General features: G+C 61.6%; 53 protein-coding genes and 1 pseudogene (2 of these 54 only partly in view). 31 read left to right on the top strand and 23 right to left on the bottom strand.

From position 1 onward, the window contains the following. Positions 1-70 carry the 3' portion of an ATP-binding protein gene (locus tag V3W27_RS11055; protein ID WP_098965099.1) on the top strand. Its footprint begins 1,541 nt before the window's first position, so the window shows 70 of its 1,611 coding nt (coding positions 1,542-1,611); its start codon lies beyond the left edge, outside the window; the stop codon is at positions 68-70. A 117-nt stretch (positions 71-187) separates the two neighbouring features. Here the strand turns inward: V3W27_RS11055 and V3W27_RS11050 are convergent, their stop codons facing one another. Both V3W27_RS11050 and V3W27_RS11045 read right to left on the bottom strand, forming a co-directional pair. Further along, positions 188-913, bottom strand: a complete 726-nt coding sequence (locus tag V3W27_RS11050) for a 4'-phosphopantetheinyl transferase family protein (RefSeq protein WP_330206584.1) — start codon at positions 911-913, stop codon at positions 188-190. A 139-nt stretch (positions 914-1,052) separates the two neighbouring features. Next, complete coding sequence (locus V3W27_RS11045; RefSeq protein WP_330206583.1) at positions 1,053-1,844, bottom strand: dienelactone hydrolase family protein; 792 nt, start codon at positions 1,842-1,844, stop codon at positions 1,053-1,055. A gap of 141 nt (positions 1,845-1,985) precedes the next feature. On the opposite strand from V3W27_RS11045, the gene V3W27_RS11040 reads away from it, so the two are divergent. From V3W27_RS11040 to V3W27_RS11030, 3 genes are all read left to right on the top strand, one after another. After that, positions 1,986-2,591: a membrane protein gene (locus tag V3W27_RS11040; RefSeq protein WP_027612287.1), complete on the top strand. Its 606-nt coding sequence runs from the start codon at positions 1,986-1,988 to the stop codon at positions 2,589-2,591. A 151-nt stretch (positions 2,592-2,742) separates the two neighbouring features. Further along, the gene (locus V3W27_RS11035; RefSeq protein WP_027612288.1) at positions 2,743-3,420 is read left to right on the top strand and encodes a response regulator transcription factor; all 678 of its coding nucleotides are present in this window, start codon (positions 2,743-2,745) and stop codon (positions 3,418-3,420) included. Next, positions 3,417-4,763: an ATP-binding protein gene (locus V3W27_RS11030; RefSeq protein ID WP_027612289.1), complete on the top strand. Its 1,347-nt coding sequence runs from the start codon at positions 3,417-3,419 to the stop codon at positions 4,761-4,763. The genes V3W27_RS11035 and V3W27_RS11030 overlap by 4 nt, the downstream gene beginning before the upstream one ends. A 111-nt stretch (positions 4,764-4,874) precedes the next feature. On the opposite strand, the gene V3W27_RS11025 is transcribed toward V3W27_RS11030, so the two are convergent. Then, a complete protein-coding gene (locus V3W27_RS11025; protein ID WP_330206582.1) occupies positions 4,875-5,873 on the bottom strand; it encodes an AraC family transcriptional regulator in 999 nt (332 codons plus the stop codon). A gap of 350 nt (positions 5,874-6,223) precedes the next feature. Between V3W27_RS11025 and V3W27_RS11020 the strand changes: the two genes are divergently transcribed. After that, a complete protein-coding gene (locus tag V3W27_RS11020) occupies positions 6,224-7,558 on the top strand; it encodes a dicarboxylate/amino acid:cation symporter (RefSeq protein WP_027612291.1) in 1,335 nt (444 codons plus the stop codon). A gap of 256 nt (positions 7,559-7,814) precedes the next feature. Continuing rightward, positions 7,815-8,996: a CaiB/BaiF CoA transferase family protein gene (locus tag V3W27_RS11015; protein ID WP_330206581.1), complete on the top strand. Its 1,182-nt coding sequence runs from the start codon at positions 7,815-7,817 to the stop codon at positions 8,994-8,996. A 110-nt stretch (positions 8,997-9,106) separates the two neighbouring features. Here the strand turns inward: V3W27_RS11015 and V3W27_RS11010 are convergent, their stop codons facing one another. Together V3W27_RS11010 and V3W27_RS11005 are read right to left on the bottom strand one after the other, a co-directional pair. Then, complete coding sequence (locus tag V3W27_RS11010) at positions 9,107-9,601, bottom strand: SprT family zinc-dependent metalloprotease (RefSeq protein WP_330206580.1); 495 nt, start codon at positions 9,599-9,601, stop codon at positions 9,107-9,109. A 148-nt stretch (positions 9,602-9,749) separates the two neighbouring features. Beyond that, complete coding sequence (locus V3W27_RS11005; protein WP_007917515.1) at positions 9,750-10,352, bottom strand: Yip1 family protein; 603 nt, start codon at positions 10,350-10,352, stop codon at positions 9,750-9,752. A 444-nt stretch (positions 10,353-10,796) separates the two neighbouring features. On the opposite strand from V3W27_RS11005, the gene ttcA reads away from it, so the two are divergent. Together ttcA and V3W27_RS10995 are read left to right on the top strand one after the other, a co-directional pair. Then, positions 10,797-11,621, top strand: coding sequence for a tRNA 2-thiocytidine(32) synthetase TtcA (gene ttcA / locus V3W27_RS11000; protein WP_007968702.1), 825 nt, complete (start codon positions 10,797-10,799; stop codon positions 11,619-11,621). Between the two features lie 132 nt (positions 11,622-11,753). After that, entirely contained in the window at positions 11,754-12,428 is a 675-nt protein-coding gene (locus tag V3W27_RS10995; RefSeq protein WP_096796800.1) for a DNA-3-methyladenine glycosylase I, read from the top strand. Between the two features lie 113 nt (positions 12,429-12,541). Here the strand turns inward: V3W27_RS10995 and V3W27_RS10990 are convergent, their stop codons facing one another. From V3W27_RS10990 to arsC, 3 genes are read right to left on the bottom strand one after another with little or no spacing between them, the layout of a single operon-like run. Continuing rightward, positions 12,542-12,967, bottom strand: a complete 426-nt coding sequence (locus tag V3W27_RS10990) for a DUF2069 domain-containing protein (RefSeq protein ID WP_330206579.1) — start codon at positions 12,965-12,967, stop codon at positions 12,542-12,544. A gap of 2 nt (positions 12,968-12,969) precedes the next feature. Continuing rightward, a complete protein-coding gene (gene wrbA, locus V3W27_RS10985; protein ID WP_115989123.1) occupies positions 12,970-13,566 on the bottom strand; it encodes an NAD(P)H:quinone oxidoreductase in 597 nt (198 codons plus the stop codon). Beyond that, positions 13,563-13,916, bottom strand: a complete 354-nt coding sequence (arsC, locus tag V3W27_RS10980; protein ID WP_247269681.1) for an arsenate reductase (glutaredoxin) — start codon at positions 13,914-13,916, stop codon at positions 13,563-13,565. Before arsC ends, wrbA begins: the two co-directional genes overlap by 4 nt. Before the next feature lie 114 nt (positions 13,917-14,030). On the opposite strand from arsC, the gene V3W27_RS10975 reads away from it, so the two are divergent. Next, complete coding sequence (locus tag V3W27_RS10975; RefSeq protein WP_027612297.1) at positions 14,031-14,498, top strand: TlpA disulfide reductase family protein; 468 nt, start codon at positions 14,031-14,033, stop codon at positions 14,496-14,498. A gap of 254 nt (positions 14,499-14,752) precedes the next feature. Here V3W27_RS10975 and V3W27_RS10970 read toward each other — a convergent pair whose 3' ends face one another. Together V3W27_RS10970 and V3W27_RS10965 are read right to left on the bottom strand one after the other, a co-directional pair. After that, entirely contained in the window at positions 14,753-15,157 is a 405-nt protein-coding gene (locus tag V3W27_RS10970) for an META domain-containing protein (protein ID WP_007968709.1), read from the bottom strand. Next, positions 15,157-15,591 (bottom strand): hypothetical protein, encoded by a 435-nt coding sequence (locus V3W27_RS10965; protein ID WP_330206578.1) that lies wholly within the window; start codon positions 15,589-15,591, stop codon positions 15,157-15,159. The genes V3W27_RS10970 and V3W27_RS10965 overlap by 1 nt, the downstream gene beginning before the upstream one ends. Positions 15,592-15,724: 133 nt before the next feature. Between V3W27_RS10965 and V3W27_RS10960 the strand changes: the two genes are divergently transcribed. Next, positions 15,725-16,165 carry a hypothetical protein gene (locus V3W27_RS10960; protein WP_330206577.1) on the top strand — a complete coding sequence of 147 codons (441 nt, stop codon included), beginning with the start codon at positions 15,725-15,727 and terminating at the stop codon, positions 16,163-16,165. A gap of 12 nt (positions 16,166-16,177) precedes the next feature. Here the strand turns inward: V3W27_RS10960 and V3W27_RS10955 are convergent, their stop codons facing one another. Both V3W27_RS10955 and V3W27_RS10950 read right to left on the bottom strand, forming a co-directional pair. Beyond that, positions 16,178-17,167, bottom strand: coding sequence for a 2-hydroxyacid dehydrogenase (locus V3W27_RS10955; protein ID WP_330206576.1), 990 nt, complete (start codon positions 17,165-17,167; stop codon positions 16,178-16,180). A gap of 83 nt (positions 17,168-17,250) precedes the next feature. Beyond that, complete coding sequence (locus tag V3W27_RS10950; RefSeq protein ID WP_330206667.1) at positions 17,251-20,004, bottom strand: response regulator; 2,754 nt, start codon at positions 20,002-20,004, stop codon at positions 17,251-17,253. A gap of 217 nt (positions 20,005-20,221) precedes the next feature. Between V3W27_RS10950 and V3W27_RS10945 the strand changes: the two genes are divergently transcribed. The 7 genes from V3W27_RS10945 (at position 20,222) to V3W27_RS10915 (ending at position 28,716) form a co-directional block, all read left to right on the top strand. Beyond that, complete coding sequence (locus tag V3W27_RS10945) at positions 20,222-20,944, top strand: response regulator transcription factor (protein WP_247269693.1); 723 nt, start codon at positions 20,222-20,224, stop codon at positions 20,942-20,944. Continuing rightward, positions 20,931-22,355 carry a sensor histidine kinase gene (locus tag V3W27_RS10940; RefSeq protein ID WP_330206575.1) on the top strand — a complete coding sequence of 475 codons (1,425 nt, stop codon included), beginning with the start codon at positions 20,931-20,933 and terminating at the stop codon, positions 22,353-22,355. The genes V3W27_RS10945 and V3W27_RS10940 overlap by 14 nt, the downstream gene beginning before the upstream one ends. A 202-nt stretch (positions 22,356-22,557) precedes the next feature. After that, positions 22,558-23,460, top strand: a complete 903-nt coding sequence (cysM, locus tag V3W27_RS10935) for a cysteine synthase CysM (protein ID WP_330206666.1) — start codon at positions 22,558-22,560, stop codon at positions 23,458-23,460. Beyond that, on the top strand, positions 23,460-24,836 hold the full coding sequence (gene rlmD, locus V3W27_RS10930; RefSeq protein ID WP_330206574.1) for a 23S rRNA (uracil(1939)-C(5))-methyltransferase RlmD: 1,377 nt from the start codon (positions 23,460-23,462) through the stop codon (positions 24,834-24,836). The genes cysM and rlmD overlap by 1 nt, the downstream gene beginning before the upstream one ends. A 101-nt stretch (positions 24,837-24,937) precedes the next feature. Next, positions 24,938-27,181 (top strand): GTP diphosphokinase, encoded by a 2,244-nt coding sequence (gene relA, locus V3W27_RS10925; RefSeq protein ID WP_027612305.1) that lies wholly within the window; start codon positions 24,938-24,940, stop codon positions 27,179-27,181. 132 nt (positions 27,182-27,313) lie between these two features. Next, the gene (mazG, locus tag V3W27_RS10920) at positions 27,314-28,147 is read left to right on the top strand and encodes a nucleoside triphosphate pyrophosphohydrolase (protein ID WP_330206573.1); all 834 of its coding nucleotides are present in this window, start codon (positions 27,314-27,316) and stop codon (positions 28,145-28,147) included. 26 nt (positions 28,148-28,173) lie between these two features. Continuing rightward, positions 28,174-28,716 carry a DUF2058 domain-containing protein gene (locus V3W27_RS10915; RefSeq protein WP_007968960.1) on the top strand — a complete coding sequence of 181 codons (543 nt, stop codon included), beginning with the start codon at positions 28,174-28,176 and terminating at the stop codon, positions 28,714-28,716. Between the two features lie 70 nt (positions 28,717-28,786). Here V3W27_RS10915 and V3W27_RS10910 read toward each other — a convergent pair whose 3' ends face one another. From V3W27_RS10910 to V3W27_RS10885, 6 genes are all read right to left on the bottom strand, one after another. Continuing rightward, positions 28,787-28,975 carry a hypothetical protein gene (locus tag V3W27_RS10910; RefSeq protein WP_095137166.1) on the bottom strand — a complete coding sequence of 63 codons (189 nt, stop codon included), beginning with the start codon at positions 28,973-28,975 and terminating at the stop codon, positions 28,787-28,789. Positions 28,976-29,366: 391 nt separating this feature from the next. Continuing rightward, positions 29,367-30,587, bottom strand: a complete 1,221-nt coding sequence (gene fabB, locus V3W27_RS10905) for a beta-ketoacyl-ACP synthase I (protein ID WP_007968959.1) — start codon at positions 30,585-30,587, stop codon at positions 29,367-29,369. 11 nt (positions 30,588-30,598) lie between these two features. Further along, positions 30,599-31,114, bottom strand: coding sequence for a 3-hydroxyacyl-[acyl-carrier-protein] dehydratase FabA (gene fabA / locus V3W27_RS10900; protein ID WP_003227150.1), 516 nt, complete (start codon positions 31,112-31,114; stop codon positions 30,599-30,601). A gap of 247 nt (positions 31,115-31,361) precedes the next feature. Continuing rightward, the gene (locus V3W27_RS10895) at positions 31,362-33,266 is read right to left on the bottom strand and encodes a response regulator (protein WP_134787098.1); all 1,905 of its coding nucleotides are present in this window, start codon (positions 33,264-33,266) and stop codon (positions 31,362-31,364) included. Then, positions 33,263-34,195: an ABC transporter substrate-binding protein gene (locus V3W27_RS10890; RefSeq protein WP_330206572.1), complete on the bottom strand. Its 933-nt coding sequence runs from the start codon at positions 34,193-34,195 to the stop codon at positions 33,263-33,265. Before V3W27_RS10890 ends, V3W27_RS10895 begins: the two co-directional genes overlap by 4 nt. Before the next feature lies 1 nt (position 34,196). Further along, a complete protein-coding gene (locus V3W27_RS10885; protein WP_115989130.1) occupies positions 34,197-36,320 on the bottom strand; it encodes a TonB-dependent receptor plug domain-containing protein in 2,124 nt (707 codons plus the stop codon). Between the two features lie 196 nt (positions 36,321-36,516). Between V3W27_RS10885 and V3W27_RS10880 the strand changes: the two genes are divergently transcribed. From V3W27_RS10880 to V3W27_RS10840, 9 genes are all read left to right on the top strand, one after another. Beyond that, positions 36,517-37,542 carry an NAD(P)H-dependent glycerol-3-phosphate dehydrogenase gene (locus V3W27_RS10880; protein WP_027612311.1) on the top strand — a complete coding sequence of 342 codons (1,026 nt, stop codon included), beginning with the start codon at positions 36,517-36,519 and terminating at the stop codon, positions 37,540-37,542. An 18-nt stretch (positions 37,543-37,560) separates the two neighbouring features. Continuing rightward, complete coding sequence (locus V3W27_RS10875) at positions 37,561-37,908, top strand: DUF4389 domain-containing protein (RefSeq protein WP_007968953.1); 348 nt, start codon at positions 37,561-37,563, stop codon at positions 37,906-37,908. Continuing rightward, a complete protein-coding gene (gene sixA / locus V3W27_RS10870) occupies positions 37,905-38,357 on the top strand; it encodes a phosphohistidine phosphatase SixA (RefSeq protein ID WP_330206571.1) in 453 nt (150 codons plus the stop codon). Before V3W27_RS10875 ends, sixA begins: the two co-directional genes overlap by 4 nt. Before the next feature lie 202 nt (positions 38,358-38,559). Further along, positions 38,560-40,215 (top strand): AMP-binding protein, encoded by a 1,656-nt coding sequence (locus tag V3W27_RS10865; RefSeq protein ID WP_330206570.1) that lies wholly within the window; start codon positions 38,560-38,562, stop codon positions 40,213-40,215. A gap of 31 nt (positions 40,216-40,246) precedes the next feature. After that, the gene (locus tag V3W27_RS10860; RefSeq protein ID WP_027612314.1) at positions 40,247-40,690 is read left to right on the top strand and encodes a hotdog fold thioesterase; all 444 of its coding nucleotides are present in this window, start codon (positions 40,247-40,249) and stop codon (positions 40,688-40,690) included. A gap of 118 nt (positions 40,691-40,808) precedes the next feature. Continuing rightward, on the top strand, positions 40,809-41,615 hold the full coding sequence (locus V3W27_RS10855; protein WP_330206569.1) for an alpha/beta fold hydrolase: 807 nt from the start codon (positions 40,809-40,811) through the stop codon (positions 41,613-41,615). After that, on the top strand, positions 41,612-42,466 hold the full coding sequence (locus tag V3W27_RS10850; RefSeq protein WP_095137174.1) for an alpha/beta hydrolase: 855 nt from the start codon (positions 41,612-41,614) through the stop codon (positions 42,464-42,466). Before V3W27_RS10855 ends, V3W27_RS10850 begins: the two co-directional genes overlap by 4 nt. A 115-nt stretch (positions 42,467-42,581) precedes the next feature. Continuing rightward, entirely contained in the window at positions 42,582-43,388 is an 807-nt protein-coding gene (locus V3W27_RS10845) for a DUF4892 domain-containing protein (protein WP_330206568.1), read from the top strand. Positions 43,389-43,457: 69 nt separating this feature from the next. Then, positions 43,458-44,498 (top strand): AI-2E family transporter, encoded by a 1,041-nt coding sequence (locus tag V3W27_RS10840; RefSeq protein WP_330206567.1) that lies wholly within the window; start codon positions 43,458-43,460, stop codon positions 44,496-44,498. A gap of 732 nt (positions 44,499-45,230) precedes the next feature. Here V3W27_RS10840 and xopAW read toward each other — a convergent pair. From xopAW to V3W27_RS10820, 3 genes are all read right to left on the bottom strand, one after another. Beyond that, complete coding sequence (gene xopAW, locus V3W27_RS10835) at positions 45,231-46,082, bottom strand: XopAW family type III secretion system calcium-binding effector (RefSeq protein WP_330206566.1); 852 nt, start codon at positions 46,080-46,082, stop codon at positions 45,231-45,233. A gap of 234 nt (positions 46,083-46,316) precedes the next feature. Beyond that, on the bottom strand, positions 46,317-47,366 hold the full coding sequence (locus V3W27_RS10825; protein WP_096796780.1) for a sensor histidine kinase: 1,050 nt from the start codon (positions 47,364-47,366) through the stop codon (positions 46,317-46,319). Continuing rightward, positions 47,366-48,115: a response regulator gene (locus V3W27_RS10820; protein WP_041073744.1), complete on the bottom strand. Its 750-nt coding sequence runs from the start codon at positions 48,113-48,115 to the stop codon at positions 47,366-47,368. The genes V3W27_RS10825 and V3W27_RS10820 overlap by 1 nt, the downstream gene beginning before the upstream one ends. Positions 48,116-48,410: 295 nt before the next feature. Here V3W27_RS10820 and pyrF point away from each other — a divergent pair, with 295 nt between their 5' ends. Further along, entirely contained in the window at positions 48,411-49,109 is a 699-nt protein-coding gene (gene pyrF, locus V3W27_RS10815; protein ID WP_047295723.1) for an orotidine-5'-phosphate decarboxylase, read from the top strand. Between the two features lie 124 nt (positions 49,110-49,233). Here pyrF and V3W27_RS10810 read toward each other — a convergent pair whose 3' ends face one another. Continuing rightward, on the bottom strand, positions 49,234-50,238 hold the full coding sequence (locus tag V3W27_RS10810) for an NADP-dependent oxidoreductase (protein WP_330206565.1): 1,005 nt from the start codon (positions 50,236-50,238) through the stop codon (positions 49,234-49,236). Between the two features lie 239 nt (positions 50,239-50,477). Here V3W27_RS10810 and V3W27_RS10805 point away from each other — a divergent pair, with 239 nt between their 5' ends. From V3W27_RS10805 to V3W27_RS28120, 4 genes and pseudogenes are all read left to right on the top strand, one after another. Then, positions 50,478-51,239: an SDR family oxidoreductase gene (locus V3W27_RS10805; RefSeq protein WP_027612323.1), complete on the top strand. Its 762-nt coding sequence runs from the start codon at positions 50,478-50,480 to the stop codon at positions 51,237-51,239. A 191-nt stretch (positions 51,240-51,430) separates the two neighbouring features. Continuing rightward, positions 51,431-52,783, top strand: coding sequence for an aminotransferase-like domain-containing protein (locus V3W27_RS10800; RefSeq protein WP_330206564.1), 1,353 nt, complete (start codon positions 51,431-51,433; stop codon positions 52,781-52,783). A gap of 108 nt (positions 52,784-52,891) precedes the next feature. Continuing rightward, positions 52,892-53,950 (top strand): annotated as a pseudogene (locus V3W27_RS28125) (methyl-accepting chemotaxis protein); the annotation flags it as partial. A 27-nt stretch (positions 53,951-53,977) separates the two neighbouring features. Further along, positions 53,978-54,859: a methyl-accepting chemotaxis protein gene (locus tag V3W27_RS28120; RefSeq protein WP_431061454.1), complete on the top strand. Its 882-nt coding sequence runs from the start codon at positions 53,978-53,980 to the stop codon at positions 54,857-54,859. Between the two features lie 664 nt (positions 54,860-55,523). Here V3W27_RS28120 and V3W27_RS10790 read toward each other — a convergent pair. Next, positions 55,524-55,673: the 3' end of a hypothetical protein gene (locus V3W27_RS10790; protein ID WP_171061878.1), read on the bottom strand. 609 nt of this gene lie beyond the right edge of the window; the window shows 150 of its 759 coding nt (coding positions 610-759); its start codon lies beyond the right edge, outside the window; the stop codon is at positions 55,524-55,526.

The raw sequence follows: 55,673 nt of genomic DNA, 5'->3' as shown, positions 1-55,673 counted from the left end.
CAACAAGAGCAAGAGTCTGGGTGGGGCTTGCTTCAGTCTGAGTTGGCCGAGGAATCAGGAGCGCCGTTGAGTTTTGTGTCAGCAGAAATGACGCCTTCGCGAGCAAGCCCGCTCCCACAGGGGAATGCATTTCAAGGGTGGGAGCGGGCTTGCTCGCGAAGGCGGCGCAACAGTCGCCGAAAAATCCTCAGGCCGGAATGCTGACCAGACTCAACAACTGCCCATCCTGCACCCCAAATTGCGCTTCCAGCTCGGTGCCATGACGCCATTCACCAGACAAGTCAGTCAGCAGACGCAACCGGACCTGACCCTGCTCCGTCCACTCCAGCACCTCGGCGTGCTCGAAGTAGAAACGCTTCTGCACAATCGGGTACAGCGCCTTGAACAGACTCTCTTTCACCGAAAACGTCAGGGTCACCAGTAACGCCAGTTGTTCCCGCGCACCGGCGGCCATGCGCTGCAGCTCCGGCGGCGTCAGAATCTCTCCGGCCAGGCGTTCGGCGCGCTCGGTCTCGAGCAGGTTTTCCAGATCCATGCCCAAGCCGCGCCAGTGCCGCTTGTTGGCGACAATCGCCACCGCGTGTCCGGTGCTGTGAGTGATCGAGCCGCAGATGTGCGCCGGCCACACCGGTGCGCGGTCTTCGCCAATCGCCGGAATCACGCTTGAGCCTTCCAGTTGCTGCAGCGCGGCCCGGGCGCAGATTCGTCCGGCAAGAAACTCGGCCTGCCGTTTGGCCACCGAGCGCTGAATGCTCGGCGGCGGCTCGATGGCGCTGCGCTGGAAGTCATCGCCCAGCAGTTGCTTCGGGTCGAAACGGGTACTGAGCAGCACGGTCTCGGGCAACACGTTGGGCAACGGCCAATGGGCGTCGAGTGGGGTGCAGCAGGCGGGGAGGGTCGGGCTGGAATTCATGGCGGGCATTTTGCCGATTCGCAGGGGCAAGGTCGAGATCGGCGGTGCGGCTTTCGCGAGCAGGCTCGCTCCCACATTTGGAACGCATTCCCATGTGGGAGCGAGCCTGCTCGCGAAGGCCGCGCTGCAATCTATCTGATCAGCCAAAGATTTTCTGGAAGAACGCCTTCATGTCCGCCCAGGATTTTTCATCAGCCGCCTTGTTGTAACCGATATCCGGGCCACCGTGTTCACCGTGGCTCAAGCGATCGGCATCCGGATTGGAGAAGCCATGCTTGGCGCCGTCGAGGCTGACGAACTTATAGTCGGCGCCGGCCTTGTCCATTTCAGATTTGAACGCGGTGACGTTGTCCGGGGTGACCATGCTGTCCAGCGCACCGTGCTCGACCAGAATCTTCGCCTTCACACTGCCGGGCGTCGCCGGGGTGGTGGTGGCCAACGCACCGTGGAAACTCACCACGCCCGCCAGTGGCTCGCCCTGACGCGCGGCGTTGAGCACCACGCCACCGCCGAAGCAGTAACCGATGGCGGCGATTTTATTGACGTCGGTCTGCGGCTGCTTTTTCAGCAGGTTCAACCCGGCCTCGAAACGTTTGCTGGAGGCCGCAGCATCCTGGGTCGCGGCCTGCATGAACGCCATCGCATCCTTGGGATGTTCGGTGTTCTTGCCTTCGCCATACATGTCGATCGCCAGCGCGCTGTAGCCCAGTTCGGCGAGGTCGCGGGCGCGACGTTTGGCGTAATCGTTAAGGCCCCACCATTCATGCACCACGACGACTCCCGGGCGTTTGCCCTTGATCGCGTCGTCATAGGCGTAGTAGCCGATCAGCTTGGTGCCGTCGGCACTCTGGTAGGGAATCTCCTGAGTCTTGATCGCGGCGTTGGCCAGACTGCTGGCGGCGAGCAAGACGAGGGCGAGGAACAGGCGCATGGTCGGTCTCCTTATCGAAAGTGGTCAGGACAGCCTAGTCGATTTGATTCAGCGCAGGTTCAGAGAGTGTTCAGGGCAGGTACAGGGGCGGGTCAGTAACCTTGCGCCATACCCAAACAGCACTGTGAAAGAGGAAACGCGATGAATCGTCTAAACAAACTGCTGCTGGCTTTTACCTTGTTGGGCTCCAGCCTTGCGGCACATGCCGATGACACCAGCAACTTCGCCGGCCTGACCTTTGGCCAGACCAGTGACAAGGTTAAAAAATCCCACGCGCTGAACGACAACCTTGGCCATCCGGACGCCAGCGGCGCAATCGACGGCAACAACACATACGGCGTGCGCCTCGGTCAGCAAAACTCGCAAGGTCGTTACTACGCGACCTACGACAACGTGTCCGGTTCGCACAATGGCATTAAACTGCGCCAGGAAAACCTGCTGGGCAGCTACGATCTGTTCTATCCAGTGGGTGGCAGCACCAAGCTGTTCGGTGGTGCAACGGCCGGTTTGACCAAGCTGACTCAGGACTCGCCGGGCTATAGCCGTGACAGCGACATCGGTTACGCCGTCGGTGGCCAGTTCGGTGTGCTGCAACAAGTGGCGCAGAACGTTTCGGTGGAACTCGGTTACCGTTACCTGATGAGCAACGCCAGCACCGAAATGAAAGAAAGCGGTGGCAGCAAGCAAGGCTCGCTGGACTTGACCAGCAGCGCCCAGACTTACCTGTCGGCGAACTACGCTTTCTAAAGCGCGGTTCGTTCTAGACCCTGTGGGAGCGAGCTTGCTCGCGAAAGCGGTCTATCAGTCGACAACAATGTTGGCTGATACATCGTCTTCGCGAGCAAGCCCGCTCCCACAGGTGCGTTGTTGGAGTTTTTGATTTACCCGGGAGAGCGTTATGAAACTGTTGGTCGTCGAAGATGAAGCGCTGTTGCGCCATCACCTGCAAACCCGCCTGACGGAGAGCGGTCACGTGGTCGAGTCCGTGGCCAATGCCGAAGAGGCGCTGTACCAGACCGGGCAGTTCAACTTCGATCTGGCGGTGATTGACCTCGGGCTGCCGGGCATGGGCGGTCTGGACCTGATCCGGCAGTTGCGCTCGAGCGGCAAGACCTTTCCGATCCTGATCCTCACCGCGCGCGGCAATTGGCAGGACAAGGTCGAAGGCCTCGCCGCCGGTGCCGACGACTACGTGGTCAAGCCGTTCCAGTTCGAGGAACTCGACGCGCGCCTGAATGCCTTGCTGCGTCGCTCCAGCGGCTTCACCCAGTCGACAATCGTCGCCGGGCCGTTGTTGCTTGATCTCAATCGCAAGCAGGCGTCGCTGGATGAAGAGCCGCTGGCACTGACCGCCTACGAATACCGCATCCTCGAATACCTGATGCGCCACCACCAGCAAGTGGTGCCCAAGGATCGCCTGATGGAGCAGCTCTATCCGGATGACGACGAGCGCGATCCGAACGTGATCGAAGTGCTGGTCGGCCGTCTGCGCCGCAAGCTCGAAGGACCGGGCGGGTTCAAGCCGATCGACACCGTGCGCGGTCTCGGCTACCTGTTCAATGAGCGCTGCACTTGATTCGTTCTCTTCGCGTTCGTTTGATGCTCGCCGCCACCACGTTGGCGGTGTTGTTCATGCTCGGCTTGCTGCCGGCCATGCAGGGCGCGTTCAGCCTGGCGCTGCAGGACTCGATCGAGCAGCGCCTGGCCTCGGACGTCACCACGCTGATCTCGGCGGCACGCGTCGACAGCGGCCATCTGGTGATGCCGGCGCAGCTGCCGGATGAGCGTTTCAATCTCACCGACAACCGCCTGCTCGGCTACATCTACGACCGCGAAGGCAAACTGGTCTGGCGCTCGAAAGGCACGCAGGAAGAGCAGATCAACTACAAGCCGCGTTACGACGGCATGGGCAACGAGTTCGCGCGGATCCGCGAGAGCAATGGCCAGGAGTTCTTCGTCTACGACGTCGAAGTCAAACTGCTCGGCGGTAAAAGTGCCGCGTTCAGCATCGTCGCTCTGCAACCGGTGCGCGAATACGAAAATACCCTCGAAGGCCTGCGCGAAAATCTCTACCTGGGCTTCGGCGCCGCATTGCTGGTGCTGCTGGCGCTGTTGTGGATCGGCCTGACCTGGGGTCTCAAGGCGCTGCGTCGGCTCAGTCAGGAACTCGACGAGATCGAAAGCGGCACCCGCGAAAGTCTCACCGAACAGCACCCGCGCGAACTGCTGCGCCTGACCGGCTCGCTCAACCGTTTGCTGCACAGTGAGCGCCAGCAGCGCAGCCGCTACCGTGACTCCCTCGATGATCTGGCGCACAGCCTGAAAACCCCGTTGGCGGTACTGCAAGGGGTCAGTGAAGACATGGCCCAACGCCCGGAAGATCGCGATCAAGCCTGGGTGCTGCAAACCCAGATCGAGCGCATGAGTCAGCAGATCAGCTATCAACTGCAACGGGCCAGCCTGCGCAAAAGCGGTCTGGTGCGCCACCAGGTGCGGCTGCAACCGGTGCTCAAAAGCCTGTGCGACACGCTGGACAAGGTCTACCGCGACAAACACGTGCGGGTGGCGTTTGATCTGCCGGAGCACTGCTACGTGCCGATCGAGCAGGGCGCGTTGCTGGAGATGATGGGCAACCTGCTGGAAAACGCCTATCGCCTGTGCCTGGGCGAAGTGCGCATCAGCGTGCGCGAGACCCTCGCCGGCATCGAGTTGTGCATCGAAGACGACGGCCCCGGTGTGCCACCGAATCAGCGCGCGCGGATTCTCGAGCGTGGTGAGCGGCTGGATCGCCAGCATCCGGGGCAGGGCATCGGGCTGGCGGTGGTCAAGGACATCATCGAAAGCTACAACGCCAAGCTGATGCTTGGGGATTCACCGATGGGCGGGGCGGCGTTCAGGATTCAGTTTCCTGCGGTTTAGGTGTTGGCTGTTCTGACGTCATCGCGAGCAGGCTCACTCCTACAAGGGGAATGCATTTCAAATGTAGGAGTGAGCCTGCTCGCGATAGCGCCAGTCAGTTCAGCGCGGGTCTTACTGCTCCTGCGCCCGATACGCCCCCGGCGTCAGCCCGGTCCATTTCTTGAACGCCCGGTGAAACGCCGACGGTTCGGAAAATCCCAACTGCTCGGCAATCTGTTGCAACGACAGATCCGCCCGTCCCAGATGATAGATCGCGATGTCGCGGCGCAACTGATCCTTCAATTCCTGAAAACTGCTGCCTTCCTCACGCAAATGCCGACGCAGGGTTTGCGGGCTGATGTGCAGCTGCGCGGCCACCGCTTCGAGGTCCGGCCAGTGCGCACTGTCGCGGCTGAGCAAGCGGCGCAGGCGACTGCTGAGGCTGTCACCGTCGTCCGGGCGCGATAGCAGGTCGGCGGGTGAGCGTTCGAGAAAGTGCTTGAGGGTGCGTTCGTCCTGCAACAGCGGCATCGACAGATAGCGACTGTGGAACAACAGGCTGCTTTGCTGGGCGCAAAACACCAAAGGGCAGGGGAATAGCAGGTCGTACTCGGCACCGTGCGCCGGTTTCGGATAACTGAAGGTGGCCTGCTCCAGACGAATCCGCTGGCCGATCAGCCAACTGCCGAGGCGATGCCAGATCACCAGCAGGCTCTCGCTGAGAAAGTGATCCGGGTCCCATAACTGCGAGTCATCAAGGCTCAGGCGCACCCATTCGTCTTCGCGGCTCAGGCTCAGGCGCGGAGCCTCGGGGAATAGGCTATAAAACAATAAACCGCGTTGCAGTGCCTTCTCCAGATTGCGGCAGTGGATCAGGGCGTGGCACATCATCGCGAAGCTGCCGGGCTTGCTCGGAGCGTTGCCAAAGCCCAGGTATTCGTCATCCAGCGCCAGCCACAGGCTCTGGATCAGTTGGGTGAATTGCTCCGGGGCGATGCGCGCCCGAGGTTCATCGAGCAAATCGGGGCTGATCCCCAGTTGCTGCAGCAGCGGCGCATAGTCGAAGCCCGAACGGCGTGCGCCACCGAGGGCGGCACGGGCGAAATGACTGGCGATGGTACGTTCGCGCATAAGCGGCAGATCCTTCCTCAGGCGCTGGATGGTAGCCGGGGCATGCGCAGGGCAACAAGGCGGATTTCCGCCAAATTGTAGGACGAGAGCCGCTGACTTGGCGGAAATCCGCCACACTGGCGTCACCGGGCAGTGACAAAAAATACTCTGCATCCCCTGATATCAAAAGGCTTGCAGCGAATTGCACCAAAGTGGCACGGCGTTTGCGATAAGAGCGACAGAAGTGTGCGTCTATTCCGCGGGAATAGCGCCGCTCCAACAACAAATCCCTCCAGTGCAGGAGGGTTCGCAATTCAGGTTCTGCGCCCAACAGATGGATGTTGCCCGCGGGACGCTTGAGGACACTTGCAATGACGACTCGTCAGCCACTGTACAAATCCCTGTATTTCCAGGTGATCGTCGCGATCATCATCGGTATTGCCCTTGGTCACTACTACCCGCAGTTCGGTGTGGCGGTAAAGCCACTGGGTGACGGATTCATCAAGCTGATCAAAATGATCATCGCCCCGATCATCTTCTGCACCGTGGTCAGCGGCATCGCTGGCATGCAAAGCATGAAGTCGGTCGGCAAGACCGGCGGTTATGCACTCCTGTACTTCGAAATCGTTTCTACCATCGCCCTGCTGGTGGGCCTGATCGTGGTCAACATCGTGCAGCCGGGCAACGGCATGCACATCGACGTCAGCACCCTGGACGCCTCGAAAGTCGCGACCTACGTGCAGCAAGGTGCAGACCAGAGCGTAGTCGGCTTCCTGCTCAACGTGATCCCGACCACCATCGTCGGCGCGTTCGCTACCGGTGACATCCTGCAAGTGCTGATGTTCTCGGTGATCTTCGGTTTCGCCCTGCATCGCCTGGGTGACTATGGCCGTCCGATCCTCGACTTCATCGATCGCTTCGCCCACGTGATGTTCAACATCATCAACATGATCATGAAGCTCGCGCCAATCGGTGCCTTCGGTGCGATGGCGTTCACCATCGGTGCCTACGGTGTCGGTTCGCTGGTGCAGTTGGGTCAACTGATGGCCTGCTTCTACATCACCTGCCTGGCCTTCATCCTGATCGTGCTGGGTGCCATCGCCCGCATGCACGGCTTCAGCGTGCTGAAGATGATCCGCTACATCCGTGAAGAACTGCTGATCGTACTCGGTACCTCGTCTTCGGAATCGGTACTGCCACGCATGCTGATCAAGATGGAGCGTCTGGGTGCGAAGAAATCCGTCGTGGGTCTGGTGATCCCGACCGGTTATTCGTTCAACCTCGACGGTACCGCGATCTACCTGACCATGGCTGCAGTGTTCATTGCTCAGGCCACCGACACGCACATGGACATCACCCATCAGATCACCCTGCTGGTGGTGTTGCTGCTGTCCTCCAAAGGCGCCGCCGGTGTGACCGGTTCGGGCTTCATCGTGCTGGCCGCCACCCTGTCGGCAGTCGGTCACTTGCCGGTGGCCGGTCTGGCGCTGATCCTCGGTATCGACCGCTTCATGTCCGAAGCCCGCGCCCTGACCAACCTGGTCGGCAACGCCGTGGCGACCATCGTGGTTGCCAAGTGGGTGAAAGAGCTGGACACCGACGTGCTGCAATCCGAGCTGGCGTCGGGTGGTCGCGGTATCGCGGATACCCGTCCGGAAGATGACCTGGGTGTGGCTGAAGGTGCTACTCCGAGCAACGTCAAGTAATCTGAATTGGCTCCAGTGTAATGCTGGAGTCTGAGAGCCCTTGTGGTGAGGGGATTCATCCCCGATGGGTCGCGAAGCGGCCCCTTCTTAGATAGAAGGGGACTGCTGCGCAGTCCATCGGGGATGAATCCCCTCGCTACAGGGGTTTTTTATTGCCTGCGATTTGAGCATTACGGTCACTGCCGCTGATGCATCCGGTGATTGCCGTGCGCGGCAGCGCTGCCTAGGCTGAGTGCATCGCCCAAGGAGTTCGCCCATGTCCGCGCCGCTGGCCTCACTGAAGATTCTGGATTTCTCGACCCTGCTGCCGGGGCCATTTGCCTCGCTGTTGCTGGCGGACATGGGCGCCGAAGTGCTGCGCATTGAATCACCGACGCGCATGGATCTGCTGCGGGTGCTGCCGCCGCATGATCAAGGTGTGTCAGCCAGCCACGCTTACCTCAATCGCAACAAGCGCAGTCTGGCGCTGGATCTCAAACAGCCGGAAGCGCTGGAGGTGGTCAGGCAGTTGCTGGGCGAATACGACATTGTCCTCGAGCAGTTCCGCCCCGGTGTGATGGAGCGTCTGGGCCTGGGTTATGAGGCGCTGAAAGCGATCAACCCGAAGCTGATTTACGTGTCGATCACCGGCTATGGCCAGACCGGGCCGTACAAGGATCGCGCCGGGCATGACATCAACTACCTCGCCCTGGCCGGTCTTTCCAGTTACACCGGCCGCGCCGACAGCGGGCCGTTGCCGCTGGGCATGCAGGTGGCGGATATCGCGGGTGGTTCGCTGCATGGGGTGATCGGCCTGCTGGCGGCGGTCATCGCCCGGCAGCAGACCGGGCAGGGCACGCATCTGGACGTGAGCATGACCGATTGCGCCTTCAGCCTGAACGCCATGGCCGGTGCCGGCTATCTGGCCTGTGGCGAGGAGCCGCACTGGGAAGAGCAGATGCTCAATGGCGGCAGCTTTTACGACTACTACCGCACTCGCGACGGGCGCTGGTTGTCGGTGGGCAGTCTTGAACCGGGGTTCATGCAGCAACTGTGTACGGCGCTGGGCCGGCCGGAGCTGGCGGCGCAGGGCTTGTCACCCAAGCCCGAGCAGCAACGGTTATTGAAGGACGCGTTGAAAGTCGAATTCGAGAAGCACGACTTTGCCGAGCTGCGCGCGTTGTTTGCCGAGGTCGATGCCTGTGTCGAACCGGTCTTGAACCTGAGCGAGGCGGTGCAACATCCGCAGTTGCAGGCGCGGAAGCTGGTGACCCAGGTGCCGCGTGGCGACGGTACGACCCAGGCGCAGATTGCCTGTCCGCTGAAATTCTCCGAAGCGCTGCCTGCGCCGCGGCATGTCGGCGCAGGGTTGGGACAGCATACTGAGCAGGTGTTGGGGGAGTTGGGGTTTGGTGCTGAGCGGATTGCCGAGTTGCGGCGTGCCAAGGTGATTCTCTAGCGTCTGTACCGGCCCTTTCGCGAGCAAGCCCGCTCCCACAGGGGAATGCATTTCAAAATGTGGGAGCGGGCTTGCTCGCGAAGGCGTCGGCGGCGACAACACCAAACCGCCTATTCCACCCGCATCTCACCACTGAACACCAAGGTGTTGTGACAACGCCGGCACAAATACCGCCGCCCCTGGCGCACCAGGCTATGACGCTGCGCCGAAAACGGAAAATCACTGTCGGCGCACGGGCATTTGTAGATATAGCGGGTCACGCTGCGGCGTTTGACGGCATAGGTGTGGCAACGATCCGGCGGCAGCTCGTAAACCCCGCGCATGATCAGTTGCCACTCCTCGCCATGCGGCTGGATGCGGTCGCCGAACAGTTGATGGGCGATCAGGTGCGCGACTTCGTGGGCCACGGTCTGCTTGAGGAAGTGTTCGGTGTTTTCCCGGTACAGCTGCGGGTTGAAGCGCAGCAGGTTCTCGTGCAGATGCGCGACACCGGCTTTTTGCCCGCGCAGCTTGAGGCTGACGACGGGGCGTTGGAAATGACGTTTGAAAAAGGCTTCAGCGAGTTGGTAACAGTCTTCGACGCGGGTATTGAGTTGCTCGGGCATGCTTGATGGATCTCCAGAGGCGTCGAGTATGCCGCAACGTTCCTGACTTGCGAATCGCTGACCTGCCGAATGGTCATCCGCCAAACGAGAAGGCCGCCTTGCGGCGGCCTGAATTGGCAGATCTTGTTGTTCTCGGGGGTGAAGCCTGTCAGTTGGTGTACACCGGCCCCACGCCGAGGCCCCAGACAATCACGGTGAACGCCATGATGGCCACCAGCACCACCAGACCCACCGCCAGCACTGAGCTGGAAAACAGGAAGCCTTCATCCGATGGAATGTTCATGAACGTTGGCAGCCCCACGTACAGCAGATACACCGTGTAGCAGATGGCCGCCGTGCCTACGATCATTCCCAACCACATGTGTGGATACAGCGCCGCCAATCCGCCGACAAACAACGGTGTCGCGGTGTAGGTGGCGAACGCCACGCAACGCGCCAGACTTGGATTGGCGTCATACGTGCGGGCCATCCAGTGCACGAAGGCGCCCATCACTGCGACCCCGCCGAGCATCGCCAGGTACGACATCACGGTCATCCAGATCGCACTTTCGACGGTGAGCATCACCGGTGCGCGGTTGCCGATCACCCAGCCGACCTGAGTGGTGCCGATAAACGCCGAAACCGCCGGAATCGCCGCCAGGATCAGCGTGTGCGTCAGGTACATGTGGCTGATGCTTTCCTCTTGGTCGCCACGGATTTCCTTCCATTCCTGATCGGGGTGGGTAAAAAGTCCCACTACGTGATGGATCATGCCAGTCACTCCTCTTGTTATTGCCATCGCCCCCCAGCGGAGCGCCTACGGGCCAAAGGTGGCCGAGCAAATTCAGGTCTTCATATGTGTGCGACCTTATGTCGCAGTATAGAAAGGACTTAACCGCACAGGGACTAGGGGCTTAGAGCAAATCGCGCTGTAAACACGGAGCGTAATCGCGGCAGGGTCTTGCACATTTGAGGCCGGATCACCTCTGTGGCGAGGGAGCTTGCTCCCGCTCGGCTGCGCAGCAGTCGCCAATCCTTCCAGTTTGGTGTGTCAGGAAAATAGCGGCTGCGGGTTTGGAGGCGCTTCGCACCTCAGCGGGAGCAAGCTCCCTCGCCACAGGGGATCGGTTGAAAGGGACAGACCCACGGCCCTTCGCGCTCCCCGGGTTTTTGCGTAAAATGCCCGCCTTTCGTCACACCTCACGGATTTCGCGTCATGGGCACTCTTACGGTCAACCAGAACAAACTGCAAAAGCGCCTGCGCCGCCTGGCCGGCGAAGCGGTCGCCGATTTCAACATGATCGAAGACGGCGACAAGGTCATGGTCTGCCTGTCCGGGGGCAAGGACAGCTACACCATGCTCGACGTGCTGCTGCACCTGCAGAAGGTTGCACCGATCAAGTTCGAGATCGTCGCGGTGAACATGGACCAGAAGCAGCCGGGCTTCCCCGAGCACGTACTGCCGGCCTACCTGAAAGAGCTGGGCGTCGAGTACCACATCGTCGAGAAGGACACCTACTCGGTGGTCAAGGAACTGGTGCCGGAAGGCAAGACCACTTGCTCGCTGTGCTCGCGCCTGCGTCGCGGCACGTTGTACACCTTCGCCGACGAAATCGGCGCGACCAAAATGGCCCTCGGTCACCACCGTGACGACATCGTCGAGACGTTCTTCCTCAACATGTTCTTCAACGGCACCCTCAAGGCGATGCCGCCGAAGCTGCGCGCCGACGACGGGCGCAACGTGGTGATCCGTCCGCTGGCCTACTGCAACGAGAAAGACATCCAGGCTTACTCGGACTTCAAGGAATTTCCGATCATCCCGTGCAACCTTTGCGGTTCGCAGGAAAACCTGCAGCGTCAGGTGGTCAAGGAAATGCTTCAGGACTGGGAGCGCAAGACTCCGGGCCGAACTGAAAGCATCTTCCGCAGTCTGCAGAACGTGGTGCCGTCGCAACTGGCCGACCGCAACCTGTTCGACTTCACCAGCCTGAAGATCGACGAGACGGCGGCTTCGCGCTTCGTTAACGTCGTCAATCTGTAAACCCATTCCAGGTGGGAGCGGGCTTGCTCGCGAAGGCGGTGTATCAGTCGCTATATGCGCCGACTGACACTCAGTCTTCGCGAGCAAGCCCGCTCCCACATTGGTTTTTTGTTTCATTCAATAGGAGAGGGCATGCGCGATTACAAGTGGCTGCACGAATACTGTCTGAACCGCTTCGGTTCGACGGCTGAACTGGAAGCCCATCTGCCCGTTCCCAAGACTCCCGCGCAATTGCGCAAGATCAGCGACGATCGTTACCTCTCGACCATGGCCCTGCGTGTCTTTCGCGCCGGCCTCAAGCACAGCCTGGTGGACGCCAAGTGGCCGGCCTTCGAAGAAGTGTTCTTCAAGTTCGACCCGGAAAAAGTCGTGCTGATGAGCGCTGAACACCTCGAGCGCCTGATGCAGGACGCGCGGATCATCCGCCACCTGGGCAAGCTCAAGAGCGTGCCGCGCAATGCCCAGTTCATCCTCGATGTGGAAAAGGACAAGGGCAGTTTCGGCGCGCTGATCGCCGACTGGCCGGTGACCGATATCGTCGGTCTGTGGACCTACCTGAAAAAGCACGGGAGTCAGTTGGGCGGGCTGTCGGCGCCGCGCTTCCTGCGCATGGTCGGCAAGGACACCTTCGTGCCGAGCTATGACGTGGTCGCCGCGCTGAATGCGCAGAAGATCGTCGACAAGGTGCCGACCAGTCTGCGCGATCTGGCGATTGTGCAGAACGCGTTCAATCAGTGGCATGAGCAGAGTGGCGGGCGGCCGATGAGCCAGATTTCGATGATGCTCGCGTACACCGTCAACCATTGACATCGAGTTGCTTCAATCGCTGGCAAGCCAGCTCCCACAGGATCCTTGTTGAAACACAATTTTGTGATCGACACAAAAACGGTGGGAGCTGGCTTGCCAGCGATAGCGATCTGTCAGGCGACAGAGACTTCGCCCTCGCCAGCCAGCTTGCGATTCAACTGATACCGCCACCGCACATACAGCAGCGCCGAGCAGAACAGCGCCAGGCTCGCGGCCATCTCCAGCACGCCAAACAGTTGCCGATTCGGGTCATACGCTGCCAATGCGCCCTTGATGAAATACAGATTCACCACAAAGCACATCCACGAGTGCGCACGCGCGTTGCCCATCAGCATCCCCGGCGCAAGGATCAGCCACGGGATCAGCTCGACCAGCAGGATCACCCAAGGTCGGGCGCCGTGCAGGTCGGCGAACACCAGGTAGTAAGCGGCGAGCAGCCCGGCGAGGCCGAAGAAGCACAATAGACTGATGACCCGCATCGCCTTGACGCGGGGTTCGAGCCACTCGACGGAGGGCAGGACTTTCGGCTTCTTTGCCACCCTCAGCCCTCCAGTTTTTGCGCGGTCTTGGCCAGGCGTGCGCCGAGTGCGCGACACAGTGCCATCTCGTGCTGATCGAGACCTTTCTTGCCATCGGCGCCGGCGTGATGACTGGCGCCATACGGCGTGCCGCCGCCCTGGGTTTCCAGCAGCGCCGACTCGCTGTACGGCAGGCCGGTGATCAGCATGCCGTGGTGCAACAGCGGCAGCATCATCGACAGCAGGGTGGTTTCCTGACCGCCGTGCAGGCTGGCAGTGGAGGTGAACACGCCGGCCGGTTTGCCGACCAGTGCGCCGGTCAGCCACAGGTTGCTGGTGCCGTCGAGGAAGTACTTCAGCGGCGCGGCCATGTTGCCGAAGCGCGTCGGGCTGCCAAGGGCGAGGCCGGCGCAGTTCTTCAGGTCATCGAGGGTGGCGTAGAGCGCACCGTCTTCCGGGATGTCCGGGGCGACCGCCTCACACTCGCTGGAAATCGCCGGTACGGTACGCAGGCGCGCTTCAAGGCCAGCCTGTTCGACGCCGCGGGCAATCTGCCGGGCCATTTCATTGGTCGAACCGTTGCGGCTGTAATACAGAACCAGAATGTACGGCGCGCTCACGGCAGCAGCTCCAGGATCTGCTCCGGTGGACGGCCGATTATCGCTTTGTCGCCGACTTCGAGAATCGGCCGTTCCATCAGTTTCGGGTGTTCGGCGATGGCGGCGATCAGTTGCGCTTCGCTGAGGCTCGTGTCGGCCAGCTGAAGCATTTTGTATTCATCTTCTCCAGTGCGCAGCAGTTGTCGCGCGCTGATGTTCAGCTTGCCGAGCAAGGCCTTGATCTGCGCGGCGTCCAGCGGCGTTTCCAGGTAACGCACTACGTTCGGGGTCAGGCCACGGGCCTCAAGAAGTTCCAGCGCGCCGCGGGATTTCGAGCAGCGCGGATTGTGATAAAGCGTCAGATCGGTCATGGCGGGTCGCTTCTGGCGTAAAGTGGCGGCTATTCTAACTGTGCAGCGCGCAATCCAGAACCTTCAGAGGCGATGGGTCGCAGGCGCCTTCAATTTTTGACCAGGGAACATGACATGACACGGCGACTGGCAGCGGCATTGACGATAATCGGGGCGTTGATGCTGGGGGGCTGCGGCAATGACTACGGCATTGACCAGAATGGTCAGAAGGTTGCGTCCGAGCGTCTGGACAAGCAATGGGTAGTCATCAATTACTGGGCCGAATGGTGTGGCCCGTGCCGCACGGAAATTCCTGAACTCAATCATTTGGCGGACGAACTCAAGAGCAAGAATGTTGGGGTGTTCGGGGTCAACTTCGACAACGTTCAGGGTGAAGACCTGAAATCTGCCAGCGAGAAGCTGGGCATCAAGTTCACCGTGCTGGCGCAGGATCCGGCCGACCTGTTCGACCTGCCGCGCAGTGAGGCCTTGCCGGTGACCTACATCATCGACAACAAGGGCAAGGTGCGTGAGCAGTTGATGGGCGAGCAGACGGCGGCGGGGGTGATGGCCAAGCTTGAGGCATTGCAGGCGACAAAGTGAGCTGAATGGGCTTTTGTGGCGAGGGAGCTTGCTCCCGCTGGGGCGCGAAGCGGCCCCAAACCCTGCTGACTCGGTGTCTCCGGCAACGCGCGGTTAACGGTTGTGCGACTGCTGCGCAGCCGAGCGGGAGCAAGCTCCCTCGCCACAGTAACTGGCGTTCAGAAAAAAGATCGCAGCCTGCGGCAGCTCCTACAAGGTCATGTGTACACCTGTAGGAGCTGCCGCAGGCTGCGATCTTTTTTGCGGCTGAACGATCAGCCCTCTTCCAGCCACCAACGCAACGGCTTGCCTTCGGCCGGCCAGAAGCGCATCTGCTCGATCGGCGAGATGTCCCAGCGCTCAACGCCTTGCAGCGCCTGCAGGAAGCGTTGTTCCTGCTCCATCAGCGCCGGGGCGCAGAGTTTGCGGGTCTTGCCGATCGGGCCGAAGCTCAGCTTGTCGCCGTCGAGGGTGTACGGCGCGAACCAGTGGTTGCAGCCGCCATTGCCGTACGCGCGACCATCGTCACCGAGGGTCACGGTCAGATGGCTGTAATCCATCAATGGCCGCTCGCCGATCCACTCCAGAATGTAGCTGCGGTTCTGCTGCAATTGCACAGGCTCTGCGGCGCAGCCCACCAGAGCGGCACCGACCAGCAGCGGCAGGGCAAGGCGTTTCATCACGCAGGCTCCTGGCATTTCGGGCACAGGTGCTTGTCGCCGACGGCTTTCCAGCCCAGCTCGGCGATGCGCGCCGTGGCGGCCGGTTTCTCGGCGGTCTTGCCCAGCTTGGCGTCCACCGCGAACTCGAAGTTCAGCTCTTTGGCGCAGCTGTCGCAGTTGACCTGCCAGGTGTGGATCGCCAGTTCGCCGAAGACCGGGCCGGTGGTCATCGCGGTCCATTGGCCCGGCGGATTGATCAGGTGGCGCACGGTGTCGACGGTCAGGCGCATGGACAAGTCCTTGCTGCCTTTGAGGGTGACCAACAGGACGTCACCGTTGCGGATCGAGCCACCGTTGCCGGTGACCTGATAGCGGCCCGGTACGAGGGCGCGGCATTCGATGAGGGTGTGTTGCGGGTTCATCAGGGTGTAGCGGAAATCGTGTTCGACCATGGGTCCTCCAAATCTGCGCGACATGCTAGCACGGGCTGGATTGCAGGATGGCGTACACGTGCGACCTTCGATCCGGTTCAAATCGTCCGGCGCTCATGGCAAACTGCCGCCCTTCACTCTGAGGGAACGGAACATGGCGCTGATCGAATGTTATGAATGCAAGCGGAGCATCAGCTCGGAAGCAAAGGCGTGCATTCATTGTGGTGCTCCGATGGCGCAGCAGCACGAGCACACACCGGCGCAAGCCGCCGCCGCGACGATTTCATTTGGCAGCCTGCCGCGCAACAAATCCGTGCCTGAAGCCTTCGTCCCGGCGCCAGCCCCGGAGCCTGCGCCGAAAGTCACACCGGCCGCGCTCGGCCGCCGTCGTCGGCAACCCGAGCCCGCACCTCAACTTCAGCCCAACGCCGACGGTTCGCGGCCGGTGGAAGGCTGGTTAAAGATCATGGTGTTCCTGCTGCCGATGGTCTTTGTCTGGTTCCTGCTGCGTAAGGGTCATTCGATGAAGCAGCGCTTTTTCGGTTTTGGCTGGCTGGCGTTGCTGATCCTGGCCTCGTCGCTGTCGCCGAAGTAAACCGGCAAGCCTTCAACCTTCGACCTGGTTCTGCGGCGCGCCTGCAGCCCAGGTCGCGATGTTGTGCAGGGTGGTCGCGGCAATCGCGCCCAGCGCTTCATGGGTCAGAAACGCCTGATGCGCGGTGATGATCACGTTCGGGAAGGTCAGCAGCCGCGCCAATACGTCGTCCTGCAACGGCAAGTCGCTGCGATCCTCGAAAAACAGCTGCGCCTCTTCTTCATACACATCCAGTCCCAGATAGCCCAGTTGGCCGTCCTTCAAGGCGTCGATCAGCGCCGGCGTGTCGACCAGGCCGCCGCGTCCGGTGTTGATCAACATCGCCCCCGGTTGCAGGTGTGCCAGTGACTCGCGGTTGATCAAGTGTTTGCTCTGGGCGTTGAGCGGGCAGTGCAGGCTGATGATCCGCGACTGCGCGAGCAGCTCCGGCAGGCTCAGGTAACGTGCGCCCAGCGCCACGACCTCAGGGTTTGGGTACGGGTCGTAGGCCAGCAATTGGCAACCGAAACCGTGCATGATTTTCGCGAGCGTCGCGCCGATCTGCCCGGTGCCGACAATCCCCACGGTCTTGCCCACCAGATCGAAACCCGTCAGGCCGTGCAGCGTGAAATCACCTTCGCGGGTGCGGTTGTAGGCGCGGTGCAGACGCCGGTTGAGCGCCAGAATCAGCGCCACCGCGTGTTCGGCCACCGCATGCGGCGAGTAGGCCGGGACCCGCACCACGGCCAGTCCGAGGCGTTTTGCCGCGAGCAGATCGACATGGTTGTAGCCCGCCGAGCGCAGGGCGATCAGCCGTGTGCCACCGGCGGCGAGGCGCTCCAGCACCGGCGCACTGAGATCGTCATTGATGAAGGCGCAGACCACCTCGTGCTGCTCGGCCAGGGCGGCGGTGTCGAGACTGAGCCGGGCCGGCTGAAAGTGCAGTTCTATCCCGGCCGGGCATTCAGCGCCGAGGAAGCTGTCGCGGTCATAGGTCTGGCTGCTGAAAACGAGCGTGCGCATGAATTCCTCCTGGAACGGGGTGGCGAGTCAGCGTTGACGGCCACCACTTTAACGGCGGATGCCGCTGCCGGCATTGCCGTGGATCAGGCGCTGATCCTGGCTTGCGTCGCGAGTCGATTGATCGCCCGCTCCAGTTCTTCCAGCGCCACCACTGCTTTCGGATCGCCCTGTTTAAGCAGGGTTTCACTGCGCTGACAGGCCGCGCGTAACTGCGGCACGCCACAATATCGGGTCGCACCGTGCAGGCGATGCACGCGCTCGATCAGTGCGTTCTGATCCCGGGCTTCACTGGCGGCACGAATGGCTTCGCGGTCGGCTTCCAGCGAGGCGAGCAGCATGGCCAGCATGTCGGCGGCGAGATCCGCCTTACCGGCGGCCAGACGCAGGCCTTCCTCGTGGTCGAGCACTGGCAGTTCGCTGCTGCCCGCCGCGCTGTCGCTGGCCCGCTCAGATCCCTGATTGCGCAAGGCCAGACCGGTCCATTTCAGCACCACTTGCGCCAGTTGCCGTTCGCTGATCGGTTTGGTCAGGTAGTCATCCATGCCGCTTTGCAGCAGGGCGCGTTTCTCGTTGGCCATGGCGTGGGCGGTGAGGGCGACGATCGGCAGCGGTGTGCTATGCCGTTCGCTTTCCCACTGGCGGATGGTTTCGGTAGTCTGGCGTCCGTCCATGCCCGGCATCTGCACGTCCATCAGCACCAGATCGAAGGATTCGCTCTGCACCGCTTTGACTGCTGCGTAGCCGCTTTCCACGGCCAGAACCTTGGCGCCCATGTCTTCGAGCAGAGTCTGCACCAGCAACAGGTTGGCCGGGTTGTCGTCGACGCACAGCACTTTCGGTGCACGACTCGACAGCGGTTCGCCCGGCTCGTTGCGCGGCTGGCGTGGATTGGCCAGATCCGCCAGCGCCCGACGCAGTTTGCGCGTGCAGGCTGGTTTGGCTTGCAGCTGGCTGTGCGGGTTGGGCACCGAGAGATGGAACAGCGTCTGTTCGGTGGTCGGGCACAGCACCAGCACTTTGCAACCGAGGTGTTCGAGATCCCAGATGTGCTGGTTCAGGCGCTCCGGGAGCATGTCGTTGCTGGTGATGCCGAGCACCGCAAGATCGATCGCCTGATCGGTCTGGTGCGCGCCAGTGACGCCGTTGGTCAGGCTCTCCAGCGTATTGAACGGCGTGACGTCGAGGCCGCAGTCTTCCAGTTGATGCTGCAGCGCCTGACGTGCCAGTTCGTGATTTTCCAGCACCGCCACGCGACGCCCGAGCAGTGGCGGGCCCGGCAGGTCTTCGCTGTCGTCGCGGGTTTTCGGCAGGCTCAGGCTGATCCAGAATTCCGAGCCTTCGCCCGGGGTGCTGTCGACGCCGATTTCGCCACCCATCTGTTCGATCAGACGCTTGGAGATCACCAGACCCAGACCGGTACCGCCGGGTTGGCGCGACAGCGAGTTGTCGGCCTGACTGAATGCCTGGAACAACGCGCGCACGTCCTGACTCGACAGGCCGATGCCGGTGTCCTGAATGCTGATGCGCAACTGCACGCTGTCTTCGTGTTCTTCTTCAAGCATGGCGCGGGCGACGATGGTGCCTTCGCGGGTGAATTTGATCGCGTTGCTGACCAGGTTGGTGAGGATCTGCTTGAGGCGCAGCGGGTCGCCGACCAGCGACAGCGGCGTGTCGCGATAAACCAGACTCACCAGCTCCAATTGCTTGGCGTGGGCGGCCGGGGCCAGGATGGTCAGGGTGTCCTGCAGCAGATCGCGCAGGTTGAACGGGATATGGTCGAGCACCAGTTTGCCGGCCTCGATCTTCGAGAAATCGAGAATCTCGTTGATGATCCCCAGCAGGCTGTCAGCGGACTTTTCGATGGTGCCCAGATAGTCGAGCTGGCGCGGCGTCAGTTCGCTTTTCTGCAACAGATGCGTGAAACCGAGAATGCCGTTGAGCGGCGTGCGGATCTCGTGGCTCATGTTGGCGAGGAACTCGGATTTGATCCGGCTCGCCTCCAGTGCTTCTTTGCGCGCCAGGTCCAGTTCGATGTTCTGGATTTCGATGGTTTCCAGATTCTGCCGCACGTCTTCGGTGGCCTGATCGACGCTGTGCTGCAGTTCTTCGCGAGCGTTCTGCAGGGTGCCGGCCATGCGGTTGATGCCCGAGGCGAGCTCGTCCAGTTCCTGACTGCCGAGCGGTGGCAGGCGGGTTTCCAGATGACCGTCCTTGAGCTGGGCAACCGCCTGTTTGATCTGGCTCAGCGGGCGGTTGATGGTGCGGCCCATGCGCAACGCGAGCAGGGCCGCGCCCGCCAGACCGGCGGCAATCAGCAGCAGGCTGGCAAACAGGCTGCGATAACCGCGCAGCAGCATGCCGTTGTGCGACAGCTCCAGTTCGACCCAGCCGAGCAGACGGTCGGATTCTTCGGGGATCAGATCACCAGCGAGGTTGCGATGCTTGCCGAACACCGGCATCAGGTAACGGGTAGCGTCATTGCCGCTGCGCCGTTGCAGTTGTGCACTGTCACCGCTGGGCGCCTGATTGAGCATGGTCGGGCCGGCGTGCGCCAGCGGTGTGCGGTCGGGGGCGAGGAAGGTGACGGCGCGCACGTCAGGTTGTTCGAGGGACTGGGTGGCGATGCGTTCGAGCAGATCGGTGTTGCCGTGGCCCATGGCGGGCGCCACCAGCGGCGCCAGTTGTTCGGCGATCATTTCACCGCGCTGCATCAATTGGGTCTGCAAATCGGACTGTTGCATCCAGGTGAAATAGCCACCGAGCACCAACGCCATCAGGCTGGTGGGCAACAGGGTCAGCAACAACACGCGACCTTTGATTCCCAGTTTCTTGAGCACACCCATCTCCTGCATCCCGCTGAACTGTTGACTCGCACGTGCGTCCGGCACGCGACATTGGCGCAGTGTAGCGATTTGCAGGCGGGCAATCTTCGGAAAAATCATGTCGCCATTGGTCGGCGCGGCCTGGCGCGTTTGTCCGGCCGGTCAAGCTTGGGTTGCCCGATGGCGGGCAATCTTGAATAATCGGCCAACTGAGAATTATTAGCAGATACTCATGACTCCTGTTTCCACCGACCTGCCACGCATTCTCGCCATTGAGGACGACCCGGTGCTGGGCGCCTATGTTCACGAGCATCTGGGCCGCAGCGGCTTTGCGGTGACCTGGTGCCAGAACGGTCAGGAAGGGCTGAACATTGCGCGTCACCAGCCGTTCGACGTGGTGCTGATGGACATTCTGCTGCCGGGGCTCGATGGCTTGAAGGTGCTGACGCAGTTACGCCAGAGCCATTCGACGCCGGTGCTGCTGATGTCGGCGCTGGGCGCCGAGGCCGATCGCATCAGTGGTTTTCGTCTGGGGGCTGATGATTACCTGCCCAAGCCGTTCAGCATCGCCGAGTTGCATGTGCGGATCGAAGCGATCCTGCGCCGGGTGGCGCTGGATCGACGTCCGGCAGCGATTGCCCCGGCTGCGATCCACGGCGCGCTGCGCTTCGACGACGAACAGTGCGAAGTCTTCTATAACCAGCATGCTGCCGGTCTGACTCGCAGCGAATACCGTCTGCTGGAAACCCTCAATCGCAACGACGAAGAAGTGCTGAGCAAGGCCTTCCTTTATCAGCATGTGCTGCAACGCGGCTATGCGGCCCACGACCGCAGCCTCGACATGCACATCAGCCAGATCCGCCGCAAACTCAAGGCCATCGGTTACGCCGAACGGGAAGTGCGCACGGTGTGGGGCAAGGGTTATGTGCTGAGTGCCACCGATGAAAATCTCTGACCTGCCGGGGCGGCATTCGCTGTTCTGGAAACTGGCGTGTCTGCTGGTAGCGTTCTGTCTGTTGATGATCTGGCTGAGCTGGTCCTGGGGCCGCTACATGGAAGAGCGCAACCAGTATCTCTCCGACGAGGCGCGCGGCACTCTCAGCCGCTATGCCGGCGAAGCCGAGCGCGCGTGGCAGCGCGGTGAGCGTGACGGGGTCGATAACTGGTTGCAGAGCATGGAGCTGCGCGAAGCCGCCTGGGTCGGGGTGATCGACCGCAATCTGCAGTCGTTGAGCAGCGAGCCGCTGAATGAACAGGAAATCCAGCACCTGACCTTTTTACGCGGCCTCGATTGGCCGATCCACAAAAAGGGCCGGCCGTGGCTGCGCGTACCGTTTCCGCAGAATCCGTCCGCCGGCAGTCTGGTAATCGAGTTGCCCGAGCGCTTCCTGCCGGGGAAATACCGGGTGTTCTGGCGGGTGATCACCAATGGCGTGATTCCGGGGCTGTTCACCTTGCTGCTGTGTGTCGGTCTGTATCGCTTGCTGGTGGTGCCGCTGAACAATCTACGCAAGCAGGCCAATGCGTGGCGTGCCGACCAATTGAATGTGCGTCTGTCGAGCGGCATTACCCAGCGCCCGGACGAACTCGGTGAACTGGCGCGGGCCTTCGATTCGATGTCCGAACGCCTGCAATCCACCGTCGCCTTGCAACAGCAATTGCTGCGCGACCTGTCCCATGAACTGCGCACGCCGCTGAGCCGGCTGCGGGTGGCCAGTGAAAGCGAACAGGATCTACGGCAACTGCGCGAGCGCATCAGCCGTGAAGTCGACGGCATGCAACGACTGGTCGAAGACACTCTGCAACTGGCGTGGCTCGACACCGAGCGTGCGCCGCTGCCGGACGAGGCGATCCAGATTCAGGCCTTGTGGGAAATGCTCACCGACAATGCCTGTTATGAAAGTGGCTGGCCGAGCCTGCAATTGCAGTGCGCGGTGCCGGCGTCGTGCTGGGTGCGCGGCAACCTCAATACTTTGGCGCAGGCGCTGGAGAACATTCTGCGCAACGCCATCCGTCATTCGCCCGAGGGCGGCATCGTGCGCCTCGATGGACGGCGTGACGGCGATTACTGGCATTTGTGGCTGGAGGATCAGGGCGGCGGTGTGGCCGAGGGCGATCTGCAACGGATCTTCTTGCCCTTCACCCGCCTCGACGGCTCGCGTCCGGGGGATGGCGGGTTTGGACTGGGGTTGAGCATTGCGAGGAATGCAGTGCAAAGGCAGGGTGGGATGTTGTGGGCGGAGAATGGTGGGGCGGGGTTGCGCTTGAATTTTCGGCTGATTGCCGATGACGGCGGCGTGACGGCTGACGCCTTCGCGAGCAAGCCCGCTCCCACTTTGGATGTGTGTCGTCCGCAGATTGTATAACCAACACCGCCACCCTCCTGTGGGAGCGGGCTTGCTCGCGAAGGGGCCCTTCGATTCACCGCTGAACTCAAAAGTCGCACCACCGGTGCGACATTCATCTGCTTATTCCCAGAAACCATAAGCACCGCACTTTGCGTGATATGGCCTGCGAACGTTTGCCGGTATGATAGGCGCCCCCGCACGTCTGGATTGCGAATACGCCATGACCCTGCAGTACCCAACCATCGCCGATTGCGTCGGCAACACTCCGCTGGTGCGTTTGCAGCGCCTGCCCGGTGCCACCAGCAACACCCTGTTGCTCAAGCTCGAAGGGAACAACCCGGCGGGTTCGGTCAAGGATCGTCCGGCGCTGTCGATGATCACCCGTGCCGAACTGCGCGGGCAGATCCACGCCGGCGACACGCTGATCGAAGCGACCTCGGGCAACACCGGGATTGCGCTGGCCATGGCCGCCGCGATCAAGGGTTACAAGATGATCCTGATCATGCCTGACAACTCCAGCGCCGAGCGCAAGGCGGCGATGACCGCTTACGGTGCCGAGCTGATTCTGGTCAGTCAGGAAGCGGGCATGGAAGGCGCTCGCGATCTCGCCCAGCGGATGGAAGCCGAAGGCCGTGGCAAAGTGCTTGATCAGTTCGCCAACGGCGATAATCCGGAGGCGCACTACACCACCACCGGCCCGGAAATCTGGCGTCAGACCCAGGGCTCCATCACCCATTTCGTCAGTTCGATGGGCACCACCGGCACCATCATGGGTGTCTCGCGCTACTTGAAAGAGCAGAGCGACAGCGTGCAGATCATCGGGCTGCAACCGATGGAAGGCTCGGCCATTCCCGGTATCCGTCGCTGGCCGCAGGAATACCTGCCGAAGATCTATCAGGCCGACCGCGTCGACCGCATTGTCGACATGGCGCAAAGCGAAGCCGAGGACGTCACCCGGCGTCTGGCTCGCGAAGAAGGCATCTTCTGTGGCGTGTCCTCGGGTGGTGCGGTGGCAGCGATGCTGCGCCTGTCCAAAGAAGTTGAAAACGCGGTGATCGTCGCGATCATCTGCGACCGTGGCGACCGTTATCTGTCGACCGGCATTTTCGACGCGCCCAACTGATGGCCAAGCACGAGAGAGGCCTGCGCTTCCAGCCCACCGGCGGCAGCAAGGCCGCGCAAATTCCGACCGGCAAAAAACAGCGCTTGAACATCGAGCGCCTGGCCAATGACGGTCGCGGCATCGCGTTTTTCGAAGGCAAAACCTGGTTCGTCCTCGGCGCCCTTGCCGGTGAAGAGGTCGAGGCGCGGGTACTTGGCGCGCACGGCAAAGTGGTCGAGGCGCGCACCGAGCGCGTGTTCAAGGCCAGCGAGTTGCGTCGCCCGGCAGCCTGTCAGCATGCCGGCCGCTGCGGCGGGTGCAGCGTGCAACACTTGCCCCACGCCGAGCAGCTTGCCCTGAAACAGCGCATGCTCGCCGAGCAGCTGTCGAAGGTCGCCGGGGTCGCGCCTGACGAATGGGCTGCGCCGTTGACTGGCCCGGAATTCGGCTATCGCCGCCGCGCGCGGATCGCCGTGCGCTGGGACATGAAAGCCAAGCAGCTTGAAGTCGGTTTCCGCGCTGCCGGCAGCCAGGACATTGTCGCCATCAACGAATGCCCGGTGCTGGTACAGCCCTTGCAACCGATCATGACCCGCTTGCCGGAGATGCTCCGTCGTTTGAGCAAACCGCAGGCGCTGGGGCATGTCGAGTTGTTCAGTGGTTCATCGCTGGCGGTATTGTTGCGACACATGGCGCCGCTGTCGGAAGCCGACCTGACGATCCTCAAGGATTTTTGCCAGTTCCATCAGGCGCAACTGTGGCTGCATGGTGAGGGCGAGCCGCAACCGGTGGATGCCACGCAGGCGCTGGGCTATCGCCTGGAGCAGTGGGATCTGGATCTGGCCTGGCGCCCGGGAGATTTCATTCAGGTCAACGCCGGGGTCAACGAGGCGATGGTCGCGCAGGCGCTGGATTGGCTGAAACCGCGCCCCGATGAACGCGTGCTGGACCTGTTCTGCGGTCTGGGCAACTTCGCCTTGCCACTGGCCAAAAGCGTGCGCGAAGTGGTGGCGGTCGAAGGCGTGCAGACCATGGTCGACCGCGCTGCCGCCAACGCTGCCAGCAACAATTTGCATAACACAAAGTTTTTTCAAGCCGATTTATCCCAGCCTTTGACCGATGTTCAGTGGATCGGAAACGGCTTTTCTGCGGTACTCTTGGACCCACCGCGTGACGGTGCTTTCGAGGTGGTGCGCAAGCTCGCGACCCTGGGTGCCAAACGGTTGGTGTATGTATCGTGCAACCCTGCAACTCTGGCGCGCGATACGGTCGAATTGATCAAGCAGGGCTACCGGTTAAAACGTGCCGGGATTCTCGATATGTTTCCTCAGACGGCACATGTCGAGGCCATGGCGTTATTTGAAGCGAGCCAGGATGGCTCGTCTGAATCCGTCTGACCTGTCCGGGCGGCGCTCGCTTTAGCCCCGCGAGCGCATACGGGCGTTGAGGGTCAGCGATTTGACGCATTGAATCTGCGTCGTAGGGAAGGTAAAGCAGCATGGTACAGGTGAGAGCACACCAGCCGATCAACACTGACGGCAGTATCAATCTCGAGGCTTGGCTCGATCACGCGGTCAGTGTCGACATGGCACTGGATCGCGAAGCCTTGAAAGAAGCCTGCGAGTTCGCTCGCGAGGCCGAACAGCAGTCCAATGCCAAGAAGAATCTGTGGGCCGAAGGCTCTGGCAGTTTCAGCACGGGACTGGAGATCGCCGAGATCCTCGCCGACCTCAAACTCGATCAGGATTCGCTGGTCGCGGCGGTGCTGTATCGCGGCGTCCGCGAAGGTCAGATCGAACTCGCGGCGGTCAGCCAGCGCTTTGGTCCCGTCGTGGCCAAACTGATCGACGGCGTGCAGCGCATGGCGGCAATCAGTGCCAGCCTCAGCCCGCGCCAGTCGATGGTGATGGGCACTCAGGGCCAGGTGGAAAACCTGCGCAAGATGCTGGTGGCGATGGTCGACGACGTTCGTGTCGCGCTGATCAAACTGGCCGAACGTACCTGCGCCATTCGCGCGGTGAAAACCGCTGACGACGAGAAGCGCAACCGCGTCGCCCGGGAAGTCTTCGACATCTATGCGCCGCTCGCGCACCGACTCGGCATCGGTCATATCAAGTGGGAACTGGAGGACTTGTCCTTCCGGTACCTGGAACCCGATCAATACAAACAGATCGCCAAGCTGCTCCACGAGCGACGGCTGGACCGTGAGCGGTTCATCAGCGATGTGATGACCCAGCTCAAGGACGAATTGCAGGCCACCGGCGTCGACGCCGACATCAGCGGCCGGGCCAAACACATCTATTCGATCTGGCGCAAAATGCAGCGCAAGGGTCTGGAATTCAGCCAGATCTACGACGTGCGCGCCGTGCGCGTGCTGGTGCCGGAAATGCGCGACTGCTACACCGCGCTCGGCATCGTCCACACCCTGTGGCGGCACATCCCGAAGGAATTCGACGACTACATCGCCAATCCGAAAGAGAACGGCTACCGCTCGCTGCACACCGCGGTAATCGGTCCGGAAGGCAAGGTGCTGGAAGTACAGATCCGTACGCACTCGATGCACGAAGAAGCCGAGCTCGGCGTCTGCGCGCACTGGCGCTACAAGGGCACCGACGTCAAATCCGGCTCGAACCACTACGAAGAGAAAATCTCCTGGCTGCGTCAGGTGCTGGAGTGGCACGAGGAGCTGGGCGATATCGGTGGTCTGGCCGAACAGCTGCGGGTCGATATCGAACCGGACCGGGTCTACATCTTCACCCCGGACGGTCATGCCATCGACTTGCCGAAGGGCGCGACGCCGCTGGACTTCGCCTACCGCGTGCACACCGAAATCGGGCACAACTGCCGTGGCGCGAAGATCAACGGGCGGATCGTGCCGCTCAACTACAGCCTGCAGACCGGTGAGCAGGTCGAGATCATCACCAGCAAACACGGTACGCCGAGCCGTGACTGGCTGAACCCGAACCTGGGTTACGTCACCACCTCGCGGGCGCGGGCGAAGATCGTTCACTGGTTCAAGTTGCAGGCCCGTGACCAGAACGTCGCGGCCGGTAAAACCCTGATCGAGCGCGAACTCAATCGCCTCGGTCTGCCGGCGGTGGACTTCGACAAGCTGGCCGAAAAGGCCAACATGAAAACCGCCGAAGACATGTTCGCCGCCCTCGGTGCCGGCGACTTGCGTCTGGCGCAACTGGTCAACCTCGCGCAGCAACTGGTCGAGCCGGAACGCGGCAACGAACAGCTGGAGCTGATTCCGCGCAAAGCCACTGGCTACAAGCCAGGCAAGCGCGGCGACATTCAGATCCAGGGTGTCGGCAACCTGATGACGCAGATGGCTGGCTGCTGCCAGCCGCTGCCGGGCGACGCGATCGTCGGCTACATCACTCAGGGTCGTGGCGTGAGCATTCACCGCCAGGACTGCGCCTCGGTGCTGCAACTGGCCGGGCGCGAGCCGGAGCGGATCATCCAGGTCAGCTGGGGCCCGGTGCCGGTGCTCACCTATCCGGTGGACATCGTCATCCGCGCCTACGACCGTTCCGGTCTGCTGCGGGACGTCTCGCAGGTGCTGCTCAACGAGCGGATCAACGTGCTGGCGGTCAACACCCGCTCGAACAAGGAAGACAACACCGCGTTGATGTCGCTGACCATCGAGATCCCGGGGCTGGATGCGCTGGGGCGCTTGCTGGGGCGGATTTCGCAGTTGCCGAACATCATCGAGACGCGGCGTAACCGTACTCCGTGAAGATGGCTTCGTTCGAAGGTGGGAGCGGGCTTGCTCGCGAAGAGGGCGTGTCAGTCGATATTTGCGCTGAATGACACACCGCATTCGCGAGCAAGCCCGCTCCCACGTTGGTTTTGTGTAGAGGCATGACAGATGTATTCACTTGAAGACCTGCTCCACCTGATGAGCCGTCTGCGCGATCCGCAGTACGGTTGCCCGTGGGACATCAAGCAAACCTACGCGACCATCGTCCCGCACACCCTCGAAGAAGCCTACGAAGTGGCCGACGCCATTGAGCGTGGTGACTTCGATCACTTGCAGGGCGAGCTGGGTGATCTGCTGTTTCAGGTGGTTTATTACAGCCAGTTGGCCAAGGAAGAAGGGCGCTTCGAATTCGCCGGGGTGATCGACAGCATCACCCGCAAGCTGATCCGCCGCCATCCGCACGTGTTCCCCACCGGCGATCTGTATGCGCCGCTGGACGTACCACGCTTGAGCGAAGAGCAGGTCAAGCAGCGCTGGGAAGAGATCAAGGCCGAAGAACGCGCCGAGAAATCCGCCGCGCCCGAGCAGCTGTCACTGCTCGATGATGTACCTGCCGCGCTGCCGGCACTGTCGCGTTCAGCCAAGTTGCAAAAGCGTGCCGGGCAGGTCGGTTTCGACTGGCCGGATGCGTTGCCGGTGCTGGACAAAGTGCGCGAAGAGCTCGACGAAGTGCTCGAAGCCATGTCTGAAAACGATCCGCAAGCGGTGGCCGACGAGATCGGCGATCTGCTGTTTTCCGTGGTCAATCTGGCCCGGCACCTGAAGGTCGATCCGGAAACCGCGCTGCGTGGCGCCAACGCCAAGTTTGAAAGACGTTTCCGTTTTATCGAACAGGCATTGCGCGACACCCGTCGTCCCATGGAAGATTGCACCCTCGAAGAGTTGGACGCCCTGTGGGGTGAAGCCAAACGTCAGGAAAAGAATTTGCCCAGCTGCGGCTGAGCCGTTGCCCAAGTGAGTAAGCATTAATGAGCCTTTCCCTTCGCGACCAGTTGCTCAAAGCAGGTCTGGTCAACCAAAAGCAGGCCAAGCAGGTCAGCAAAGACAAGCAGAAGCAACAGCGTCTGGCCCACAAAGGGCAGGCCGAGCTGGATGATTCGCAGCAGCGCGCCGCTCAGGAAGCCATGGCCGAGAAGGTCAAGCGCGACCAGGAGTTGAACCGTCAGCAGCAGGAGAAAGCCGAGGCCAAGGCCCGTGCCGCGCAGGTCAAACAGTTGATCGAAGTCTCGCGTCTGCCGAAGCTGACCACCGAGGACTACTACAACTTCGTCGACGACAAGAAGGTCAAGCGCATCTCGGTCAATACGTTGATGCGCAACAAGCTCAGCAGCGGCTCGCTGGCGATCGTGCACCATGCCGGCGGCTACGAAGTGATCCCTCGTGAAGCGGCCCTGAAGATCCAGGAGCGCGACCCGCAACGTATCGTGCAGCTCAACGTGCAGACCGAAGAGGTCAATGCCGAAGACGATCCGTACGCGGCCTATCAGATCCCTGATGACCTGATGTGGTAAACCGATAAAGCTGTAATAACGACAAACCCCGCTCATGGCGGGGTTTGTCGTTTTCAATGCTGTGATTGCTTCAGGCGGATTTCAGATCCCGCTGCTGTTCTTGCAGTTCGAGTTCGGCCTTGTAGTTGTGGGCGTCAATCTCGTTGTGGAACATTCCGACCAGCAAGTCTTGTTGATGCACATCCCAGATGCGGATACCGGCGGCTACGCCTTCGTGGGACATGTGTGAATCGTCGCGTTCAGTTACTTTTACAGTCATCTGCTAGCTCCAAATCTCAAGTTATCTGCAGCAAGGCGTGTGCAGGACTCTTTTATATGATTTGTTAGCTTGCTAAGTAAACGCTTGATTTGCGCAAGGTGTTGTTGCGGTTTTTGCAACAGTGCTGCAGCCCGCGTAATCCGCGACATTCGGTCGCAGGGTGCAAGGTTTCATGACAGAAGTTTCATTTTCAGGCGCACTGATATCCCCTGTGGGAGCGGGCTTGCTCGCGAAAGCGGAGTGTCAGTCGCCACCTTCATACCTGAGCCAGCGCTTTCGCGAGCAAGCCCGCTCCCACAAGGGAAAGCGGAGTGCCTGGCGACTTTCTCCAGACGAAAAAAACGCCCCGAACCAGTCGGGGCGTTTTTATGTGTGGCTCTGCAGCGGGGACTTACTTGCCTTCCCAGCGCTTGAGCACCAGCGTGGCGTTGGTGCCGCCGAAGCCGAAGCTGTTGCTCATCACGGTGTTGATGGTGGCGTTTTCGCGGGTCTTGGTCAGCACCGGCAGATCGGCCACTTCAGGGTCCAGTTCGTCGATGTTGGCCGAACCGGCGATGAAATTGCCTTCCATCATCAGCATGCAATAGATCGCTTCGTGAACGCCGGCGGCGCCCAGGGAGTGACCGGACAGACTCTTGGTCGAGCTGATCGCCGGGGCCTTGTCGCCGAACACTTCACGCACACCTTTCATTTCCGCGACGTCGCCGACCGGAGTCGAGGTGCCGTGGGTGTTCAGGTAGTCGATCGGGGTGTCGACGGTGGACATTGCCATCTGCATGCAGCGGATCGCGCCTTCGCCACTTGGGGCAACCATGTCGTAGCCGTCGGACGTTGCGCCGTAGCCAACGATTTCGGCGTAGATCTTGGCACCACGGGCCAGAGCGTGTTCCAGCTCTTCAACCACGACCATGCCGCCACCGCCAGCGATGACGAAACCGTCACGGTCGGCGTCGTAGGCGCGGGAGGCTTGTTCCGGGGTGTCGTTACGCTTGCTGGACAGGGCGCCCATCGCGTCGAACAGGAACGACTGGCTCCAGTGCTCTTCTTCACCGCCACCGGCGAAGACGATGTCCTGCTTGCCCATCTGGATCTGTTCCATGGCGGTACCGATGCAGTGAGCACTGGTGGCGCAGGCAGAAGCGATGGAGTAGTTCAGGCCCTTGATCTTGAACGGCGTGGCCAGGCACGCGGAAACGGTGCTGCTCATGGTCCGCGTTACACGGTATGGGCCAACGCGTTTCACGCCTTTCTCGCGCAGGATGTCCAGCGCTTCCATCTGGTTCAGAGTCGACGCGCCGCCCGAGCCGGCGATCAGGCCGGTACGCGGGTTGGACACTTGCTCTTCGGTCAGGCCGGAGTCAGTGATCGCGTCTTTCATGGCCAGGTAGGCGTAAGCCGCTGCGTGGCCGACGAAACGATAGATCTTGCGATCGATCAGTTCTTCAAGGTTGAGGTCGATGGAGCCGGAAACCTGGCTACGCAGACCCATTTCAGCATATTCCGGGTTGAACCGGATGCCAGGGCGGCTTGCACGCAGGTTAGCGGAGACGGTCTCTTTGTCATTGCCCAGGCACGAAACAATGCCCAGACCAGTGATAACGACGCGGCGCATGCGAATAACCCTTAGAAGTTGTCAGTGGAGGTGAACACGCCGACGCGAAGGCCTTCGGCGGTGTAGATTTCGCGACCGTCGACAGTCACCGAACCGTCGGCGATGGCCAGGTTCAGCTTGCCCTTGAGGACGCGTTTGATATGAATGTTGTAGGTGACTTTCTTGGCGGTCGGCAGGACCTGGCCGAAGAATTTCACTTCGCCCGAACCCAGCGCACGGCCACGGCCCGGCAGGCCTTGCCAGCCCAGGAAGAAGCCGACCAGTTGCCACATGGCGTCCAGACCCAGGCAGCCCGGCATCACCGGATCGCCCTCGAAGTGGCACGCGAAGAACCACAGGTCAGGGTTGATATCCAGCTCGGCGACCAATTCACCTTTGCCGTACTTGCCGCCTTCTTCGCTGATCAGGGTGATGCGATCCACCATCAGCATGTTCGGGGCGGGCAGTTGCGCGTTACCTGGGCCGAACAGCTCACCGCGACTGCAGCGCAGCAGGTCTTCCCGAGTAAAGGCGTTTTGTTTGGTCATGCGAGCTCCTCAATAATCCCATGCGGCAGGTGGGGCAAAACTTCCCGGCCGATCGACGCGTTCATGCCTCGTACCGGCAGCCTACTCATAGACTATTGCGTTGTGGTGAAAGTCACAGCACCAAGGACATGAATGTACACTTGTGCACTGAAATTTTTATTCAAGCCTCTTTTGAGGCTCGTTCGGGTGCCTAAGACTGCCGCACTTTCGCTTTTCACGCCAGTCGCAGATGGTCGAAAAACCGTCACTACTGCACCCAGCGCTGCAGAATCTGTTGTAGGTCATTGCGTTTGAACGGCTTGGCCAGGTAATCGTTCATGCCCGCCGACAGACAGGTTTCGCGGTCGCCCTGCAACGCGTTGGCGGTCAGCGCGATGATCGGCACCTCGCGGCGTCCGGGCAGTTGGCGGATCTGCCGAGTCGCCTCGTAACCGTCGATGATCGGCAGGCGGCAGTCCATCAGAATCACTTCGAAATCATTGCCTTCGGCGCTGCGCACCGCTTGCGCGCCATCGGTAGCGACGCTGACAGTAAAGCCGAGGCTGCGCAGCATGGCTTCGATGACCGTCTGGTTGACCGGGTTGTCCTCCACCAGCAACACATTGCGCCCCTCACCATGCCCGTTGCCATTGGCTGCACGCGGTGCCGCCAGTTGCGGCAACGTCTGCTTATATAAGGCCAGCGGGATTTCCAGAGTGAATACCGATCCCAGGCCTTCTTCGCTTTGCGCGCGCAACGTCCCGCCCATGCGTTCGGCCAGGGTGCGGGCGATCGGCAAGCCGAGGCCGGTGCCGCCATAGCGCCGGGAAATCGAACTGTCGGCCTGCTGGAACGCATTGAACATCAACTCCAGACTTTCCGAGGAGATACCGATGCCACTGTCGCGCACCGAACAGGTGAACCACAGCAACTCGTGATCCAGCGACTGCCACTGCGCCTCGATGCTGACCCGGCCACGCTCGGTGAACTTCAACGCGTTGCCCACCAGATTGACCAGAATCTGCCGGATCCGCGTCGGGTCGCCCTGCACCTGCAAGGCGCGCATGTCCTCGGGGATCCGCAGGTTCAGGTCCAGGCCACGCTGCACCGCGCTGTGCTGGAACGACTGGGCACACGCGCCGATCAGGTCGGCGAGGTTGAACGGAATGTGCTCAAGCTCCAGCTCCGAGCGTTCGATCCGCGAGAAGTCGAGGATGTCATTGATGACTTTCAGCAGGTGTTCGGTGGACTCGGAAGCCAGCGCCGCGTACTCGATCTGCTCCTCGGTCATGTCGGTGGTTTCCAGCAACTGCAACATGCCCAGCACGCCGTTCATGGGGGTGCGCAGTTCGTGGCTCATCATCGCCAGGAAGTCGGATTTGGCGTTGTTGGCCTTTTCCGCTTCTTCGCGGGTCTGGATCAGTTGCGCCATCGCCTGATGCTGTTCGCGGCTGGCCTGTTCCAGTGCCTGGGCAAGGTTGTTGATGTGCTGCGACAGGGCGCCCAACTCGGTGTCATCGACGATCGGCAGCGGAGTCTTGTAGTCGCCTTGCTGAATCGCCTTGACCGCGTTGCCAATATCGCGGATGGGCGCCGACAGACTGCCGGCCAGACGCCGCGCCAGAACAAACGTGAAGAGCAGGGCAAACAACGCCAGAATCCCGGCCTTGAGCAGAATTTCCTGCTGGCGCTGACTGAAGGCATCGTTGGACAGACCGACGATCACCCGGCCCAGATAGTCTTCGCTGGTCACGTTGTTGCTGGCTTTGGCGTCGTGGAAAAAATCGCTGTTGAGGGCGATCCGTTGCAGGCGCACCGGGGCCTGGAACACCTCGACCTGATGCGGGCGGTTGTGCGCGTCGGCGGCTTGCTCAACGTAGGCGAGAATCCGGTTGGCGCTGTCCTGCACTTCCAGAAAGCGCACGTTCGGTGTCGCCAGGGTCGCTTTGAGCAGGCTTTCCAGCACTTCGTTGTTGCCGGAAATCACCCCGTACTCGGTGGCGGGCGCCAGTTGATTGGCGATCAGTTGCCCGGTGTGATTGAGCTCCTGCCGTAAATCCTGAATCCGCACGAAGGTAAAGAAACTGATCAGCAGCAGCGTGAGCAGCAGGGCCGGGCCGAGGCTGATCAATTGCGTGCGGGTGTTGATGTCCCAGCGGCGACGCAGATTCATGGGTGGCTTTCTCCTTCAGCCAACTGGCGGGCAACAGACGCTTCATCGATTGGCTCGATACCCAGGGAACGAGCGACCTGCACATTACTTGAGACCTTGAAGCGATCGGGGTAGAGCGTGCGCGGCCACGTCGCCGGCGGGCGATCGAGCAACTGGTCAAGGATCGCCAGCCAGTCGGGCTGATCGCTGTAAGTGCTGGCGAGGCTGCCGGCGCGCACGAACGCCGCGTTCGGCCCGACCAGCGCCACTTGCCGGGAGTAGCTGCTGAGCAAAAGGTTTTTCGCGGTTTTCGGGTTGTACAGATCGGGATCGTCGAGACCCAGCAACACGTCACTGTTTCTCAGCACGCTTTGCAACGGGCGACTGTCCTGGGTGTTGTCCCAACGCTGGCTGACGATTTGCAGATTCAGCTGCGCTGCTGCCTGGTGCAGCTCCTTGAGCAGGAATTCGCTGTGCTGGTCGAACAGCACGCCGACCCGGCGCGCCTGCGGCAGAATCCGCCGAATCAGTTGCAGTTGCCGCCCCAGCGGCGGGTCGCTCCACAGCAGACTCAAGTGCGGCGGTTGTGCGCCAGCCAGGCGTTGCCGCGCTTGCAATCGGCTGATGCGCAACACCAGCGTCGCCGGGCCCTGGGGCTCCTGCAGGCGCCAGTCGAGGCTGGGCAGGTCGAGCAGAATCATCCGCAGATTGGCCGGCAACTTGCCCGGCGCCGGCAGGCTGGCCAGCGGCTGGAACCGCACGTTGTCGGTGGGACGCAGCTCGCTCAGGGCCTGGACGAAGGCTTGCACCCCGGGGCTTTCTTCGGCGCCGGTCAACAGAATATCGGCAGCTTGCACCGCCACGCCGTGCAGCCACGCGGTCAAAAACAGACAGACACCGGCCAGCCAGTGGCCAAGGGTTGGCGTCTTGTTTGGCGTGGCGTAGCGCACCCTAGAACTCCAGCTCGGCGCTGAAGTACAGCACCCGGCGTTCGTCGTAATTGTTGTCGACGAAAGTGGTCGGTTCATTGTCGAGCCGCTGCTGCAGCACGCCGGCCAGTTGCAGTTGCGCCTTGCCCAGCGGGATGCGTTTGGCGATACGCGTGTCGACCCGTTCGAAGCGGTAGCCGTTGAGCGCGTTGTCGCCGTAATAGAACAGCGCGCTGTTCCAGCCGTGGCCCCAATCACGCAGCCAGCCGGCAGAACCGCTGTTGCGCGAGGTGAATTGCTGATCCAGCGGATTGCTCGCTTCGGCGTCGACGAAAGCGTAAGTGAAGCGCAGGCGATCGATCATGCTCAGGCGCCAGTCGAGCTGGGTTTCGCTGCCGCGAAAGCGCGAGCTGTTGGCGTTGCTGGCGATGTACTGGTTGTTGCGCAGCGGCTCGCTGATCATCCCGGTGATTTCGTCGTAGAACAGCTTCACGTCCACGGCCAGCCCCAGCTCGGCGAAATAGCCGTTGTAGCCCAGTTCGCGCGAGCGCATGTGTTCCTGATCGAGATTGCCCGGGCCACGGGTTTTGACGAAGTAGCGCGCCGAGGACTGGCCATAGGCGGACGGTCGCAGGTTGCTCACCTGATAGCTCCAGTTGACGTTGTTCTCGAACATGTCCGGCGAGCGGATCGCCTCCGAGTACACCGCGCGCAGGCCATGGCGTGGGTTGATCAGGTAGTTGACGGCGAATCGCGGCGTCAGCGAACTGCCGATCAATTGGGTGTTTTCGAACATGGCGCCACCCTGCAGCAGCCAGTGTTCACTGGCGCGCCACTCCAGTTGGCCGAACGCGCGCCAGGTGGTGTCGTCCAGCGTGCCGTTGAAGTAGGTCTCGGAGTCGGCCCGGTCGTAACGATAGTTCAGGCCGCTGACCAGTCGCAGGCTGTCGGACAGACTGAGGGTGTCCTGCAATTCGAGGTCGTAGCGTGATTCGCGGGCGCTTTGGTCGATGTCGCCACACAGGGTCTGGCTGGCACCGTTGCGCCACTGATTCAGCACCTGATTGGCGAGGGCCATTTCCTGCGGCGTTCCGGCTTCCGGACCGGGGCCGGTGAAGCGGGTGATGTTGCGCGCCAGGCGTTCGGTGTAGTTCGGGTTGAGTTGCCACAGTTGGGTCAGTTGCGGGCTGAACGACACTTCGGCATCACAGGCGCGCCACACCTGCTGGCGATCCCAATGTTGTGCCGAGCCCTGTATATAAAGGCTGTGTTCGGGATTGATGTCGAGATTCCAGCGCACCGAGCCGGCGTAATCCTTGGCGACCACGTCGGAATTGTTCCCGGCAGCGGTAATCCCCGAGAACACCGGGTGGTAGGTGTAGGGCCGCTGGTTACTGCCGTCCTTCGCGTTGATTTGCCAGTCGAGGCTCTGGTTGTCGCTCAGGGTCTGGCTGACGGCGAGGCTGAAGCGGTTCAAGCGGCGGCTGTCACGGTAATCGGCGCCGGTGCGGTCGCTGTCGAAGCCATCGTCTTCCTGGCCAGACAGCGACAGGCGCAAGTCGCCGCCATTCCAGCCGGTGCCCTGGCTGGCATAGAAATCGTTGATACCGCGCTGGCCTCGGGTGACCTTCAGGCGCGTGCCGTGGCTGTCCGCCGGGTTGCGGGTGATGATGTTGACCACCGCCATCAGCGCGTTGGCGCCGTAGCTGACGGTGTTCGGCCCACGGAAAACCTCGATGCGCTCGATGTCTTCCATGGCCACCGGAATGTCACTCCAGTCCACCGTGGCCAGGCCTGCGCGGTACACCGAGCGGCCATCGATCAGCACCTGCATGCGCCGCGCTTCACTGGCATTGGTCCCGTGATAATTGACCGCCGCCTGATTGCCGCTGATGTTGCCGACCATCATCCCCGGCACCAGCCGCAGCAACTCGCTGATGTCCCGCGCGCCGCTGGCGTTGATCAGCTCACTGTCAAGCACGGTCATGCTCCCCGGCACTTCCGCCGGCGTCTGTTTCAGGCGCGTAGCCGTCAGCACCTGCGGCAGCGTTTCGCTGTCGACAAACAGGTCGTCCGCCTGCAACACCGGGCTGAACAGCAGCGCCAGCAGCAGTGACGAACGCGAGGGGGGAGAGCCAAAAGACACGGCACGGCCTTGATCGCAAAGAATTGGCGCGCATGTTAACCGAGGACAGTGACTTTTCCAGTCACGATGCGGGCATTTTCCTCGGCTTTATTGGTCTTCTTCCTACAAGTGTCGGTAATTGACGCAGGGGCTGGCCGCGCTCCGGTCGCCCCGTATAATGCCGGCATCGCCACTGGTATGGATTAACGGATTGCATATGACTGAACAGCGCCCGATTGCGGTCCTGGGAGGCGGAAGTTTTGGTACCGCCGTGGCCAATCTATTGGCCGAGAACGGCCATCAAGTCCGGCAGTGGATGCGTGACCCCGAGCAGGCCGAGGCCATCCGGGTCAACCGCGAGAATCCGCGTTACCTCAAAGGCATCAAGATTCTGCCGGGAGTGACTGCGGTCACTGACCTGCAGGCCACCCTCGATGCCTGCGAGCTGTGCTTCGTCGCGCTGCCCTCGAGCGCATTGCGCACGGTGCTGGCCGCCCACGCCGAGCGCCTGAGCGGCAAGATGCTGGTCAGCCTGACCAAGGGCATCGAAGCCCACACCTTCAAACTGATGAGTCAGATCCTCGAAGAGATCGCCCCGCAGGCGCGCATCGGCGTGCTGTCCGGGCCGAACCTGGCGCGGGAGATCGCTGAACACGCGCTGACCGCCACCGTGGTCGCCAGCGAAGACGAAGAACTCTGCAAAGCGGTACAGGCTGCGTTGCATGGTCGCACCTTCCGCGTTTACGCCAGTGCTGACCGTTTCGGTGTCGAACTGGGCGGGGCGTTGAAAAACGTTTACGCGATCATCGCCGGCATGGCGGTGGCGCTGGAGATGGGCGAGAACACCAAGAGCATGCTGATCACTCGCGCCCTGGCCGAGATGACCCGGTTCGCGGTGAACCAGGGTGCCAACCCGATGACTTTCCTCGGTCTGGCCGGGGTCGGTGATCTGATCGTCACCTGCTCGTCGCCGAAGAGCCGCAACTACCAGGTCGGGTTTGCCCTCGGTCAGGGCTTGAGCCTTGATGAAGCAGTGTCGCGTCTGGGCGAAGTCGCCGAAGGCGTGAACACCCTGAAGGTGCTCAAGGCCAAGTCCCAGGAGGTTGGCGTGTACATGCCGCTGGTCGCCGGGCTGCATGCGATTCTGTTTGAAGGACGCACGCTGGAGCAGGTGATCGGTCTACTGATGCGTGCCGAACCGAAAACCGACGTCGACTTTATTTCCACCAGCGGTTTCAACTGATTCAACAGGAAGCGAGCCATGAACGATCCGAAAACCGAAGCCAAGTACGAATCCATTCTCCTGCGGGTGCTGTGGATGATCGTCTACGTGCTGGTCTGGCAAGTGGCGCAGTTCATCCTCGGCGCCGTGGTGCTGGTGCAACTGATCTATCGTTTGATTTACGGCGCGCCGAGCGCCAGCCTGATGAATTTCGGCGACAGCCTGAGCCAGTTCCTCGCGCAGATCGGCCGCTTCGGCAGCTTTCACAGCGACCAGAAACCCTGGCCGTTTGCCGACTGGCCAACCCCGCGTGCCCCGGAAGGCGAAGCACCGCACGCCGTGCCGCCAGCGCCGCATCCGGCCCGCGATGAGGAACCCAAGCTATGAAACTCTGGGTGTTGCGTCACGGCGAGGCGGTGCCTTACGGCTCGTGCCCTGACTCCGAGCGGGCGTTGACCGAACACGGTCGCAAAGAAGCGTTGAGCAGCGCCGCGCAATTGATCGGCCAGCCACTGACGGCGATCTACGCCAGCCCTTATCTGCGTGCGCAACAGACCGCGCAGCTTGTCCGCGAGGCGCTGGGGTTCGAGCCGGAGATCCGTACCGTCGAATGGCTGACGCCGGAGACTGATCCGGACAAGGTCACCGATCAACTGGTGTCGGTGAGCAATGTGCTGCTGGTCAGCCATAACCCGTTGGTGGGCAACCTGCTGAGCTATCTGCAGCATGGCGCCGGATATCCGCCGGAGAAGGTCGGCACCGCTGGTCTTGCCGAGCTGGAAAGTCCAGAACTGCTGATCGGCTCGATGACCCTCAACAGCCTCAAGCACCCCTGACGCTGATTCCTTGTGGGAGCGGGCTTGCTCGCGAATGCGCTGTGTCAGTCACTGTAAATGTCACTGATAGACCGCATTCGCGAGCAAGCCCGCTCCCACAGGGCCCTCATTTTCAGTTGAAATTATTTGTTTGAATTTTCCAACCAAGCACTTGCTTGGTTGACTACGCTTGCTCCAGACCCAAAAAACAGGAGCGAGTCGCATGTCTGCCGCCTTCCGTTTGCCGCTGGACGTGTTCTACGAGCGTGAGGCCCGGCACCCGCGCCAGCGTTTTCTGGTGCAGCCCATCGGCGGCGGGCAGGTCGAGACCCTGACCTGGGCCGATGTCGGTCATCAAGCGCGTTGTGCCGCGCACTGGCTGCGCGCCCGGGAATTACCGCAGGGCAGCCATATCGCGCTGATCTCGAAAAACTGCGCGCACTGGATCATTGCCGATCTGGCGATCTGGATGGCCGGGCACGTCTCGGTGCCGCTGTATCCCAACCTCACCGCCGACTCGGTGAATCAGGTGCTGACGCATTCGGAAAGTGTGCTGGCGTTCATTGGCAAACTCGATGACTGGCCGGGCATGTCGGTCGGTGTGCCGGCGGATTTACCGACCATCAGCCTGCCGCTGCACCCGCCCGGCGAGTTCGATTTCAGTTGGGATGACCTGCAAAAAAGCTCGCCGATCCAGGACGATCCGCGTCCTGCGGCGGAGCAACTGGCAACCATCATCTACACCTCCGGCACCACCGGGTTGCCCAAAGGCGTGATGCACAGTTTTGCCAATCTGGGGTTCGCCACGACTCGCGGCACGCAACTGTTCGGGCTTAACGAGCAAGACCGGCTGCTGTCGTACCTGCCGCTGTGCCATGTCGCCGAACGCATGTTCGTTGAGCTGGCCTCGATCTACACCGGGCAGACCGTGTTCTTTGCCGAAAGCCTCGACACCTTCATCACTGACCTGCAGCGGGCGCGGCCCACGGCGATGTTCGGCGTGCCGCGCATCTGGACCAAATTCCAGATGGGCGTGTACGGCAAGATCCCGGCCAAGCGCCTGGATTTCCTGCTCGGCCTGCCATTCATTGGCAAGCGGGTTGGGCACAAAGTGCTGGCCGGGCTGGGGCTTGATGCCTTGCGCGTTGCCCTGTCCGGCGCGGCGCCGGTGCCACAGACCTTGCTCAGTTGGTATCAGAAACTCGGCCTCGATGTGCTGGAGGTCTATGGCATGACCGAGAGTTGCGGCTACTCGCACATCTGCCTGCCGGGCCAATACAAACAGGGCTGGATCGGCAAACCGTGCCCGGAGGTCGAAGTGCGAATCGACGAGTCCGGTGAGGTGCAGGTGCGCAGTCAGGCGAACATGCTCGGCTATTTCAAGGAGCCGCAGAAAACCGCCGAGACCCTCACCGAGGACGGTTTTCTGCGTACCGGCGACAAGGGCGAGCAGGATGCCGAGGGGCGCTTGCGCCTGACCGGCCGGCTCAAGGAAATCTTCAAGACCAGCAAAGGCAAATATGTGGCCCCGGCCCCGATTGAAAACCGGCTGGCGGTGCACTCACGGATCGAACAGGTCTGTGTGGTCGGCGATGGCCTGAGTGCGCCGCTGGGCTTGTGCGTACTCTCCACCGTCAATCAGGACGAGGGGCGGGCCAGCCTGCATTCGAGCCTGGAAAAACTGCTCGAAGAGGTCAACGCCGTGCTCGACAAGCACGAGCGCCTGCGGCGGCTGGTGGTGGTCAAGGACAGCTGGGCGGTGGAAAACGGTTTTCTCACGCCGACCTTGAAGATCAAACGCAACGTCATTGAAGACACCTACGGCGCGCGGTTTGAAGAATGGAGCGCGCGCAGCGAGGCGGTGCTGTGGCAGGATTGAGTGACCACCAAAACAACAAAGGAAGCCTGCGATGAGCTTGTGGCGCACCACTCCGAACATCGAGCAGTTGAACGCAATCCAGAAAAACACCATCGGCGAAGTGCTGGATATCCGTTTCGAGTCCTTCGACGAGGAATCGCTGACGGCGAGCATGGTCATCGACCACCGCACCCACCAGCCTTACGGTCTGCTGCACGGCGGCGCCTCGGTGGTGCTGGCGGAAACCGTCGGTTCGATGGCCAGTTATCTGTGCATCGATGCCAGCAAGTTCTACTGCGTGGGGCTGGAGATCAATGCCAACCATTTGCGCGGTTTGCGCAGCGGGCGGGTGACCGCGGTGGCCAAACCGATTCACATCGGCCGCACCACGCATGTCTGGGACATCCGCCTGACCAGTGACGAGGGCAAGGCCAGTTGTGTGTCGCGGTTGACCATGGCGGTGGTGCCACTGGGCGAGCAGCCGCCGGCGCGTTGAGGTCAGATGCGCCATCGCCATGACCGGACTGTCATCATTCCTGGCAGTTACGGTCATTGCTCAGGGCCGCGCTCTTGCGGACAATCAGCGGCATGTTTCCGCTCATGGATAAACCTGCATGTCGCAACCGATCTTTTTCGCCCACGCCAACGGGTTTCCCTCGGGCACCTATGGCAAGTTGTTCGCGGCGCTGGCGCCCGAGTATCGGGTCGCGCATCTGGAACAGCATGCCCATGACCCGCGTTTCCCGGCGGACGACAACTGGTACAACCTGGTCGACGAACTGATCCACCATCTGCAGCAACAGGATCAGCCGGTGTGGGGCGTCGGCCATTCGTTTGGCGGTGTGTTGCACCTGCACGCGGCGTTGCGTTGCCCTGAGCTGTATCGCGGCGTGGTCATGCTCGACTCGCCGGTGCTGACTCGCACAGACCAGTGGGTGATCCGCGCGGCCAAGCGCTTCGGTTTTATCGACAAACTGACCCCGGCCGGACGTACGTTGGGGCGGCGCGAAGAGTTCGCCGATCTCGACACGGCGCGCAGCTATTTTGCCGGCAAGACCCTGTTTCGCGGTTTCGATCCGGAATGCTTCGATGCCTACCTGCAGCACGGGCTGCATACGGTTGGCGACAAGCTGCGTCTGCGCTTTGATCCGGCCACCGAAATCAGCATCTATCGCGGCGTGCCGCACACCAGTCCCGGTCGCACTCGCCAATTGCAGGTGCCGCTGGCCGTGGTGCGCGGGCACAAGAGCCGCGTGGTCATGCGTCATCACACCCGATTCGTCGGGCGCCTGCCGCAGGGTGAAGCACTGAGCATGCCGGGCGGGCACATGTTTCCGCTGGAACGTCCGCAAGACACGGCGCGCCTGCTCAAAGAGCTGTTTACGCGCTGGGAGCGCCGCCAACAGAAGGACTGCGCATGAGCCCGACCTTCGAAGAAGTGCGCTTGAGCCTGCCGCATATCGAACTGGCCGCGCACTTGTTCGGCCCCGAGGACGGTCTGCCGGTGATTGCCCTGCATGGCTGGCTCGACAACGCCAACAGCTTTGCACGCCTGGCGCCCAAGCTCAAAGGTTTGCGCATCATCGCGCTGGACATGGCCGGGCATGGGCATTCCGGGCATCGACCCAACGGCGCCGGTTATGCGTTGTGGGACTATGCGCACGACGTGTTGCAGGTCGCCGAGCAATTGGGCTGGAAGCGCTTCGGCCTGCTCGGGCATTCGATGGGCGCGATCGTTTCGCTGGTGCTGGCCGGTTCGTTGCCGGAGCGCGTCAGCCACCTGGCGTTGATCGACGGGGTGATTCCTCCTACGGACAAAGGCGAAAATGCTGCCGAGCGCATGGGCATGGCCCTGCAGGCGCAACTGGATCTGCGCGAAAAGCGCAAGCCGGTCTACAACACCCTCGACCGCGCTATCGAAGCACGGATGAAGGGCTTGGTGGCGGTCAGTCGCGAAGCCGCCGAACTGCTGGCGCAACGCGGCCTGATGCCGGTGCCCGGCGGTTATACCTGGCGCACCGACAATCGCCTGACCCTGCCGTCACCGCTGCGCCTGACTCAAGAGCAGGCGATGGCTTTCGTCCAGCGCATCACCTGCCCGGCGCAACTGGTGGTGGCCGCCGACGGCATGCTGGCCAAACATCCGGAGTTGCTGGAGCGTCTACCCTTTAGCCAAGAACAGCTGGCGGGCGGGCATCATTTGCACCTGAACGATGAGTCCGGTGCCGACCTTGTCGCAGACTGTTTCAATCGCTTCTTCGCCATTCCTTGACTTGCACCGGGCAACTGTCGAGGCTGGGCGGGTTGAAATGGGAGACAAACTCGATGGATTTCTATACCGCTGCGCCCCCGACCCGCCAAGCCATGCCGATCCGATGAGCCTGACTATGCGGTCACTCAGTCTGTTGGCGCTGTGCTGGTTCAGTTCCGTTTCGTTCGCCGCCGACGTGCCCGGCAGCCAGGATTTGCAGATCGTGCCGCGTCTGGCCGATGCGCAGATCGTCGACTATCGCCCTCCTGTGGAGCTTGAGCGGATCTATCCGCTGGGCTCGATCCGCAAGATCAGCGGCCAGTTGCGCTTTGACGGCCAGGTCACGGCGCGCGGCCAGACCACTTCGGTCACCTACGAGTTGCCGCCTGAGCATTCCGCCACCGAAGCCTTCACCGCCGCCCGCGAAGCCCTGCAAAAGCAGGACGCCGAGTTGCTGTTCTGGTGCCAGGCCCGCGATTGTGGCGAAAGCAGCCTGTGGGCCAATGAAGTGTTCGGTAACGCCAAGCTGTACGGCGCCGACGAGCAACAGGCCTATCTGCTGTTGCGTCTGGCCGCACCGAAGGACAACACCTTGGTGGCGCTCTACAGCATCACCCGCGGCAATCGCAAAGCCTATCTGCATGTCGAACAGTTCGAAGCGGGTGCACCGTTGGGCGAGCTGCTGCCGACCTCGGCCACACTGTTGCGACAGCTCAAAAGTACCGGTGAACTGGACTTTCCCCAGCTGACCGGCGATCCGGATGACACCTGGTTACGACTGATTTCCCGTGGCTTGAACCTCGACACCACCCAACGCGTGACGATTGCCGGACCCAAGGCCGAGGCCTGGCGTCAGGCGCTGATCGGTCAGGGGGTACGGGCGGCACGGATGGAGGCGGGGAGCGCCGACGGCTCTGGCCTGCGCATCGATCTGTTGCGGTAAGCTGCATCGGGCGTGCACGCGCGGCGTGTTCGCCTACTCTTTGACCGACTGACTTCTTCGAGACTGTACATGCTCAATAACGATCGGCTGTTGGTGCAAATCCTCCTGCTGGTGCTGTTCGGTGCCAGCCTGTGGGTGATGGCGCCGTTCTGGTCGGCGCTGTTCTGGGGCGCGGTGCTGGCGTTCGCCAGTTGGCCGCTGATGCGTCTGCTGACCCGCTGCCTCAATGGCCGCGAATCACTTGCCGCGGCCATTTTGACCCTGGGCTGGATGTTGCTGGTGGCGGCGCCGCTGGTGTGGCTCGGGTTCAACCTGGCCGATCACGTGCGCGATGCCACGGCGTTCATCAAGGATGTGCAGGTCGATGGTCTGCCGGAGGCGCCGGTCTGGCTCGGCAGCGTACCGTTGGTGGGCGAGCGGCTGGTGGGTATCTGGAACAGCATTGATCAGCAGGGCGCAGCGCTGATGGTGTCGATCAAGCCGTATCTGGGGCAGGTCGGTAACTGGTTGCTGGCGCGCAGTGCGCAGATCGGCGGCGGGATTCTCGAGCTGACCCTGAGCATTGTCTTTGTGTTCTTTTTCTATCGCGACGGGCCGCGCTTGGCGGCGTTTGTGCACGGTCTGCTGCAGCGCCTGATCGGCGAGCGAGCCGGGTATTACATCGAGCTGGTGGCCGGCACCGTGCAGCGGGTGGTCAACGGGGTGATCGGTACGGCGGCGGCGCAGGCGGTTCTGGCGTTGATCGGGTTCCTGATTGCCGGGGTCCCGGGGGCGCTGGTGCTGGGGATCGTGACCTTTCTGTTGAGTCTGATTCCGATGGGGCCACCGTTGGTGTGGATTCCGGCCACGGCCTGGCTGGCCTGGAAAGGTGAATACGGGATGGCGGTGTTTCTCGGGATCTGGGGGACGTTCATCATCAGTGGCGTGGATAACGTGTTGAAGCCTTATCTGATCAGCCGCGGTGGGAATCTGCCGTTGGTGATTGTGTTGCTCGGGGTGTTTGGCGGGTTGATTGCGTTTGGGTTTATCGGGTTGTTTATCGGGCCTACGTTGTTGGCGGTGGCTTATAGTTTGTTGACGGATTGGAGCAAGAGTCAGGCTCGGGTTTAGGTTGGACTTGGCGGCCTTAGGGCCGACCAGGTTCCTGGGGGGTTGGGTGAATATCCGTTGCTTCGGGTGCTGCCGCTGACGGTTTCGCTCTTACAGCGACTCCCTTTGGCAAACGCCCCAAAGGAAGCAAAGGTCTTGGCCCCAACGTACGGCCCTCGCCGTGGCTCGGGTTCCTTCGCTGCGGGATTCATCCGGGGGCATCGCCTCCGGTTTGCTTCGCTGCACCTCCTCTCGATGTGTTTGGCTGCGCCAAACGGTCGCTGCGCTCCCACCCCCGGATAAATCCCTCCACTCAGCCTGCCGACGGGGCCGGCACGGCAAGATCAAGAGCTTTCGGCGAGCTGACACTCGGCCATTGAGTGGGGCGGCTTCGCCGCGTACGGTGCATACAGTTCAAAATTGTGGGAGCCAGCCTGCTGGCGATGGAGGCCTTACAGCCGACCAATTTCCAACTGAATGCCTTGAATCCCTGTGGGAGCTGGCTTGCCAGCGATGGCGGCCTTATAGCCGACCAATTTCCAACTGAATAAACCCCATTCCCACTGTGGGAGCGGGCTTGCTCGCGAAGGCGGCCTTATAGCCAAACAATCTCCAACTGAATGCACTCCATCCAACTGTAGGAGCCAGCCTGCTGGCGATGAGGCCTTCTCAACCAACCACTCTCTTCCCGCTGTACCCAAATGACCGTTCCCACACCACTGCATGGAAACGATCACCCATCACGACATAAGGTCAGGTCGCCACATTCAGGTACTTGCCCACCGACGCAGCATTGTCCAGCGAGTACTGTTTGCTCAAGTTGGCAATCATCCGGTTCAGCGCTTCGCTGGTGGTCTGGGTACTGGTGGTCTGTTCTTCGGGCGGGCGTTCCCGACCTGCCTGTAGCGCCGCTTTCAGTTCGTCGCTGCTCACGCCGCCACTGCTGTCGCTGTCCAGTACCTTGAGCAATGCAGCGCTGGTATCAGTGCTAATCGGCGAGGCGCTGTCGCTGCTTTGCAACGCGCTGCTCAGTTCGGTCTCGCTGATGCTGCCGTCACCATCGGCATCCAGTTGGCTGAACAGTTCGTCGCTGGAGGCTTGTTGCGGCGGTGGTGGCGGTGGTGGGGTGAGGCTGGCGGTGAGTTCGTCCTGGCTGACGGTGCCGTCCTTGTTCTTGTCCAGGGCCGAGAATATTTGGTTGCTGTCGGCGCTGCTGCCGGCGCTGGTCAGGCCGTTGCGCAGTTCGTCGCTGCTGATGGCGCCGTCGCCATCGGCGTCGAGGGCGCTGATCAGGGCGTCGGCGAGGTCGGTGTTCGGTGCTTGATCCTGCGGAGGCGGCGGAGGCGCCATCGCTGTCATTTCTTCGGCGCTGAGGCTGCCGCTGTCGTCGCTGTCCAGATCGCCAAATTGCTTGCTCAGGTTGACCAGCAGGCCGTCGTCGGACTTCTGCGACAGCGCGCTTTTCAGTTCGTCCTGATCCACCGCGCCGTCGCCGTTGCTGTCGAGTTTGGCGAACAGTTGCTTTTGCAGTTGCTGGCTGCGGGCGTTCTGGGTGGTGCTGCTGGTGCTGGTATAGCTCGTGTAGTTGCTGACGCTACTGATCATGGGCTCACTCCTTGGACTGTAAAACCGGTGGGTATACCGGCTTGTGCAGACTCAAGGGGCAAGATGTCCTGGGTGTTTTGGCTTTGTACCGGTGGGTATACACGATGGAGTGAACACCACTGAAACCTGTGGGAGCGGGCTTGCTCGCGAAGGCGGCCGATCATTCAACACAGAAGTCGACTGACACACCGCTTTCGCGAGCAAGCCCGCTCCCACGGGGGATAGGTGTGTTTCTCAAGTGCGCGGCAGGCGGATGATTGCGGTCAGGCCGCCCCCCGGGGTTTCTTCCAGATTCAATTGTCCACCCAAACGCTGCGCTGCCTCGCGGGCGATGGTCATGCCCAGGCCGACGCCGCCGGAGTTGCGGTTACGCGAGCCTTCCAGGCGAAAGAACGGTTCGAACACCGCCTCGCGCTTGTCTTCGGCAATCCCCGGGCCGTGGTCGATCACGCGGATCAGCAGTTGCTCGCGTTGATCCTGCAGTTCGATGCGTGCCTGTCCGGCGTAGCGCAGGGCGTTGTCCATCAGGTTGTTGATGCACGAGCGCAGCGCCATCGGCTGCACCTGCAGCGGTGCGCAATGGCCGCTGACTTCAACGTCTGCACCTTGATCCTGAGCGTTCTCGCACAGCGATTCGACCAGCGCCTGCACGTCCATCAACTGCAACGCTTCGCTGGTGCGCTGTTCGTGCAGGTAGGTGAGGGTGGCGTCGAGCATGCCGATCATGTCGTTGAGGTCTTGGCGCATCTGGCCTTGCAGTTTTTCGTCGTCGATCTGTTCCAGGCGCAGCTTCAACCGCGACAGCGGAGTGCGCAGGTCGTGGGAGACGGCGCCGAGCATGCGTGCTCGCTGCTGCACCTGTTCACGAATGCGTTGTTGCATCAGGTTGAAGGTGTGCGCCGCCTGTCGTGCCTCACGCGGGCCGGACTCGTCCAGCGGCGGGCTGTCGAGGTTTTCGCTGAGGCGTTCGGCGGCATCGCTCAGGCGCTGGATCGGCCGGCTGAGCAGTTTGGCGCCGTACCACGCAGCGATCATCAGCGAGATGAACTGGAAGGTCAGCGGCACCAACGGCCCGCCGAACCAGGGGCGCGGCGGGCGATGGGCGAAACGTGGATCCGGCGGTGGCCGTTGGCCGTCGACGCCCTCGGCAAACTCCGGCGGGGGCGGCGGTGGTGGTGGCCCATAGTGATGAAACCAGGCAAAGGCCAGCAGGTGCGCCAGGACGATCGCCACGAACAACATGCCAAACAGGCGGCCGAACAGCGTGTCGAAGCGCGCTCGCATCAGCCGATGTCTCGCGCGTCGAACAGGTAACCTTCACCGCGCACGGTTTTGATCAACTGTGGGGCTTTCGGGTCGTCGCCGAGTTTTTGCCGCAGGCGCGACACCAGCAAATCGATGCTGCGGTCGAACGCCTCGATCGAACGGCCACGGGCGGCATCCAGCAGTTGTTCGCGGCTGAGTACGCGGCGCGGGCGTTCGATGAAGACCCAGAGCAGGCGGAATTCGGCGTTGGACAGCGGCACTACCAGGCCATCGTCGGCGATCAACTGCCGCAGCACGCTGTTCAAGCGCCAGTTGTCGAAGCGGATGTTGGCGCGCTGTTCGGTACGGTCATCGCGTACCCGACGCAGGATGGTCTGGATCCGCGCCACCAGCTCCCGTGGCTCGAACGGTTTGGCCATGTAGTCGTCGGCGCCCAGTTCCAGGCCGATGATGCGGTCGGTGGGTTCGCAGCGGGCGGTGAGCATCAGGATCGGGATGTCCGATTCGGCGCGCAGCCAGCGGCACAGCGACAGGCCGTCTTCGCCGGGCAGCATCAAGTCGAGCACCACCACGTCGAAATGCTCGGCCTGCATCGCCTGACGCATGGCTGCGCCGTCGGTGACGCCGCTGGCGTGGATGTTGAAACGCGCGAGGTAGTCGATCATCAGCTCGCGGATCGGCACATCGTCATCGACGATCAGCGCACGGATGCTCCAGCGCTTGTCGTCTTTCTGCTCATCAGTCACGGTGGTCTGGGTGTTGTGCATGGGGCTGTTCATCTGCCAGTAGGCCGCCAACCACAAAGATGGGCTGCGAGGTGGTGGTTTCAGCATAGGCGTCCTGCCGTGAGGCGGGAAGTGCTGATGTAAGGACGTGTTGCGGCTGGCGAGGCTAGCGCGGGCGCTTGTTGGCGGCGTGTCGGTTGTGTATCGGGTTCGACACAATTGCAGCGAGCGCTATGCTGATCACGTTTGCGGCGACGATTTACCGATCATCGGGTGCCGCGCCGCCGCCGCTTCCGCTACAATGCGCGCCGATTTCGACTTGCCTGAGAGCCCATCCATGTCCGCCTGCCAGACTCCTATCATCGTCGCCCTGGATTTCCCCACCCGTGACGCCGCACTGAAGCTGGCCGACCAGTTGGACCCGAAACTGTGCCGGGTCAAAGTGGGCAAGGAACTGTTCACCAGTTGCGCCGCGGAAATCGTCGGCACCCTGCGTGACAAAGGCTTCGAGGTGTTCCTCGACCTGAAATTCCACGACATTCCCAACACCACCGCGATGGCCGTGAAAGCCGCTGCCGAGATGGGCGTGTGGATGGTCAATGTGCATTGCTCCGGTGGCCTGCGCATGATGGCGGCCTGCCGTGAAGAGCTTTCCAAGCGCAGCGGCCCGCAGCCGTTGCTGATCGGTGTGACCGTGCTGACCAGCATGGAGCGCGAGGATCTGGCCGGTATCGGTCTGGACATCGAGCCGCAGGAGCAGGTGCTGCGTCTGGCTGCGCTGGCCGAGAAGGCCGGGATGGACGGTCTGGTGTGCTCGGCGCTGGAAGCCACCGCACTGAAGTCGGCGCACCCGTCGCTGCAACTGGTGACCCCGGGGATTCGTCCGGCGGGCAGTGCGCAAGATGACCAGCGCCGTATCCTGACCCCGCGTCAGGCGCTGGATGCCGGTTCCGATTATCTGGTGATCGGCCGTCCGATCAGCCAGGCGGCGGATCCGGCCAAGGCACTGGCGTCGGTCGTGGCCGAACTGGCCTAAGCAGACACCGCCGAACCCTGTAGGAGTGAGCCTGCTCGCGATAGCGGTATATCAGTGACATTGATTGTGACTGATACACCGCTATCGCGAGCAGGCTCACTCCTACAATTGTTTCGTGGTGGCTTTAAACCTTCAGCACCAACTTGCCGAAATTCTCCCCGCTGAACAGTTTCATCAGCGTCTCCGGAAAGGTCTCCAGACCTTCGACGATGTCTTCCTTGCTCTTGAGCTGCCCTTTGGCCATCCAGCCGGCCATTTCCTGCGCGGCACCGGCGTACTGCGCGGCATAGTCCATCACCACAAAGCCTTCCATGCGCGCACGATTGACCAGCAGTGACAGGTAGTTGGCCGGGCCTTTGACCGCTTCCTTGTTGTTGTACTGGCTGATGGCGCCGCAGATCACCACCCGGGCTTTCGGCGCCAGACGGCTGAGCACAGCGTCGAGGATCTCGCCGCCGACGTTATCGAAATACACATCAACGCCTTTCGGGCACTCACGCTTGAGCCCGGCCAGTACATCTTCGTGCTTGTAGTCGATGGCACCGTCGAAGCCCAGCTCATCGATCAGGTATTTGCACTTGTCGGCGCCCCCGGCGATGCCCACCACCCGGCAGCCTTTGATTTTGGCGATCTGCCCGGCAATGCTGCCCACCGCCCCGGCAGCCCCGGACAGCACCACCGTGTCGCCAGCCTTCGGGGCGCCGACGTCGAGCAGCGCGAAATAGGCGGTCATGCCGGTCATGCCCAGCGCGGACAGATACACTGGCAGCGGCGCCAGTTTCGGATCGACCTTGTAGAAACCTCTGGGCTCGCCAAGGAAATAATCCTGCACGCCGAGGGCACCGTTGACGTAGTCGCCGACTGCAAAGCCCGGGTTGTTCGAGGCAATGACCTGACCTACGCCCAAGGCGCGCATGACTTCACAAATCGCCACCGGCGGAATGTAGGACTTGCCCTCGTTCATCCAGCCGCGCATGGCCGGGTCGAGGGACAGGTATTGGTTTTTCACCAGGATCTGGCCTGCGCCCGGTTCGCCGACCGGGACTTCCTGATAAGTGAAGGTCTCACGGGTCGCAGCCCCCACCGGGCGTTTGGCGAGGAGGAACTGGCGATTGGTCTGGCTGGTCATGGCAGGCACTCGAACTGAATGAAGCCTAGTTGATAGACCCTCGAGGCCAATGCCGCAAGGTTGGCTGATGCGGCGAATGCGCAATGATCCAGTGCAGTGATAGTGGCCCACAGGCTTTTATCACTGCGACGGATGAAGGCATAAACAGCCTTCTGATAGTGCTGACTCGGGACGGGCCCCGGTGACTATGCTGCGAGTCTGCATATCCCTCCTGCATCTCTCCCTTCGAGGACATAACAATGAGCATGACGTTTTCCGGCCAAGTGGTCGTAGTCACTGGAGCGGCCAACGGTATCGGCCGGGCGACCGCCCAGGCGTTCGCCGCCGAAGGTTTGAAAGTGGTGGTGGCCGACCTGGACACGGCAGGGGGCGAAGGCACCGTGGCGCTGATTCGTACAGCCGGCGGCGAAGCGACCTTCGTACGCTGCAACGTTACCGTCGAAAGCGAAGTGAAAAATCTGATGGACGAGGTGATCAATACCTACGGTCGCCTGGACTACGCCTTCAACAATGCCGGGATCGAAATCGAGCAGGGCAAACTGGCCGACGGCTCGATGGACGAGTTCGACGCGATCATGGGCGTCAACGTCAAAGGTGTGTGGTTGTGCATGAAGTATCAGTTGCCGTTGTTGCTCGCTCAGGGCGGCGGGGCGATCGTCAACACCGCGTCGGTGGCGGGCCTTGGCGCGGCGCCGAAGATGAGCATTTATGCAGCGTCGAAACACGCGGTGATCGGCCTGACCAAGTCGGCGGCGATCGAATACGCGAAGAAGAAAATCCGCGTCAACGCCGTGTGCCCGGCGGTGATCGATACCGACATGTTCCGTCGCGCTTACGAGGCTGACCCGAAGAAAGGCGAATTCGCCAACGCGATGCACCCAGTGGGGCGCATCGGCAAGGTCGAGGAAATCGCCAGCGCCGTGCTGTATCTGTGCAGCGATGGCGCGGCGTTTACCACCGGTCATTCCTTGGCCGTGGATGGCGGCGTCACGGCTTTCTGACGCCGAGTGGCAACACTCTGGAACCCGCCTCAGTGCGGGTTTTCCTGTTGCTGGGCGCCAGTTCCGTTAAACCGCTAAACAATGTGTATCAAACGGTTAGAACGGCTGCTTTTGACGGTGTTGTCGCACAGCCTGAGCGACGCGGCTGTGATTTACTGCCGCCAGCAAAATGGACAGGAGTTTGCGTGCTCATGGAATTGAGAATTGACCGACAGGCAATGGTGCCGGTCGTACAGCAGATTGTTGATGGCATGACTGAGTGGATCTCGCGAAGCGGTGTGGCGCCGAGCACGCGTTTGCCCTCCGTCAGGCAGATTGCGCGCTCCAATCTGCTGAGTCAGTCGTGTGTGGCCGAAGCCTGCGAACGGCTGGTGGCGCAAGGCGTTCTGGCCCCGCGTCAGGGCGCCGGGTTCATGGTGGCCGCGCAGGGCCGTGGGGTGATCGGGATTGACTGCGGGCAGGCACACAGCGGGTTGAAACTCGGCGAGGGAGGCTTGCCGCAGAGCTGGCGTGAATCCGACGACCTGAGTTATGCGATCCGTCAGGTAGCCCGTACCGACATGGCGAGTCTGTTCAATTACAGCAGCCCGCTGGGGCTGCCGGCGTTACGCGAGCAGATCGTCAAACGCCTCAGGCTGATCGGCGTCGAGGCTCTGGATGAACAGGTGCTGACGACCTCCGGTGCGAGCCAGGCGCTTGATCTGCTCGCGCGCACATTGTTGAAGGCGGGTGACTGCGTTGTCGTCGAAACCCCGGGCTATGCGCCGCTGTTCGAGCTGTTGCGCCTGTACGGCGTGCAGTTGCTGGAAGTGCGCCGCACGCCGAGCGGGCCTGATCCTCAGGCGCTGGAAGCGCTGTTGCGGCAGTTCCGGCCGGTCGCGATCTTCATCAACAGTCACCACCACAATCCCACCGGCTCTTGCCTGACACTTGGCGTTGCCCAACAGATCCTGCGGTTGTGCAACGCTCACGATGTGCGAGTGATCGAGGACGATGTCTACGCCGACCTGCACAATGGCAATGGCACACGCCTGGCGGCACTCGATGAGCGAGTGATCTATGTCGGCAGCTTTTCCAAGACACTGAGCAGCTCGCTGCGCGTCGGGTTTGTCTACGCCGAGCCAGCGCTGATTGCGCGGCTGGGGCGAATCAAGATGATCAGTAGCATGGGCGCTTCGAGTTTCAATGAGGCGGTGCTGACCAGTCTTCTGGCCAATGGCGCCTATCGCAAAATGGTCCAGCGCCAGCGTCAACGGTTGAATACCGATCGGGTCGCCGCGTTGCAGGCGCTGGAAGACGCCGACTGGGAGGTTTTCGGTAAGCCGTGTGGCGGCCTGTTCATCTGGGCCCGTGCCCCGCTGGGCGATACTGGCCGCTTGCACAGTCAGGCGCAGTGCAATGGTGTCAGCCTTTGCGACCCGGGGGCCTTCAGTCCGAGTGGCGAACCCAGTGAGTGGCAGCGGATCAACGTGGCCTATGCCTGTGATCCGAGGGCCCGGCAGTTTTTTCGCAGTACCGTTGTGAATCGACCTCAAGCGTTCTGAAAACGACGCGTGCGTAGCTTTTTGCCATTATTCCGTCGCCAGAGACTTGTGCTGCTCCATGGCCGTTGCGAATCTTCGGCAACAGACTTTGGCAGGGGACTACGCGCAATGATTTCCGCCGTGCAAGGACGTTTTGCCAACCTCGGTATGGCGAAGAAACTGGGTATCGGGTTCGTGCTGGTGCTGCTGTTGACTGCGCTGGTGGCTGCCATTGGTGTCTGGTCCCTGCAGACCATCAGTCAGCGCTTCGATGGGCTGAAGCAGATGTCGTCGCTCAACAGTGCACTGCTCAAGGTGCGGCTGCTGGAGCAGGACTATGCGCTGCACAGCAACCCGAAAACCGTCGATGCCTTGCACGAAGGCGTAGACGGTTTGCTGGCCCAGGCCGCGCAACTCAAGGCGCAGTCCCCGGCCAACGTGGCGGTGATGAGCGATGTCGAACAGGCACTGGGCGCTTATCGCAAGGCTTTCGATGAGTTTGTCTCGCTGACCCAGGCCAAGGATCTGGCGCTGGAAATGGCCAGTTGGTCGGTGTCCAGCGTGGCCAATAACCTGGACGTACTGCAGGCCGGGCTGGCCGATGATGGCGCGTATACCTTGAAGGACACCGAAGGCAAGGACGGCGCACAGTTCATCGAACAGGCCAGCCAGGTCAGCCAGGTGTCGCGGCTGATGTTGCAGGCGATGAACGAGGCGCGGATTCGTCTCGACCAGAGCCGTAAGGGCGATGCCGAGAGTGCCGGCAAGGGCAATATCGAGCAGGCCGCCCAGGCGCAGGCTCAGGCCGAGCAGTTGAAGACCACGGTCAAGGATGAGGGCTACCTGACGGTACTCAATGAGGTGTCCGGGCACATCGCCGGTTTCAACGACAAGCTCGCCGAGTACACCGGCCTGCTGGCCCAGGAAAAAACCGTCTACGAACAGTTGCACCAGCGTGCGGCGCAGGTGATGGAGCGCGTGGATCAGGCGTATGGCGCCGAGGATGGCGCGATGCAGGCGGAATTGAAGAAGAACTCGGTGTTGATCATCGGTTCTTCGGCGCTGGCATTGCTGGTCGGGCTGATTGCCGCGTGGCTCATCACCCGTTTGATTGTCACGCCGTTGCGCAGCGTGATGCGGGTCGCACAGCAGATTGCGGCGGGGGATTTGAGTGCGAGGATAGAGGTCACTCGTCGTGATGAAATCGGGCAACTGATGCTGGCGATGCAGCAGATGGGCACCGGGCTGAGCACGATCGTCAGCGGTTTGCAGGCGGGCATCGAGCAGTTGGCCAGTTCCGCGCAATCGCTGTCGGCGGTAACCGAGCAGACCAACCTTGAGGTCAACAGCCAGAAGGAAGAGACCGAGCAAGTGGCCACGGCCATGAACCAGATGACCGCCACCGTGCATGACGTGGCGCGCAATGCCGAGGAGGCCGCGCTGGCCGCACAAACGGCGGATGCCAAGGTCGAGAGCGGGCAGCAGGTGGTGCGCCAGAGCATGGTGCGGATCGAGCAACTGGCGGATTCGGCGACATCAGCCAGTTCGAGCATCGAAAGCCTCAGTGCGCAGATCCAGAACATCGGTACGGTGCTGGATGTGATCAAGAGCGTTGCCGAGCAGACCAATCTGCTGGCGCTCAACGCCGCGATCGAGGCGGCGCGGGCCGGGGAACAGGGCAGGGGCTTTGCGGTGGTGGCTGATGAGGTTCGCGCGTTGGCGCGGCGTACGCAGCAATCGACCGAGGAGATCGAGCGGCTGGTCAGTGCGTTGCGTTCGGCGGCACATTCGTCGGTGCAGCAGATTCAGAGCAGTGGTGAATTGGTGAAGCTGGCGGTCAGTGATGCGCTGCAGACCGAGAGTGCGCTGGGCAGTATTGCGGCGGCGGTTTCGTTGATTCAGCAGATGAATCAGCAGATTGCGGCGGCGGCCGAGGAGCAGAGTTCGGTGGCTGAGGAGATCAATCGCAGTGTGACGAGTATTCGTGCGAGTGCGGATCAGTCTTCGATGGCGATGCGGGGGAATGCGGTTTCGAGTGTTGAGCTGGCGCGGTTGGGAGGGGAGCTCAAGGGGATGGTTGGGCATTTTCGGCTTTGACTTGGCGGCCTCTGGGCCGACCAGGTTCTTGGGGTTTTGGGTGAATATCCGTTGCTGCGGTAACGGCTTCTTATGGTTCCGCTCTTACAGCGGCTCACTTTTCCAGACGCCGAAAAGTAAGCAAAAGGCTTGGCCCCGGCGTTCGGCCCTCGCTTAGGCTCGGGTTCCTTCGCTCCGGGATTCATCCGGGCGCATCGCCTCCGGTTTGCTTCGCTGCACCTGCTCTCGATGTGTTTGGCTGCGCCAAACGGTCGCTGCGCTCCCACCCCCGGATGAACCCCTCCACTCAGCCTGCCGACGGGGCCGGCACGGCAAGATCAAGAGCTTTCGGCGAGCTGACACTCGGCCATTTGAGTGGTGAAGAGCGAAGCGGTGCACTATCTCGCTCTTCTGTAGGAGTGAGCCTGCTCGCGAAGGCGGCCTGACAGCCGACAAGTTTTCTAACTCACTCACCCTATCCCACTGTGGGAGCTGGCTTGCCAGCGATGGCGGCCTGACAGCCGACCAGTCTCCAACTGAATAAACTCATGCCCACTGTGGGAGCGGGCTTGCTCGCGAAGGCGGCCTTACTGCCAACCAATCTCTAACTGAATGTTCGCAATGGCAGTCAGCCCATCACCCACAAAAAAGCCACCTCCCGGTGGCTTCTCTCAACTCTCGACCATCAGTCGTAAATCACTTTCTTCTTCCAGTCCGCATCGGCTTCGACTTCTTTGAGGCCTTCGGTCAACTGGTTGACTTCGCCTTCAACCGGAGCAATCTTGTCCATGACCTGGGCATTGGCACGGGCCAGGAGTTTTTCCAGGTATTGCAG

The organism is Pseudomonas sp. AM14(2022), from assembly GCF_036346455.1.
Lineage (GTDB): Bacteria > Pseudomonadota > Gammaproteobacteria > Pseudomonadales > Pseudomonadaceae > Aquipseudomonas > Aquipseudomonas putida_A.
Note: the sequence above shows the minus strand (reverse complement) of the source record. Positions and strands in the feature narration are given on the sequence as shown.

What these genes read in the sequence shown, in the direction of transcription:
- V3W27_RS10845 (WP_330206568.1), top strand. Translation starts at nt 42,582, where the DNA reads ATGCGGTCACTCAGTCTGTTGGCGCTGTGCTGGTTCAGTTCCGTTTCG.
- V3W27_RS10975 (WP_027612297.1), top strand. Translation starts at nt 14,031, where the DNA reads ATGACACGGCGACTGGCAGCGGCATTGACGATAATCGGGGCGTTGATG.
- relA (WP_027612305.1), top strand. Translation starts at nt 24,938, where the DNA reads ATGGTACAGGTGAGAGCACACCAGCCGATCAACACTGACGGCAGTATC.
- V3W27_RS10800 (WP_330206564.1), top strand. Translation starts at nt 51,431, where the DNA reads ATGGAATTGAGAATTGACCGACAGGCAATGGTGCCGGTCGTACAGCAG.
- V3W27_RS10840 (WP_330206567.1), top strand. Translation starts at nt 43,458, where the DNA reads ATGCTCAATAACGATCGGCTGTTGGTGCAAATCCTCCTGCTGGTGCTG.
- fabA (WP_003227150.1), bottom strand. Translation starts at nt 31,114, where the DNA reads ATGACCAAACAAAACGCCTTTACTCGGGAAGACCTGCTGCGCTGCAGT.
- xopAW (WP_330206566.1), bottom strand. Translation starts at nt 46,082, where the DNA reads ATGATCAGTAGCGTCAGCAACTACACGAGCTATACCAGCACCAGCAGC.
- cysM (WP_330206666.1), top strand. Translation starts at nt 22,558, where the DNA reads ATGACCCTGCAGTACCCAACCATCGCCGATTGCGTCGGCAACACTCCG.
- V3W27_RS11015 (WP_330206581.1), top strand. Translation starts at nt 7,815, where the DNA reads ATGTCCGCGCCGCTGGCCTCACTGAAGATTCTGGATTTCTCGACCCTG.
- sixA (WP_330206571.1), top strand. Translation starts at nt 37,905, where the DNA reads ATGAAACTCTGGGTGTTGCGTCACGGCGAGGCGGTGCCTTACGGCTCG.
- fabB (WP_007968959.1), bottom strand. Translation starts at nt 30,587, where the DNA reads ATGCGCCGCGTCGTTATCACTGGTCTGGGCATTGTTTCGTGCCTGGGC.
- ttcA (WP_007968702.1), top strand. Translation starts at nt 10,797, where the DNA reads ATGGGCACTCTTACGGTCAACCAGAACAAACTGCAAAAGCGCCTGCGC.
- V3W27_RS10895 (WP_134787098.1), bottom strand. Translation starts at nt 33,266, where the DNA reads ATGAATCTGCGTCGCCGCTGGGACATCAACACCCGCACGCAATTGATC.
- V3W27_RS11025 (WP_330206582.1), bottom strand. Translation starts at nt 5,873, where the DNA reads ATGCGCGAACGTACCATCGCCAGTCATTTCGCCCGTGCCGCCCTCGGT.
- V3W27_RS11045 (WP_330206583.1), bottom strand. Translation starts at nt 1,844, where the DNA reads ATGCGCCTGTTCCTCGCCCTCGTCTTGCTCGCCGCCAGCAGTCTGGCC.
- V3W27_RS10960 (WP_330206577.1), top strand. Translation starts at nt 15,725, where the DNA reads ATGGCGCTGATCGAATGTTATGAATGCAAGCGGAGCATCAGCTCGGAA.
- mazG (WP_330206573.1), top strand. Translation starts at nt 27,314, where the DNA reads ATGTATTCACTTGAAGACCTGCTCCACCTGATGAGCCGTCTGCGCGAT.
- V3W27_RS10810 (WP_330206565.1), bottom strand. Translation starts at nt 50,238, where the DNA reads ATGACCAGCCAGACCAATCGCCAGTTCCTCCTCGCCAAACGCCCGGTG.
- V3W27_RS10995 (WP_096796800.1), top strand. Translation starts at nt 11,754, where the DNA reads ATGCGCGATTACAAGTGGCTGCACGAATACTGTCTGAACCGCTTCGGT.
- V3W27_RS11035 (WP_027612288.1), top strand. Translation starts at nt 2,743, where the DNA reads ATGAAACTGTTGGTCGTCGAAGATGAAGCGCTGTTGCGCCATCACCTG.
- arsC (WP_247269681.1), bottom strand. Translation starts at nt 13,916, where the DNA reads ATGACCGATCTGACGCTTTATCACAATCCGCGCTGCTCGAAATCCCGC.
- V3W27_RS10940 (WP_330206575.1), top strand. Translation starts at nt 20,931, where the DNA reads ATGAAAATCTCTGACCTGCCGGGGCGGCATTCGCTGTTCTGGAAACTG.
- V3W27_RS10910 (WP_095137166.1), bottom strand. Translation starts at nt 28,975, where the DNA reads ATGACTGTAAAAGTAACTGAACGCGACGATTCACACATGTCCCACGAA.
- V3W27_RS10805 (WP_027612323.1), top strand. Translation starts at nt 50,478, where the DNA reads ATGAGCATGACGTTTTCCGGCCAAGTGGTCGTAGTCACTGGAGCGGCC.
- V3W27_RS28120 (WP_431061454.1), top strand. Translation starts at nt 53,978, where the DNA reads ATGCTGGCGATGCAGCAGATGGGCACCGGGCTGAGCACGATCGTCAGC.
- V3W27_RS10860 (WP_027612314.1), top strand. Translation starts at nt 40,247, where the DNA reads ATGAGCTTGTGGCGCACCACTCCGAACATCGAGCAGTTGAACGCAATC.
- V3W27_RS11020 (WP_027612291.1), top strand. Translation starts at nt 6,224, where the DNA reads ATGACGACTCGTCAGCCACTGTACAAATCCCTGTATTTCCAGGTGATC.
- V3W27_RS11010 (WP_330206580.1), bottom strand. Translation starts at nt 9,601, where the DNA reads ATGCCCGAGCAACTCAATACCCGCGTCGAAGACTGTTACCAACTCGCT.
- V3W27_RS10880 (WP_027612311.1), top strand. Translation starts at nt 36,517, where the DNA reads ATGACTGAACAGCGCCCGATTGCGGTCCTGGGAGGCGGAAGTTTTGGT.
- V3W27_RS10945 (WP_247269693.1), top strand. Translation starts at nt 20,222, where the DNA reads ATGACTCCTGTTTCCACCGACCTGCCACGCATTCTCGCCATTGAGGAC.
- V3W27_RS10875 (WP_007968953.1), top strand. Translation starts at nt 37,561, where the DNA reads ATGAACGATCCGAAAACCGAAGCCAAGTACGAATCCATTCTCCTGCGG.
- V3W27_RS10865 (WP_330206570.1), top strand. Translation starts at nt 38,560, where the DNA reads ATGTCTGCCGCCTTCCGTTTGCCGCTGGACGTGTTCTACGAGCGTGAG.
- V3W27_RS10850 (WP_095137174.1), top strand. Translation starts at nt 41,612, where the DNA reads ATGAGCCCGACCTTCGAAGAAGTGCGCTTGAGCCTGCCGCATATCGAA.
- V3W27_RS10955 (WP_330206576.1), bottom strand. Translation starts at nt 17,167, where the DNA reads ATGCGCACGCTCGTTTTCAGCAGCCAGACCTATGACCGCGACAGCTTC.
- V3W27_RS11005 (WP_007917515.1), bottom strand. Translation starts at nt 10,352, where the DNA reads ATGATCCATCACGTAGTGGGACTTTTTACCCACCCCGATCAGGAATGG.
- V3W27_RS10915 (WP_007968960.1), top strand. Translation starts at nt 28,174, where the DNA reads ATGAGCCTTTCCCTTCGCGACCAGTTGCTCAAAGCAGGTCTGGTCAAC.
- V3W27_RS11040 (WP_027612287.1), top strand. Translation starts at nt 1,986, where the DNA reads ATGAATCGTCTAAACAAACTGCTGCTGGCTTTTACCTTGTTGGGCTCC.
- pyrF (WP_047295723.1), top strand. Translation starts at nt 48,411, where the DNA reads ATGTCCGCCTGCCAGACTCCTATCATCGTCGCCCTGGATTTCCCCACC.
- V3W27_RS10855 (WP_330206569.1), top strand. Translation starts at nt 40,809, where the DNA reads ATGTCGCAACCGATCTTTTTCGCCCACGCCAACGGGTTTCCCTCGGGC.
- V3W27_RS10965 (WP_330206578.1), bottom strand. Translation starts at nt 15,591, where the DNA reads ATGGTCGAACACGATTTCCGCTACACCCTGATGAACCCGCAACACACC.
- V3W27_RS11050 (WP_330206584.1), bottom strand. Translation starts at nt 913, where the DNA reads ATGAATTCCAGCCCGACCCTCCCCGCCTGCTGCACCCCACTCGACGCC.
- V3W27_RS10820 (WP_041073744.1), bottom strand. Translation starts at nt 48,115, where the DNA reads ATGCACAACACCCAGACCACCGTGACTGATGAGCAGAAAGACGACAAG.
- V3W27_RS10825 (WP_096796780.1), bottom strand. Translation starts at nt 47,366, where the DNA reads ATGCGAGCGCGCTTCGACACGCTGTTCGGCCGCCTGTTTGGCATGTTG.
- rlmD (WP_330206574.1), top strand. Translation starts at nt 23,460, where the DNA reads ATGGCCAAGCACGAGAGAGGCCTGCGCTTCCAGCCCACCGGCGGCAGC.
- V3W27_RS10970 (WP_007968709.1), bottom strand. Translation starts at nt 15,157, where the DNA reads ATGAAACGCCTTGCCCTGCCGCTGCTGGTCGGTGCCGCTCTGGTGGGC.